The sequence below is a fragment of the Lyngbya confervoides BDU141951 genome (assembly GCF_000817775.3).
Taxonomy (GTDB): domain Bacteria; phylum Cyanobacteriota; class Cyanobacteriia; order Thermosynechococcales; family Thermosynechococcaceae; genus Lyngbya; species Lyngbya confervoides.
Genome location: NZ_JTHE03000121.1, coordinates 53,873 through 100,327 on the forward strand (window position 1 = coordinate 53,873; position 46,455 = coordinate 100,327).

Annotated in this window: 40 protein-coding genes (1 of these 40 running past the window's edge); 17 read left to right on the forward strand and 23 right to left on the reverse strand. The window is 53.4% G+C overall.

Annotated features, from left to right (window positions below; genetic code table 11):
• Window positions 1–1,503, forward strand: partial view of an ABC transporter ATP-binding protein gene (locus QQ91_RS21300; RefSeq protein ID WP_166278317.1) — the 3' portion only. The gene continues 318 nt to the left of window position 1, outside the view; only the last 1,503 of its 1,821 coding nucleotides appear in the window; the start codon falls outside the window, past its left edge; it ends in the stop codon at window positions 1,501–1,503.
• Here QQ91_RS21300 and QQ91_RS21305 read toward each other — a convergent pair.
• Window positions 1,500–2,051 (reverse strand): methylmalonic aciduria and homocystinuria type D protein, encoded by a 552-nt coding sequence (locus QQ91_RS21305; RefSeq protein WP_166278319.1) that lies wholly within the window; start codon window positions 2,049–2,051, stop codon window positions 1,500–1,502. The genes QQ91_RS21300 and QQ91_RS21305 overlap by 4 nt on opposite strands.
• Before the next feature lie 136 nt (window positions 2,052–2,187).
• The gene (locus QQ91_RS21310) at window positions 2,188–3,405 is read right to left on the reverse strand and encodes a DUF3747 domain-containing protein (RefSeq protein WP_166278322.1); all 1,218 of its coding nucleotides are present in this window, start codon (window positions 3,403–3,405) and stop codon (window positions 2,188–2,190) included.
• An 825-nt stretch (window positions 3,406–4,230) separates the two neighbouring features.
• Here QQ91_RS21310 and QQ91_RS21315 point away from each other — a divergent pair.
• The 6 genes from QQ91_RS21315 to QQ91_RS21340 all read left to right on the forward strand — a co-directional run bounded on the left by QQ91_RS21315 (window position 4,231) and on the right by QQ91_RS21340 (window position 9,314).
• Window positions 4,231–5,424: an agmatinase family protein gene (locus QQ91_RS21315; protein ID WP_166278324.1), complete on the forward strand. Its 1,194-nt coding sequence runs from the start codon at window positions 4,231–4,233 to the stop codon at window positions 5,422–5,424.
• Window positions 5,425–5,427: 3 nt separating this feature from the next.
• Window positions 5,428–5,802 carry a hydrogenase maturation nickel metallochaperone HypA gene (gene hypA, locus QQ91_RS21320; RefSeq protein WP_166278327.1) on the forward strand — a complete coding sequence of 125 codons (375 nt, stop codon included), beginning with the start codon at window positions 5,428–5,430 and terminating at the stop codon, window positions 5,800–5,802.
• Entirely contained in the window at window positions 5,786–6,463 is a 678-nt protein-coding gene (gene hypB / locus QQ91_RS21325) for a hydrogenase nickel incorporation protein HypB (RefSeq protein WP_166278329.1), read from the forward strand. Before hypA ends, hypB begins: the two co-directional genes overlap by 17 nt.
• Before the next feature lie 66 nt (window positions 6,464–6,529).
• Window positions 6,530–7,564 carry an ABC transporter substrate-binding protein gene (locus tag QQ91_RS21330; RefSeq protein WP_166278332.1) on the forward strand — a complete coding sequence of 345 codons (1,035 nt, stop codon included), beginning with the start codon at window positions 6,530–6,532 and terminating at the stop codon, window positions 7,562–7,564.
• Between the two features lie 104 nt (window positions 7,565–7,668).
• On the forward strand, window positions 7,669–8,523 hold the full coding sequence (locus QQ91_RS21335; protein WP_166278334.1) for an ABC transporter permease subunit: 855 nt from the start codon (window positions 7,669–7,671) through the stop codon (window positions 8,521–8,523).
• A 32-nt stretch (window positions 8,524–8,555) separates the two neighbouring features.
• Window positions 8,556–9,314 (forward strand): ABC transporter ATP-binding protein, encoded by a 759-nt coding sequence (locus tag QQ91_RS21340; RefSeq protein WP_166278336.1) that lies wholly within the window; start codon window positions 8,556–8,558, stop codon window positions 9,312–9,314.
• A 32-nt stretch (window positions 9,315–9,346) separates the two neighbouring features.
• Here QQ91_RS21340 and QQ91_RS21345 read toward each other — a convergent pair whose 3' ends face one another.
• From QQ91_RS21345 to QQ91_RS21360, 4 genes are all read right to left on the reverse strand, one after another.
• Window positions 9,347–10,015 carry a DUF4340 domain-containing protein gene (locus QQ91_RS21345; RefSeq protein WP_166278338.1) on the reverse strand — a complete coding sequence of 223 codons (669 nt, stop codon included), beginning with the start codon at window positions 10,013–10,015 and terminating at the stop codon, window positions 9,347–9,349.
• Window positions 10,016–10,023: 8 nt separating this feature from the next.
• Complete coding sequence (locus tag QQ91_RS21350) at window positions 10,024–11,613, reverse strand: GldG family protein (RefSeq protein ID WP_201277234.1); 1,590 nt, start codon at window positions 11,611–11,613, stop codon at window positions 10,024–10,026.
• Window positions 11,614–11,766: 153 nt separating this feature from the next.
• Entirely contained in the window at window positions 11,767–12,564 is a 798-nt protein-coding gene (locus QQ91_RS21355; protein WP_166278342.1) for an ABC transporter permease, read from the reverse strand.
• A complete protein-coding gene (locus QQ91_RS21360) occupies window positions 12,561–13,598 on the reverse strand; it encodes an ABC transporter ATP-binding protein (RefSeq protein ID WP_166278344.1) in 1,038 nt (345 codons plus the stop codon). Before QQ91_RS21360 ends, QQ91_RS21355 begins: the two co-directional genes overlap by 4 nt.
• Before the next feature lie 144 nt (window positions 13,599–13,742).
• Between QQ91_RS21360 and QQ91_RS21365 the strand changes: the two genes are divergently transcribed.
• Window positions 13,743–14,315, forward strand: coding sequence for a hypothetical protein (locus QQ91_RS21365; RefSeq protein ID WP_201277235.1), 573 nt, complete (start codon window positions 13,743–13,745; stop codon window positions 14,313–14,315).
• A gap of 51 nt (window positions 14,316–14,366) precedes the next feature.
• Here QQ91_RS21365 and QQ91_RS21370 read toward each other — a convergent pair whose 3' ends face one another.
• The 3 genes from QQ91_RS21370 to gloA all read right to left on the reverse strand — a co-directional run bounded on the left by QQ91_RS21370 (window position 14,367) and on the right by gloA (window position 17,755).
• Window positions 14,367–14,993, reverse strand: coding sequence for a hypothetical protein (locus QQ91_RS21370; protein WP_166278348.1), 627 nt, complete (start codon window positions 14,991–14,993; stop codon window positions 14,367–14,369).
• 141 nt (window positions 14,994–15,134) lie between these two features.
• The gene (locus tag QQ91_RS21375; RefSeq protein WP_166278350.1) at window positions 15,135–17,144 is read right to left on the reverse strand and encodes an iron uptake porin; all 2,010 of its coding nucleotides are present in this window, start codon (window positions 17,142–17,144) and stop codon (window positions 15,135–15,137) included.
• A gap of 227 nt (window positions 17,145–17,371) precedes the next feature.
• Window positions 17,372–17,755: a lactoylglutathione lyase gene (gloA, locus tag QQ91_RS21380; protein WP_166278353.1), complete on the reverse strand. Its 384-nt coding sequence runs from the start codon at window positions 17,753–17,755 to the stop codon at window positions 17,372–17,374.
• A gap of 209 nt (window positions 17,756–17,964) precedes the next feature.
• On the opposite strand from gloA, the gene eno reads away from it, so the two are divergent.
• Window positions 17,965–19,251 carry a phosphopyruvate hydratase gene (gene eno / locus QQ91_RS21385; protein ID WP_166278355.1) on the forward strand — a complete coding sequence of 429 codons (1,287 nt, stop codon included), beginning with the start codon at window positions 17,965–17,967 and terminating at the stop codon, window positions 19,249–19,251.
• A gap of 16 nt (window positions 19,252–19,267) precedes the next feature.
• Window positions 19,268–20,350, forward strand: a complete 1,083-nt coding sequence (gene mnmH, locus QQ91_RS21390; RefSeq protein ID WP_166278358.1) for a tRNA 2-selenouridine(34) synthase MnmH — start codon at window positions 19,268–19,270, stop codon at window positions 20,348–20,350.
• Here the strand turns inward: mnmH and QQ91_RS21395 are convergent.
• From QQ91_RS21395 to remA, 4 genes are all read right to left on the reverse strand, one after another.
• Entirely contained in the window at window positions 20,334–21,005 is a 672-nt protein-coding gene (locus QQ91_RS21395) for a hypothetical protein (RefSeq protein WP_166278361.1), read from the reverse strand. The two genes, mnmH and QQ91_RS21395, sit on opposite strands and share 17 nt — an antisense overlap.
• A gap of 78 nt (window positions 21,006–21,083) precedes the next feature.
• Window positions 21,084–21,719, reverse strand: a complete 636-nt coding sequence (locus tag QQ91_RS21400) for a peroxiredoxin (RefSeq protein WP_166278364.1) — start codon at window positions 21,717–21,719, stop codon at window positions 21,084–21,086.
• A gap of 114 nt (window positions 21,720–21,833) precedes the next feature.
• Window positions 21,834–22,421, reverse strand: coding sequence for a guanylate kinase (gene gmk / locus QQ91_RS21405; RefSeq protein WP_166278367.1), 588 nt, complete (start codon window positions 22,419–22,421; stop codon window positions 21,834–21,836).
• 246 nt (window positions 22,422–22,667) lie between these two features.
• Entirely contained in the window at window positions 22,668–22,925 is a 258-nt protein-coding gene (remA, locus tag QQ91_RS21410; protein WP_166278370.1) for an extracellular matrix/biofilm regulator RemA, read from the reverse strand.
• Between the two features lie 263 nt (window positions 22,926–23,188).
• Between remA and QQ91_RS21415 the strand changes: the two genes are divergently transcribed.
• On the forward strand, window positions 23,189–24,946 hold the full coding sequence (locus QQ91_RS21415; RefSeq protein WP_166278373.1) for an Rqc2 family fibronectin-binding protein: 1,758 nt from the start codon (window positions 23,189–23,191) through the stop codon (window positions 24,944–24,946).
• An 85-nt stretch (window positions 24,947–25,031) separates the two neighbouring features.
• On the opposite strand, the gene QQ91_RS21420 is transcribed toward QQ91_RS21415, so the two are convergent.
• Both QQ91_RS21420 and murQ read right to left on the reverse strand, forming a co-directional pair.
• Complete coding sequence (locus QQ91_RS21420; protein ID WP_166278376.1) at window positions 25,032–26,633, reverse strand: mechanosensitive ion channel; 1,602 nt, start codon at window positions 26,631–26,633, stop codon at window positions 25,032–25,034.
• Window positions 26,634–26,916: 283 nt separating this feature from the next.
• Window positions 26,917–27,825 (reverse strand): N-acetylmuramic acid 6-phosphate etherase, encoded by a 909-nt coding sequence (gene murQ / locus QQ91_RS21425; protein WP_250833434.1) that lies wholly within the window; start codon window positions 27,823–27,825, stop codon window positions 26,917–26,919.
• A gap of 186 nt (window positions 27,826–28,011) precedes the next feature.
• Between murQ and QQ91_RS21430 the strand changes: the two genes are divergently transcribed.
• The 4 genes from QQ91_RS21430 (at window position 28,012) to menH (ending at window position 32,362) form a co-directional block, all read left to right on the forward strand.
• Window positions 28,012–28,830: a PRC-barrel domain-containing protein gene (locus tag QQ91_RS21430; protein ID WP_166278382.1), complete on the forward strand. Its 819-nt coding sequence runs from the start codon at window positions 28,012–28,014 to the stop codon at window positions 28,828–28,830.
• Window positions 28,831–28,884: 54 nt separating this feature from the next.
• Window positions 28,885–30,189 (forward strand): glutamate-5-semialdehyde dehydrogenase, encoded by a 1,305-nt coding sequence (locus QQ91_RS21435; protein ID WP_166278385.1) that lies wholly within the window; start codon window positions 28,885–28,887, stop codon window positions 30,187–30,189.
• A 176-nt stretch (window positions 30,190–30,365) separates the two neighbouring features.
• Window positions 30,366–31,493: a sirohydrochlorin chelatase gene (locus QQ91_RS21440; RefSeq protein ID WP_349306881.1), complete on the forward strand. Its 1,128-nt coding sequence runs from the start codon at window positions 30,366–30,368 to the stop codon at window positions 31,491–31,493.
• Window positions 31,494–31,498: 5 nt separating this feature from the next.
• Window positions 31,499–32,362, forward strand: a complete 864-nt coding sequence (gene menH / locus QQ91_RS21445) for a 2-succinyl-6-hydroxy-2,4-cyclohexadiene-1-carboxylate synthase (RefSeq protein ID WP_166278388.1) — start codon at window positions 31,499–31,501, stop codon at window positions 32,360–32,362.
• Between the two features lie 46 nt (window positions 32,363–32,408).
• Here menH and frp read toward each other — a convergent pair whose 3' ends face one another.
• Window positions 32,409–32,738 carry a fluorescence recovery protein gene (gene frp, locus QQ91_RS21450; protein WP_166278390.1) on the reverse strand — a complete coding sequence of 110 codons (330 nt, stop codon included), beginning with the start codon at window positions 32,736–32,738 and terminating at the stop codon, window positions 32,409–32,411.
• 157 nt (window positions 32,739–32,895) lie between these two features.
• Entirely contained in the window at window positions 32,896–33,855 is a 960-nt protein-coding gene (locus QQ91_RS21455; RefSeq protein ID WP_166278393.1) for an orange carotenoid-binding protein, read from the reverse strand.
• Between the two features lie 694 nt (window positions 33,856–34,549).
• On the opposite strand from QQ91_RS21455, the gene QQ91_RS21460 reads away from it, so the two are divergent.
• Complete coding sequence (locus tag QQ91_RS21460) at window positions 34,550–35,266, forward strand: DNA-binding response regulator (RefSeq protein WP_166278396.1); 717 nt, start codon at window positions 34,550–34,552, stop codon at window positions 35,264–35,266.
• 18 nt (window positions 35,267–35,284) lie between these two features.
• Here the strand turns inward: QQ91_RS21460 and QQ91_RS21465 are convergent, their stop codons facing one another.
• The 3 genes from QQ91_RS21465 to QQ91_RS21475 all read right to left on the reverse strand — a co-directional run bounded on the left by QQ91_RS21465 (window position 35,285) and on the right by QQ91_RS21475 (window position 40,065).
• Window positions 35,285–36,379 (reverse strand): serine protease, encoded by a 1,095-nt coding sequence (locus QQ91_RS21465; RefSeq protein ID WP_166278399.1) that lies wholly within the window; start codon window positions 36,377–36,379, stop codon window positions 35,285–35,287.
• 310 nt (window positions 36,380–36,689) lie between these two features.
• Window positions 36,690–37,802, reverse strand: a complete 1,113-nt coding sequence (locus QQ91_RS21470) for a beta-N-acetylglucosaminidase domain-containing protein (RefSeq protein WP_166278402.1) — start codon at window positions 37,800–37,802, stop codon at window positions 36,690–36,692.
• A 127-nt stretch (window positions 37,803–37,929) separates the two neighbouring features.
• Window positions 37,930–40,065 (reverse strand): recombinase family protein, encoded by a 2,136-nt coding sequence (locus QQ91_RS21475; protein ID WP_166278405.1) that lies wholly within the window; start codon window positions 40,063–40,065, stop codon window positions 37,930–37,932.
• 52 nt (window positions 40,066–40,117) lie between these two features.
• On the opposite strand from QQ91_RS21475, the gene pxcA reads away from it, so the two are divergent.
• Entirely contained in the window at window positions 40,118–41,518 is a 1,401-nt protein-coding gene (pxcA, locus tag QQ91_RS21480; RefSeq protein WP_166278408.1) for a proton extrusion protein PcxA, read from the forward strand.
• Window positions 41,519–41,566: 48 nt separating this feature from the next.
• On the opposite strand, the gene secA is transcribed toward pxcA, so the two are convergent.
• From secA to psbC, 3 genes are all read right to left on the reverse strand, one after another.
• Window positions 41,567–44,329, reverse strand: coding sequence for a preprotein translocase subunit SecA (gene secA, locus QQ91_RS21485; RefSeq protein WP_166278411.1), 2,763 nt, complete (start codon window positions 44,327–44,329; stop codon window positions 41,567–41,569).
• Window positions 44,330–44,598: 269 nt separating this feature from the next.
• Entirely contained in the window at window positions 44,599–44,841 is a 243-nt protein-coding gene (locus QQ91_RS21490) for a hypothetical protein (protein WP_166278414.1), read from the reverse strand.
• Window positions 44,842–44,984: 143 nt separating this feature from the next.
• Window positions 44,985–46,367, reverse strand: a complete 1,383-nt coding sequence (psbC, locus tag QQ91_RS21495; protein ID WP_166278417.1) for a photosystem II reaction center protein CP43 — start codon at window positions 46,365–46,367, stop codon at window positions 44,985–44,987.
• Window positions 46,368–46,455 lie beyond the last annotated feature (88 nt).

The following is a 46,455-nucleotide window of genomic DNA, read 5'->3' on the forward strand; positions in this document are numbered from 1 at the left end:
GTGCAAAAGGTTGGGCAGCAAATTACCGCGGATATTCGGCGAGATTTATTTGCCCATGTGCTGTCGCTCTCGGTTCGATTTTTTGACCGGACCCCGGTGGGCAAGCTCATCACGCGCTTAACCAGTGACGTTGAGGCCTTGGGAAATGTCTTTGCCACGGGAGCAGTTGGAATTATCAGCGATATTTTTTCAATTCTCGTTATCGTGGTCACCATGTTCCTGACCCAGTGGCAGTTGGCTTTGGTGCTGGTGCTGCTGCTGATTCCCATTGCGGCGTTGATCCTCTATTTTCAGTATGAATATCGCCGGGCCAACTACAGGGCCCGGGAAGAACTGGCCGAACTCAATGCCACGCTTCAGGAAAATATGATGGGCATTAGCGTGGTGCAAATGTTTCGCCGCGAGCGCTTTAACAGTGAACTGTTCCGCCAAAGCAACCTCAACTATGTCCACGAAGTTGACCGTACCATTTTCTTTGATTCGGCGGTATCTGCAACCCTAGAGTGGGTTGCCTTTGCAGCCATCGCTGGCATTCTGTGGTTCGGAGGGAAAGGCCTGCTCAATGAAACGCTGACTCTGGGAACGCTCTCCACCTTCATTTTGTTTGCGCAACGACTCTTTAATCCTCTGCAGCAGCTGGCTGAAAAATTCACCTCGATTCAAGCCGGTCTGACGGCTATCGAGCGGATTTACGATTTGCTAAGCGAACCGGTAGAAATTCGAGATGCCCCAGAAACGCAAACCCTGAGCACTGATGAAGCGGATCACCTCGGTGAGATTCAATTCCAAAACGTCTGGTTTGCCTACAAGGATGATGACTATGTGCTGAGGGATCTCTCGTTTACCCTGCGGCCTGGGGAGAAGGTGGCGATTGTGGGGCCGACCGGTGCTGGAAAAAGCTCGATTATTCGTCTTTTATGCCGTCTATATGAACCGTCTCAAGGTCGAATTATCGTGGATGGCGTGGATGTGCGAAACCTCTCTCAATCTGAGCTGCGTCGTCATGTAGGGGTTATCTTGCAAAATGGATTTCTGTTTGCGGGCGATGTTAAAAGCAACATTGCGCTGGGAGAGTCCTATTGTCTCTCGCAAATCCAGGAGGCGGCAGAGCGGGTAAACGTGGATGGATTTATTCGCGAACTGCCGGAAGGGTACGATACGCAGCTGCGACAGCGAGGAACCAATCTGTCGGCAGGGCAGAAGCAGCTTCTGGCCTTTGCCCGAGCCTCGATCCGAAATCCTAACATTTTGGTACTGGATGAGGCTACGGCCAATTTAGATGTGGGAACCGAGGTGGTGATCCAAGACGCCTTAGAAAAGCTTTTGGCGCAGCGAACGGCTATTATCATTGCCCATCGCCTCTCCACGATTCGGAATGTGGACCGTATTTTAGTCCTCAAGCAAGGGGAATTGGTGGAGCAGGGAACCCATCGGCAGCTGTTGCAGCAAGAGGGCGTCTATGCGAGCCTCTATCGTCTCCAAACGCTGGGGGTTGCGGGTTAGGACGGAGAGGGAGGCGAGTCCGATGGAAATGGGTTTTGGGGAAAACCGCTGGACGATAAATTAATCCAAAGCTGCGGCGATCGCAGACAGGCCATGAGTCTGGTCAGGATCGGAGGAGAAGCCGAGGTGACCAAGGTGGAGGGAAATACATGGGTGCCCCAAGCGGGGTGGCACAGAAGCTTGCACTCCCCTTGGGCCTGGACGGGAAAGTGCAGCAGCTGTTGGGCTAGGGCCACATCATCCAGGAGTTGGAGGCCCGCCGGCGATCGCACTGGGGTGCCAAATTTGGGGTCAAAATAGTCTACCCAGTAGCCCAGACCCTCCAGGGCCGTGGACCATTGTTCTGCCTGCGTCAGAAAATTTTGACGCAGGATTGCTTTGTGCTGCTCTGTGTTCGCTGTGCGATCGCACAGCGAAACGGGACTGTATTGCAAATATAAAGCCAAGGCCTGTACCGGAACGGACCAGCTTGGCAGAATTTGCCGCCAATGCTGTTGCAGAAAGGCCGTCGGAGAATGAATGGAAATTTGCGGCAGAAATGGAGCCAATTCATCGCAATTTTGGGTGCTCCTCTACGATGCCCTGAGGCTTCCGTTCCTGCAACCTCAGCGAGCTTGAGATTCCTGGATACCTTTTCTGGGCACCCATCCAGGTTGCTGAGGTTGCACTTCATTGCAATGGGGGCTAAGAACTCGGGCTATTGCTAGAGGACTCCAGCCGCACACAATCTAGCATTCTCAGAGTGGCCGCCGCAGCGTAGTTGCGAAGTCCAGGCTGATTAGGGGCAAAGGCCTGTCCAGACTCGTTTAGGGGCGAGGCAACACCGCAAAAGCCAGACATTTGGGTGATCAAATCCCTTGCCCAGTGCCCGCTCGTGTCAACAAAATTTATCGGAGTGACGCTCTGGACCAGTTCTGGATCCTGTCCCTGCAGCGTTAGGGCATATTCCGAGGCGCGACGGAGAATGGCCATGAGCTCAGCGCGAGTCACCGCTTGGGTGGGGCGAAAGTTCCCGTCTTCGTATCCACTGACAATGTTGTTCTCCTTGGCGTAGGCAATTTTTGCCGCACTCCAGCGAGAACTGTCCACGTCGGGGTAAGGACCGCGTTGGACCTGACTCGGAATGTTGAGCCTGGTATCCGGCAGGGTCTTGATCGCTTCCAAAATCATGGATACAATCTGCTCCCGTGTTAGCGCGGTTCTAGGGCGAAAAGTATTGTCCTCAAAGCCTTTGATAAACTGGAGTTCCACGGCTTTGCGAATTTCTTCTAGATAGAGATCGCCTGCCACATCTTGGAACGGGAGATCCCCAATCACCGTAACGGGTGGAGTTTCACCCACTTGATCAAGCGAATCAGCCACTAGATAAACATGACCGAGAACCTTGTCTTCATAGGTGCGCTTTGCAAAGCGCCAGCCCGAATTTAGGACAATCTTGGCAAAACCTGTGGTGCTGCCGTTCGCGCTCCCAATTTCAATCTCTGGGGTCGTGGTATTATCAGGGGCGCCCACCAGAACCAGGTTACCATCCCGATCACGAATTCGCAGACGATACCGTAACCCCAAATCCTGTTCACCAACGCGGATAGAATAACCGTTGGCGTCGACGCTGCGACCACAGATCCCGGCGAAATTAAAGGTGCTCAGCAGGGGATCAATCATCACTGGATTGCTGCCGCTTTCTTCCCAGCAGGGGCGTTCATCGGACTGCTGCTCAATAATTAACAGCTGGTGCTTGTCTCCACTCCCGATGGGTGCTGCGACTGCTACAAACTTACTCTGGTCAACTTCACTGGATCCAAAGGTTGCAGCGTGACTTGCCTGAAACGGCAGGAACACTTGAAGGCTTGAAAGAGCTGCGATCGCAGAATATACGAGGGGACGCACAATTTGTTTTTTCATATGCAATGGTTGAATCATTTCACAACATGAGGCAAAGACTGAGGACCTGGAGCAACAGGCCCCTCATCACTGAATGCCATAGACCCCGCGGTCAATCCCTAGAGCCTCAAAATCCGCTGATTTTGTCCCCCAGCTCCAGCACATTAACCGTCTGCTGCCCCTAAAGCAACAGACCTCGACCCGATAAAAATGACCTAGGCTGACCTGAGATTTGTGGTGGATGGAGTACCGATCCGTCCACGCTTAGGGTCCAAGGACGCATAGAGCGCTCTCTAGAGTTCCCTGAAAGTGGAAATTCCGCTCATCGTTTCAGAATGTATCTCAGCAGTGAACAGCACTTGCACAGGCCCGTTACTAGCGGTTGAGGGCAATCTATCGTGAACGGCGCCTTAGGAAAGCAGTCTTTCAAAAACCTTTACGATCTTGGGGCAAATCTGCTACTTTATTCTCCAGAAAAAAATAATAATCTCTAACATCAGCGTTGCCAGCCAAAAACTCTGCGTCTATTTCTCTCTAGAAGTAATTTTCAGAGGGAAGGGGCTCTTGATGGGCAAGAAATTTTGGTAAGCTGAGGAGCAACTTTCGTCGCGCCAAAATACAGGTTATTTTTTCACGGTTCTGCATCCAAACCATCGGTTGGGAGATTGAGTTAAGGATTGTTAGAGTCCTTAGGGCGATCAAAGGGCGATCCACCCTTGAAGGGTCCAATGTCAAGGAGTAGGCGTCAAGAAGCAGAGCTGGGTTCTAGAAATGAGTCAAAAACGTGCGGGGTGCGGCGATTGAGAGGGAAAGTTTACGCCCACTTTTACGGATAAATTATTAGAAATGACGGAAGATTCTGTATTTCAGCCCCCCGAAGATTCTGACATTCGTCAAACTCAAGCCCAACAGGCCTTAGAGCGCGAAGCCCAGCTGTCGTTGACCGGATGGCAGCAAGAAGTCAGCCGAGGCCTTGAATATGGCTTGGAGGCGGCTGAGAGCATTCGCGATCGCACCATTCCCACCTTCTCGCGGGGGGAACTCCCACACTTTGCGGGCATCAATACCTTTCTCAAAGCGCCCTACCTAGAAGATGTCCGCCGGGTCGGCGACTACGATATCGCGGTGGTGGGCGTTCCCCATGATTCGGGAACAACCTACCGTCCGGGCACCCGATTTGGTCCCCAAGGAATCCGGCGAATTTCCGCCCTGTATACCCCCTACAACTTTGAAACGGGCATTGATCTGCGCGAGCAAATTACCCTGTGCGATGTGGGAGATATTTTCACAATTCCTGCAAACAACGAAAAATCCTTTGACCAAATTTCCAAGGGCATTGCCCATATCTTCAGCTCAGGGGCCTTTCCGATTATTTTGGGAGGCGATCACTCCATTGGATTTCCGACCGTTCGGGGGGTTTGTCGCCATCTAGGGGATAAAAAAGTCGGAATTATCCACTTTGATCGCCATGTGGATACCCAGGAAACCGATCTCGATGAGCGCATGCATACCTGCCCTTGGTTCCATGCCACCCATATGAAAAATGCGCCGGCCCAAAATCTGGTGCAGTTGGGAATTGGCGGTTGGCAGGTGCCTCGCCAGGGGGTCAAGGTTTGCCGGGAACGGGCCACCAACATTCTCACGGTTACCGACATCACGGAAATGGGCCTGGATGCGGCGGTGGATTACGCCCTAGAGCGCGCCCTAGATGGTACAGACTGCGTCTACGTCAGCTTTGATATTGACTGTATTGATGCTGGATTTGTCCCAGGCACCGGCTGGCCAGAACCGGGTGGACTGTTGCCCCGCGAGGCGCTGTACTTGCTCAACAAAATCATTCGCAATGCACCGGTGTGCGGGTTGGAAGTGGTGGAGGTGTCTCCTCCCTACGACATTAGCGATATGACCGCCCTAATGGCTACCCGCGTAATTTGTGATGCCATGGCCAGCTTAGTGCTTTCTGGACAGCTTCCCCGCACCCAAAGGCCAGGCTATCTCCATGCAGAGGCAAATCTTGAGGTTGGAGCGGACTGGGAGTAGGTCATGCATGAAACCGATATGACCCAAGCCTTAATTTTGACGGTGAAGGATTGGTGGGACAGCCAACCTGAGCGCCCTCGGATTTCTAAGGTGCATCTGGTGGTCGGGCAGTTCACCTGTGTGGAACCCGCTAGCCTGCAGTTTGCATTTCAGGCCCAAACCCGTAAGACGTTTTTAGACGGAGCGCAGCTCGTGATTCGAGAGACGCCCCTGATCGCCCATTGTCATCACTGTCAGCAGGACTACCACCCAGTGATGGGATTGCAATATGCCTGTCCCCAATGTGCGGCGCCCATGGAGGAAATTCGCTCAGGGCGGGAGTTGAAAGTTGATCGCATTGAATACGCTAACCAGGAGAGCCATGCACCAAACTGCTGATGCGGCGATCGGCATGAACCTGCTGCACGCCAACCAGGAAGGGGCCAGCCATAATCAAGCCCACTTTGATGCCTGGGGCGTGACCTGCTTCAACGTGATGAGCAGTCCAGGCGCCGGCAAAACCGTCTTGCTGGAGAAGACTCTAGCTCAACTGAGGTCTGAAATTGCGATCGCCGTGATTGAAGGAGATATGACCACAGAGCTGGATGCCGATCGGCTGCGCCAGTACGATGTGCCGGTCATTGCCATCAATACCGGACGCGCCTGCCATTTAGATGCCCGCATGGTAGCCGGAGGAATCCACCGCCTCGCGACGGACTACGACCCCACGCAATTTGACCTGGTCCTGGTTGAAAACGTTGGCAATCTGGTTTGTCCGGCAGAATTTGAGGTGGGAGAACATGCAAAGGTTGCGCTGCTAAGCGTGACTGAAGGGGAAGACAAACCGCTGAAGTACCCGGTCATGTTTCAAGAAGCCGACTGTCTCTTGATTACCAAGACCGACTTGGTGCCCTACCTAGAGATTGATGTACATCGCATCATCTCCCATGTTCGCCAGTTGAACCCGAGCGCAGCCATTATTCCTGTATCAGCGCGCACAGGAGAGGGGTTAGAGACTTGGTTCAATTGGGTTAAAGCATCTCTACGGGGTAGGGCTTAAGGCCCCTGTGGCTTGGATCGGGCTGGCGGACTTCCCCTTGGGGGCTGATTGTGATTGGAGAGTGACATGAAACGGCGACGGTTTTTTTCATTGGCCGCAAGTATTTTCTTAACAGTGGTTTTAGTTGCAAGCTGTTCCCAGGCACCGAATGCCCCGGAATCTGATCTGGGGCCTGCAATTAAAATTGGCTACAGCAACTGGGCGGGCTGGTGGCCCTGGGCGGTGGCCGAAGAAGAAAAACTGTTTGAGAAAAATGGAGTCAACGTTGAGTTAAAGTGGTTCGACGGTTATGTAGAGTCAATGGAAGCCTTTGCCACCGGTCAGCTTGACGGCAATTCCCAGACCCTCAACGATACGGTGTCCTTCGCCGCTGGCGCACCCAACGGCGAAGTCGTGGTGCTGGTCAACGATAACTCCGAGGGCAATGACAAGATTATTGTCTCCCAGGACATTCAAACCATTCAAGATCTCAAAGGGAAAAAGGTTGCCGTTGAGGAAGGGGTTGTGGATGACTTTTTGCTGAGTTTGGCCCTTGAGCAAGCGGGGATGAAGCGGTCAGATGTGGAAATTGTTCCGTTAGAAACGGGAAAGGCCGCGGCTGCCTTTGCGGCTGGACAAGTGGATGCCACAGGCGTATTTCCTCCCTTTTGGCTGACGGCCTTAGAGCGGGAAGGGAGCAAAGAACTGGTCAGCTCTAAGGAATTTCCAGGCGCCATTCCAGATTTGCTCGTGGTTAGCCAAACCTTGATTGACCAGCAGCCAGAGAAGGTGCAAGCGCTGGTGAATACCTGGTACGACACCTTAGAATTTATTGAGCAAAATCCTGAGAAATCGGATGAAATTATGGCCAAGCGTGCGGGAGTGAGCACGGAAGACTTTCAGAAATTTAAGGACGGTACGCGCATTTTTACCATTGAAGAGAACCTAGAGGCCTTTTCCCCCGGCGACAACATGAAGCATATGCCCTTTGCCGCCAGGAAAATGGCTGACTTTATGGTCAGCGTTGGCTTGATGAAGCAAGAAGATATTCCAGATTTTGAAAAGCTCTTTGACGATCGCTTTGTGAAAGCTTACGCTGCTGAAAATGCGTCTGCGTCTTAGATGAATGACGATGAACAACATGGGGGCACGGGGTATTTTCTCTTCCAAGGAAAGCTTCTGCCCACTGCGTTATTGGCTGCCTATCCTATTTTGAGCTTGGCTATATGACTCCGATAATTTCCTCTCCAACGGTACCGGCTTCTCCGCGAGGCATGAAGCGCAATGGCCTGGCACCCACTGTATTCTGGCGAATGACGGAGGATATCCCGCGATCGCTGCAGGGGCTACTGGTGGTTCTATCGGTGGCGGTTCCCCTGGCTCTTTGGTGGGGGTTGGCCGCAACGGGGTGGATCCACCCGAAATTTTTGCCTTCTCCCATTGACGTGGCTCAGGCTCTAACTTCACTCTTCGCCGAAGGGGTACTCTGGACCGATGCCTGGGCCAGTATTTACCGCGTGAGTCTGGGATTCCTCTTGGCGGCGGTGATCTCGGTACCCTTGGGAATCATGATGGGCACCTTTTCCAGTGTGCGCGCCTTGAGCGAACCGATTATCGGGATTGTACGCTATATGCCCGCGCCGGCTTTTATCCCCCTGCTGATTATTTACCTGGGACTGGATGAAGCCCCTAAAATTGCGCTGATTTTCATCGGGACAGTCTTTTTCAACGTTTTGATGATTATGGATGCGGTGAAGTTTGTGCCGAAGGAGCTTCTGGAGACGGGCTTTACGCTAGGAGGAAGCCGTCGGCAGGTTTTGATGCAGGTGATTACCCCCTACGTGGTGCCCAATATTTTAGACGCCTTTCGAGTGAATATGGCGGCCTCTTGGAACCTAGTGGTGGTGGCGGAATTAGTGGCCGCTAATGAGGGACTGGGCAAGCGCATTGAGCTGGCCCAGCGCTTTTTTCGGACGGATGAGATTTTTGCCTGTCTCATCGTCCTGGGGTTGATTGGATTTGCCATTGATTTAGGCTTCCGGGTTCTGCTACGGACGACCTGTCGCTGGGCGGTTGAATAGATGAAATCCGTCATCATGGAGGGACCCTTGATATGCACTTAGAGGTCAATCAAGTTAGCAAGGAATTTGTCACGTCCCGAGGTCCTCTGCTCGCGCTTCAGGATATTTCGCTCCATGTGGAAACTGGGGAATTTGTCTGTGTGGTGGGATCCTCTGGATCTGGAAAATCCACGCTCCTGCGTTTAGTAGCAGGTTTAGATTTACCCACGATGGGAGAGATTGTGGTGGACGGTGCCCAGGTCATTGGACCGGGACGCGATCGCGGCATGGTGTTTCAAAAATACACCCTCTATCCCTGGATGAGTGTGGCGGATAATGTGGGCTTTGGCCTGAAGCTGCAGGGCGTTCCAGCGGCTGAACGCAGAAAGCAGGTGCAATATTTCCTCAACGTGGTGGGCCTGACCCGCTTTGCTAAGGCCTATCCCCGCGAATTATCGGGGGGGATGCAGCAGCGGGTCGCGATCGCCCGCGCCCTGGCAAATCAGCCTAAAATCTTGCTGATGGATGAGCCCTTTGGTGCTCTTGATGTGCAAACCAAAGAAAATATGCAGACCTTTTTGCTAAAGCTTTGGGAAGAAACTCAAACCACGATTTTAATGATCACCCACGATGTTGAAGAGGCCATCTTTTTAGCCCAGCGAATCTACGTGCTCAGCGCTCATCCCGGCACCATTGTGGAAGAGATTGAAATTTCCCTCCCGGCAGGAGTGGCAGAGGATCTCCATGCCGTCAAGCACGACCCGCAATTTTTGCAGTATCGCCAAAAAATCACCCAGGACCTACGACAATAGAAACGAGTCGGGAGGAGAAAAGCACGACACCGCTAGGGAGTCGTGCCTTCCGGGGAGGGCGATGGAGATACAGGGGGAGTTGGAACCGCGGGAGTTGGGACCGCGGGAGAACCTTCGCCTTGACTCGGTTGAGGTTGATACTCCCACTCGTTGAGGGGACGATTTACGGCGGTGGCAATGGACTGGGGAACAATAACCACCGACAATGGATCGGGCCAAGGGGTGGCTGGATCTACCAAAGCATAGAGATGGGTGCGATCGAAGGTCTCCTTGCCCAGGACGAGGCGATGGACGCGGCTATCTTTTAATTGCACCCTCAAGCTTGGACTTTGATCGCTCAAACCAAACTCCTGCTGTTGAGCAACCGGGACCTCCAGCCGCCGCTCCACCTGGCCGCTGGCTAACTGATCGAGGAGAAACGCGATCGCGGCCTCGTCAGCCGTCATCGGCTTGGGCTGCGTCATTTTCCAGGTATTGGGAAAGTCCTGTGCCGTTTGTTCAAACTGGAGCGTTTTGCCCTCAGCATTGATGAGGGCAATGGATTGAACATCAGCTTCTTGAAAGGTAAACAGTTCGGCGCTAGTGTCCGGCTGCTCTGTTTTTGAATCCACAGCGCTGCGCCGCATTTCCCAAAATACAGATCCCCCTGCAGCCAAGAGGGCCAAAAGCACAAGGACAAGGGTGCTGGTTTTTAGCTTCATGCAGTTTCCTAGCGACGTTTCCACCAAATAATGCTAGCGGCAACAAAGGCCGATAGAGGCAGCAGGGCGATTGAAACCAGGGCTAACATCCGAAAACGCAGGGCCGGAAGTTGCAGCCGCCGCTCGATTTTTTCCTTGGGCCGAATCGACAGGCTTAAGCTGTTGTCCCCCAACCAGGATAGGGAATTAATCAAGACATCTCCGTTAATGCCCTGATTAAAGGGACCAGAGGTGGCAAAGTCAGAATCTCCAATCACCACAAGACGGGTGTTTGGAACCGAAGCAGCGCTGTCCTCCCTGTCCTGATTTTGCGGCTGGGATGCAGAGGGAGAAGACTGGGAGCTTTGCTCCAGCGCAACGCCCACGGCTAGCGGGCCTTGCTTATCGCGCTGAGGATCAAATTCTAGGGCTTCGTTGTCTGGATCGGCTTCAGCCCAACTCCGCTCTTGGGTGATCAGCAGCTCGGTGACCTGGCGATTCTTTGGGCTGCCGGTGAGGGTAATAGCCTGGGCCAGAGGAAAGAAGGATATCCCCTGGGCAAAGTCTTGGGTAATCGGATGCGTGCCATACTGCACCACAATCGGAACCGCCGGGCCTAACCCTAACAGTTGTCCGGACCCAGATGCATCCACAATAATCCGATTGTCGAGGCTCAGGTTCCACTCCTGCAGGAGATTTTCCAGACCCGTTTTAATTTCTGGATCTAAGAGGGCCAGCAGTCGCCCCCCTTGGGCAAGATAGTCTTTAAGCAGTGCCACCTCAGGATCTAAAAACGGGCGTTTTGGACCGGCGATAATGATTACATCAGCATCGTCGGGAATAGATCCACGTTGCCCTAAATTGAGGGGACTGACCGTAAAATCTCGTTTATTGAGAGCATCCAGAGCACTTTGGAGATTGACCTGTCCTCCAGCTGGCGGAAGCTCTCCATGGCCCTCGGTGAGGTAGGCATTAATCTTTAAATTGCTGACCAAGGAGGCTAGGGCTGGGGTCAGGTCAGCTTCGGAAAAGGGGCTGGAAATAGTTTTTGTGCGATCGCCCTGTTCCAGCACCACCTGATTACTGGCCGTAATTTGATACTTTTGCGCCAGCCCAGGCTGGGTTTGGGGATCAACGAATTCAAACTCAAAGCGAGCGGGATTCAGCTGCTTAAACCGCTCTAATAGGGTTTGTTCGTCCACCGGTGGGGGTTGCATGAAACTCCACACCTTGACCGGTTCAGAGAGCTGCTGCAGCACCTCCTTGGTTTGGGGGGCCAGGGTAAAGCGTTGATTTTCTGTTAAATCTAGCTGTCCGCTGTAGCGGACCGCCATCAGGTTCATAACCGACAGAATCGTGATGACCGCTAAGGTGGCCAGTAGGGCATTACTGGTGGTTTGGGTGGATCGGCGTCGCCACCAGCTCAAACGGCTCTGTCCAGGCGGCCCGAAACGCCATCGCAGAATTAATCCAAGGGCAATAAATAGCAAGCCTGTGATCAGCAGGCCCATGGAGAGGTTTCCCCAAACCTCGGTGATGACTCGGGCACAAAGGGCGGCGATCGCTAAAACAAGCCCAACCCAGATCAAGAGCCAAAAGACCCTTTGTGCATTCCGCACGCTCAAGATTCCCCGGTTTCTCATATCCCTCCCTGTTAGATTCTGCATGAAAGCCTCGTAACGGCGTCCCATGTTCCGTGCAACTTAACCTGCATCCAATTCATGGACACTATTTCATGGACACTGTTTCATGGACACGATGCCCATCGCGGCCTATTGCTGAAAGCGGAATAGATCCACGGACTGGGCCGTGAGAAAAATCCCAAGAAGGATATAGCTTAAAAACAGCGCTATACTGCCCCCGGACAATATGCCTTGGGTCAGGGTGGTGAAGTGCTTCAGCAAGGAAAGATGGGTCAGCATTTCTCCGAGTACCCCTGGAATGTTTGTGGCAAATGAATCAATCAGAAAAAGGAGCAATACCAGAGCATAGGTTATCACCGCCGCGACGATGGCATTATCCGTCAGAGAAGAAATAAACAGACCCAGCGCGAGGATCGCAGCGGCCATCAGCACCAGCCCCAGATGCCCCAACCAAAACACGCCAAAGGACATGGCTGGATCTGAGGCACTGAGGGCTACCAGCTCCAGTCCCATAATGGGCAGCAACAGCGCGATGAATAGGCTAAGCACGGCCCCGAGCTTTCCCACCGCAACCGACCAGTTGGTAATGGGAGAGGTGGCCAGGAGTTCCAAGGTGCCGCGTTTGCGCTCCTCAGTGTAAAGATTCATGGTAAGGAGGGGCAAAATTCCCAGGACAATGGAAGCGGTTGTCGAGAAGAAATATTGCAAAATCCAGTTGGGGGCATCAATGCTCTCGTTTGCGGCACTCAACTGCCGCTGAATCTCAATGTTGGCAACCTGTTCACTCACTCGCAAGATAATTGTCACGAGCAAAGACCCCAGCAGGAACCAAAACACACCTGCAATGATGTAGGCCAGAGGAGACTTAAAATAGCTGCTGAGTTCGCGTCGGTAGATCGCCAGGATATTGGCAACAATAATCTTCATAATTCAGAGGTCTCGCTCAATGGGGACGGGGACGGGGCATTGGCGATCGGTGCAGTGGGGAGTGCAGTTTCCGCAGGTGAATCGCTGCCCATTCCTTCATTCATGGTGAGTTTAAGAAACACCTCCTCTAGGCTGGCCTGCATACGTCTGAGTTCAAACAGGTCGAGATTGGCTGCAAGCAATAGGGAGGCCATTTTGGGTGCCGGATCTTGATCAGGAAGGGCGGTGACTTTAAACCTGATGTGATGTGCTGGAAACAGAGGGGCCTCTAATCGTTCCACCTGTTGTAATTCTGGAATCTGATCCAGTACTGCCTGAGCGATGTCCGGATCACCTTTTAGTTCTAACTCATACTCCAGATTTTTAGAGAGCTGGGTGACGAGCTGATGGGGAGATCCGATATCCGCAACGCGGCCGCGATGAATAATGGCAATTCGATCGCAGGTCATACGCACCTCGGGCAAAATGTGGCTGGAGAGAATAATGGTGCGATCGCCTGCCAGGGACTTGATGAGTTTTCGCACCTCGATAATTTGCCTGGGATCCAGGCCGACAGTGGGCTCGTCTAAAATAATAGCCGCGGGTTCATGGACAATAGCCTGAGCAATCCCAACTCGTTGACGATAGCCCTTGGAGAGTTTGCGGATAATCGTTCGTCGTTGTTCCGCTAGGCCACACTGAGACAGTGCAGCATCCACGCAGCGGCGGCGATCGCCAGGCGCCACCCCCTTAATCCTCGCCACAAAGTTCAAGTAGTCCACAACTTCCATATCCAGATAGAGAGGCGGATTTTCCGGAAGATAGCCAATGCAGCGACGAACGGCCATGGGATTTTCGTGAACTTCCTGACCTGAGACCTTGGCCGTCCCCGCACTGGCAGGAAGGTAACCCGCCAAAATCCGCATTGTGGTTGTTTTCCCAGCCCCGTTTGGCCCTAAAAGACCTAGGATCTCCCCCTGGTTAACGGTGAAGGAAACATCCTCAATGGCTGTGGTTGAGCCATACACCTTGCTCAAATGCTCAACTTCAATCATTTGCTTCTATGCGAGACCCACATGGTACCTGACCTATTTTGCCTCTTGTCGGTGCCCTTGGCATTCTAATTTATTCTTAGAGTGGGTTTGGCTCTGGGCCTTGAGGCAGGAGGAAGGGCGTAGGAGCAAGACTTAATACCGTTTATGGTGCTTTTTCCCATGGAGATTCACGTTGACACCCGCATTCCGTTTCCCCTCGATTTGGTGTATGCAACCTACCGCGATCGCCTTCCTGAAACAGTGTCTTACCTACCCAATGTTCGTGCTTTACAGCTTCTGGAACGTCGCTGTGAACCCGACCACATTTTTTGCCATTACGAATGGGAAGGCGGGGGTGAAATTCCAGCCATGATTCGCAGCTTTATCAGCGTAGATCTGCTGAAATGGAGCGAACAAAACGACTGGAATAATGTGCTGCACCAGGTGCGCTGGCGCATTGCTCCCCATCTATTTGCAGAGGCGATTGATTGTGCTGGAAAAAATCGCTTTATCGCAGAAGGCGATGGTACCCGGGTCGAAACCCGCGGTCACCTCCGGATTAATCCCGCCCAACTCTCTAATGTTCCCACCATGATGCGTGGAATCGTGGCCAACGCAGCAGAGAAGATTTTAGGGGAAGCGATCGCGCCAAATCTCGAAAAAATGGGCGATGCCATCGTTTTCCTGCTCCAAGAGGGGAAGACAACGGATATTCCCCAGACCCTTCCCCGTCTTTAAGATTTGGGCCGTTAGCTTTGGGGATGGCGCAGTTTCCCAGCGCGAAACCCCTTAAGATTTCAGAATTTTGAATGAGGAAATAAATTCCTTTGCAGCATCGGAAAAGGCCTCCTTATCTTCCCCCACAATCAGCACTTCAAACAGGCGATCGCCCCGGAGACAAAAAACCCCTTCCATACGAGCATCTTTGCCCTGAAGCTGACCTGCTGTGTCAAACCTCCGACAAGGAACCCCATCGACCGTCGTTTCTTGCTGATTAATGGGGCTCCCACTGAAGTTTTGCTGGGCAGCGCCCTCAATTGAACTTTTTAGGATCTCCTGGACATCAATGGCGTTGGAATTAATCAGTCCCTCAGGATAGTCTACAAAACCCGTGAAATAAGCCGTATCTCGCTGATCCACACTGGCAATCTGCAAAGGAACCGATCCCCCCGTGGGCAACGGAATCGGGCGACTTTCTTCCTTAGGGGTTCCCGGCATCGCAATGGAAAAGCTTCCAGCCTGGGAGGTGTAGGTTTTCCAGCCCCGGGGGAGCTGGCTACTCTCCGTTCCCGGGACACCGCTCTGATTGCCTGAACCTTCGGGTTCGCTCTCAGGAGCAACACTGTTGCAGGCGGGGAGGGTCAGAAGGCTGACTAGTCCCAACAGGACCAGGGATGGAGTGAATGTTTTTGTCATGCGCAATAGGATTAATGCGGGATTATATGGTTTGTCTTCAAAACGATTTCCGCCAACTGACCTAAAACAGAAAGGAGGTTCACTGATGTAGTGAACCTCCTTTCGAGAACTAGGTTAACAAGTTAACAGCTAATTTCAGGGTTAGAACGAGAAGGTTGCTCGGAGCGCACCCTGAATCACTGTACTGTCAACACCTGGACCCAGCAATGCTGAGGTGTCAATGTTATACGGATTCAAGATGACCATCACCGAAGGCGTGAGGGAGATATTGTCGTTGATCGGAATTCGGTAGAACCCTTCAAAGTTCCACTGAGATTCGTAGGGGAGGAAGTTGGCAACGCCAGTGAATACCTGAGGCTGACCCGCCGCAACGGCTAACAAGGACCCAGGAACAATCAGATCGTTGACACCAACCCCTGCCATCCAGGTCAGAATATTGTTATCAGCAATACCCGCCGGCAGCAGGTCGACCTTGCCTAGCTCATCAAAGGGATCTGCAGTGGCAAGGTTTGCCACATCCCGTTTGGGATCGATAGAGTAACCAAATCGACCGAATACACCAAATTTACCTAGCGTCAACTCTGCATTCGCACCGACAACGTTGGAGTGAACGTTATAGGTACTGGCACGAGTATATTGGGCACGAATTGCGAAGCTGTTTTGATCGCTGGAACCAAAGGTATCAGCATACTCAAGTTCAGCAGTGGCTTGATTGGCATCTCCAATAAAACCACCCTTACAACTTGCACCACCAAAGGCAAAGTTAAAGTTGTTGTCGCAGTTCCCCGCTACTGCATTCGTAGGATTGGCTGCCACATAGGTCGCCCGTAAGGAGAACGGTCCGCCATTAGGATTCCAATCAAAGGCCGCACCGGCACCTCCCGGAAAATCAACTGCGTTCTGAATGATGAGCGGGTTGTTGATAAAGAAGCCAGAGCCAAAATCCTGAGCGGAGTTGTTGGCGTAGCTGTTAAAGTCAACAAAATCACTCGGAAATAGACGAGAACCAAAGGTTAGGGTTAAATCGTCGTTAAATGGCTTGAAGCTATAGGCTAAACGGCGCAGAACAACCGTGTTGGGGACACCAGAATAATCCAAGGCGCCCAGGTCAGCTAACCCAGTCGGAGCATCGCCTTGTCCAAGAAGCAAAGGAAAAGTACTGGAATTACTAAACCCTAAACCTTCAGTTAAGTAATCTCGTCCGTTACTCCCTACTTCCAGTTGGGTCTGCAAAAGATCGCTACCGCTGAAACTGGTGTTAAAGCTTAGGCGAACTCGAGAAAGAACACTGGGACGCGCCTCAGCTGGGAAGGGAAAAACAGCGCCGAGAGCACCGGGAACTGCATTCGGGTCAAAGTTTGCAAGAGCACCCGCACCAGGGGCCGGATTTATCCCGTTCAAAACGCCCAGGATATTTCGGGCATCTTGTCCTTCCTTGGTATTGTTAGCAGGGTTCAATAGTGCAGCAGCTGCCGCAGGAGTAATGCCTAGAATCTGGGCTACACCCGCTGCATTGTTGGGGGGAATTCTCCCTGTAATTTCACCGTTGGCCAAATTGCCATCCGACAATTGGGCAGCCCGCTGCCGAATGAGAACAGAACCAGGGCTGTTAACATCTCGGAAGTCGAGATCACTATCTAAAAAATCACCATACTGTCCAGCGATAACCGCTTCGCCTTGGAGTTTGGTGGTAGTTGAAAACTGCTGGGCTTCCAGAGTCGCAGTTCGTGCTTCCAATCCATCGACCCGACCCCGCAGGGTTGCTAGTTCCGCTGCAAACTCTTCCTGCAGGGCGCGCAGAGCTTCCAGATCTTCCTTGGTCGCAAACTGATCGCTAATATTGTCTAAACAAGCGTTGACCAGCGCGGCCATTTCATAACGAGTGGCGGCGCGGTTCCCACGGAAGGTGCCATCGGGATAACCGGCGACGCAACCATAACGCTCTACCAGAGACTGAACCGCTTGAAAGGCCCAATCTGTTGGCTGCACATCGGAAAGCTGAGAAACAGAGGTAACCTGCCCGAGGGATTCATCCTGGGCATTACTCATTAATTCGTTTACGGAAGTCACTTGCTCTGCCGAAGCAGGGGATAGCGTCGACGCCAAGCCCAGCAAGCTCAAACTTCCTGCTAATAGGAAAGTCTTTTTCATTTTTTTACTCCTCACTCACATTCAGTAGCTGATGACTGAAACTAAAATTAAGTAACCGACTGAACTCGAGAGGTTCAAGGGCATCCACTTAATCTAGGAACAACATAAATTATCTCAATCGTAGAAAATTACGCCTGGATAATCTGATTCCTAACTTTGTAGAATACTGCATTTTTCTAAGCCTGACAATCGGCTGTGGCAGTTTACGAAATGCCCCACAACTGGGTCTATTTGCCTTGGATCAGCTCAACCTTGTACCCGTCTGGATCTTCGACGAAGGCAATTACGGTGCTGCCATGCTTCATGGGACCGGGTTCGCGAGTCACTTTGCCCCCTCGCGCTTGGATGTCCTGGCAAGTTTTGTAAATATCGTCTACCCCCAGGGCAATGTGGCCGTAGGCATTGCCGAGGTCGTATTCGCTCACACCCCAGTTATAGGTCAGCTCAATTACCGTGTGGTGGGACTCTTCCCCATAGCCTACGAAGGCAAGGGTGAATTCCCCGCCCGGATAATCCTTGCGGCGCAGCAGCTTCATGCCCAGAACATCGCAGTAAAAAGCGAGGGAGCGCTCTAGATCTCCGACTCGTAGCATGGTATGCAGAATTCTCATGGGGTTTCTAGGAACATTGTGTCAGGTCAGTTCCATTGTGTCCCAATCCCCCCTAGGATAGGGGTTGGCTCTAACAGATCTTTCCTGGCTAAGCGAGAATCTTGCGATCCTGAGTTCTGTCTGACGGTCAAATCCGAGATTCCGCTGACTCAACACACTGCTCATTTCTTTTTCTACTCTTTAACTGCCGTTATTGGAACAATCAAGCTATGCAGGAAACCGCGATCGCTGCAATTGACGCTCGTGAAATTTTAGATTCTCGGGGACGCCCCACCGTTGAGGCTGAGGTCATTTTAGACTGTGGTGCAGTGGGCCTTGCCCAAGTCCCGAGCGGAGCCTCTACCGGCAGCTTTGAGGCTCATGAGCTGCGGGATGATGAGGCGGGTCGATATGGTGGCAAGGGAGTTCTCCAAGCTGTCGATCACGTGCGGAAAGAGATTCAGGCAGAGCTGGTGGGGATTGATGCCCTGGACCAGGCTGAGGTGGATCAAGCCATGATTGAGCTTGACGGAACGGACAATAAGTCCAAACTCGGAGCAAACGCTATTTTGGCGGTCTCCTTAGCCAATGCCAAGGCAGCGGCTGAAGCCGTCGGGCTACCGCTGTATCGGTATTTAGGGGGACCCCTGGCTAATTTGTTGCCGGTGCCGCTGATGAACGTCATCAACGGGGGCGCCCATGCCGACAACAACGTGGATATTCAAGAGTTCATGATTGTGCCCCACGGAGCAGCCTCTTTCCGCGAGGCCCTGCGCTGGGGAGCGGAGGTTTTTGCGGCCCTAGCTAGCGTGTTGAAGGCGGAGGGGCTCCTGACGGGGGTGGGGGACGAAGGCGGGTTTGCGCCTAATTTGAAATCCAATCAAGCGGCCCTTGATCTCCTGATTGCGGCCATTGAAAAGGCTGGCTATCAGCCTGGGGATCAGGTGTCGTTGGCTCTGGATGTGGCAGCTTCGGAGTTTTACCAGGCAGGGCAATATACCTACGATGGGCAAGCCCACAGTCCGGAGGAATTAATTGCCTATCTTGAGTCCTTGGTGGGAGACTATCCCATTGTTTCCATTGAAGATCCTCTCCATGAGGAGGATTGGTCGGCCTGGAAGCAGATGACGGCGCAGCTGGGCGATCGCGTGCAGCTGGTGGGCGATGATTTATTTGTCACCAATCCGGTTCGCCTTCATAAGGGAATTGCGGAGCGAGCAGGAAACTCGATTTTAATTAAGCTCAATCAAATTGGATCTCTAACCGAAACCCTGCAAACCATAGATTTAGGAATGCGGAATCAGTTTAGCGCCATTATCAGCCACCGGTCTGGAGAAACAGAGGATACCACCATCGCCGACCTAGCGGTGGCCACCCGATCTGGGCAGATCAAAACAGGGTCGCTGTGTCGCAGTGAACGCGTTGCGAAATATAACCAGCTTTTGCGAATTGAGGATGAGCTGGGAACCGCGGCCATTTATGCGGGGGCGGCTGGCCTAGGGCCAAGGATTCGATAGCGAGCTTTTTGTTTCAATGGGACTTCAACCCGTTCTGACGGACTATCCCTGGGATCAGTCCTTTTCAGAAATTATTGATGTGCGATCGCCCTCAGAGTTTGCTGAGGATCACATTCCTGAAGCCCTGAATTTACCTGTGCTCAATGACCACCAGCGGGCGGAGGTGGGCAAGGTATACAAGCAGATTTCCCCCTTTGCAGCTCGTAAGCTCGGCGCGGCTCTGGTGTCTCAAAATATTGCGGTTCATCTTCAGCAGCATTTTGGCACCAAGCCAAAGACCTATCGGCCCTTGATCTATTGCTGGCGAGGCGGGCAGCGATCGCAGAGTCTGGCGCTGGTCCTCACCCAGGTGGGTTGGCGCACAGCACTGCTGCGGGGCGGCTATAAATCCTACCGACATTTTGTGCGGGAAAGTTTGAATCAATTGCCCGATCAGTTTAGCTTCAACGTACTTTGGGGACTGACAGGAACGGCAAAAACTGGGATTTTGCAGCGAATGCAGCAAAAGGGATCCGCGGTCTTGGATCTGGAGCATTTGGCCTGTCATCGGGGATCGCTGCTGGGCAGCCTGGACGAGATGCCCCAGCCCAGTCAAAAAGGCTTTGAATCCAGGTTGGTGGAGGTCTTGAGATCGTTTCCGGCAGGCCAGACCCTGTGGATAGAAGCGGAAAGCAGCAAAATTGGTCAGGTGTTTATACCGGGTCCCCTCTGGAAACGGCTTAAACACAGCCCTTGCGTGGCAGTCGATGCGCCAATACAGGGTCGGGTTGCCTATCTTTGCGAGAACTACCCCCGTTTCGCCCAGGATTTAGCGGGCCTACGGCCCAAACTACAGCAATTGAAGGCCCGCTATGGCAAGATTCAGATTGAGCGGTGGAATCAGCTCATTGCTGCGCAAAAGGTTCCAGAAATTGTGCAGTCCTTGCTCGAGGTTCACTACGATCCGGCCTACCGGCGGTCCATGGGTCAGCAGTACCTCGATCCGATCTTGACCTTGGTTTTGCCAGACCTCAAGGCGAAAACCCTAGAGCAAACGGCACAGACACTAATCTCGCTAGATCTGAGGTCCACCGCCCAGGGCTCTAGGGTAACGTTATAGGCTCTGCAATGCGTCTATTCCCCAGGAGGCCGCGCTGTTCTTCCAGCAGGTTGATCCCCTCGGCGGGGCCAGCAGCCCCATCATCTCCAACGCGTTTCCACAGCGCCAGACCGCCGCCTTTCCCCCGCGCCGCCATACCGCGATCGCCAACCCAGAAATAGGTAAAAAAGGCCTGATCCTTGAGTTTCTTCGACCAGAACTCTCGCTCTGCGGCTTCTCCGCCGCGAATTGACCGGGAAAAGATCAATTTCTCCCCCAAGCCGCAGGACAACCGGGTGAAGTCAAAGGCCATCCGATTTTGTGGAGCCAGATATTGCCAAGGTCCGGTGAGCTTAAGTTGCAATGCTCTCCAGCGCACCGAGTTTTCAATTTCCCCGCGCAAATCGGGCAGAGGATCGGATTGACGATAGGTTAACTGCAGGGTGATCCAGTGGGGAATCTTCCGTCCCTGCACCTTGACCCGACGATGGGCCGGACCTTGCCGACCTACCAGCAAAAGCTGCCAGGTCCCGAGAATCACCTCAGCCGGAATTGGGGATCGATCCCGGCGCTGTTTTTTTTCCAGCTGAACCAGCGCCTGCACCACCTCCTGGGGAGAGTGACCCTGGGCAGAGTCCAGATAGGCAATCACTGTGTCTTGGGGATCTAACAACATCCGTCCTCCTTGGGGAGCCATTGTTTTGCAGCCCCGCCTTGGGTCGCAAAACAATGGATATATGACGGGACCGACGCCCTACTTATTGGGTTGAGGCGTCATGCGCAGGTAGGGCTTAATTTCAGTGACGCCTTTTGGAAATTTTTGGCGGGCTTCCTCGGTGGGAATGGTCGGCGCAACGACCACATCTTCTCCCTCCTGCCAGTTGACGGGGGTTGCAACCTGATAATGATCGGTGAGCTGGAGCGAATCGATAACCCGCAGAATTTCAGAAAAATTGCGTCCTGTACTGGGGGGATAGGTAATGACAGTTCTGAGCTTCCGCTCAGCATCAATGATAAAGACCGATCGCACCGTCACCTTCGGATTGGCGTTGGGATGGATCATGTCGTAGAGATCGGAGACCTTTTTGTCCGCATCGGCCAAAATTGGATAGTTAACGCTGGTGTTTTGGGTTTCGTTGATATCCCCAATCCAGCCGTTGTGGGAATCCACATCGTCAACGCTGAGCGCAATAACCTTGACGTTGCGCTTCTCAAACTCTGGCTTTAGGCGCGAGACTTCGCCGAGTTCTGTGGTACAAACCGGCGTGTAGTCGGCAGGATGGGAAAAAAGAACGACCCAACTCTCTCCGGCCCATTCGTAAAAATCAATGGGACCTGCGGTGGAATCCTGAGTAAAGTTGGGAACTGTATCCCCCAATCTCAAAGTCATACCTGTACTCCTAATGTGTGGGTTGTATTGTGTGTCGCCCCAAAAAATGGCAGCGCATCGCCAGGTTCGATCATGGCATAAAACCCGGTTCTCCGGTGGGAATTAAGATCTTTGTTAACGTTGGGTTACAGTCTGCTCTGCCTCGGGAAACAGCAGACGGGTCAGCGCCTGACCCGCAGTGTTTAAATCATCATTGAGAATGATGTGGTCAAACTCAGAGGCAGCGGCAATCTCAGTTTCGGCTCGCTTGAGGCGACGGGCGATCGCTTGGGGATCATCTTGTCCCCGATTGCGAATTCGCGCCTCCAGTTCAGCGATAGAAGGCGGCGCAATGAAGATTTGCTGGGCCTGCGGTGCGGTCCGACGCACCTGGCGAGCGCCTTCGAGTTCAATTTCTAAGATGACGGTCTTGCCTTGCTGAACTTGATCGAGAACAGGGTCTTTGGGGGTGCCGTAATAATGCCCGGCAAATTCTGCCCATTCCAAAAAGTCGCCCTGGGCAACCTTTTGCTGGAACTGGCCAGGCGTTAAAAAATAATAATGCTGTCCCTCAATTTCGTTGGGTCTTGGGGATCGCGTGGTGGCTGAAATCGAAAAATACAGTTCGGGGTGGGCCTGGAAAATCGCCTTGAGCAAAGTGCCCTTGCCGACACCGCTAGGGCCTGTGATCACAAAGATTCGGCCCGAAGGCTGGGTAAGCACGTGCTGTTACCGACGAAAACATTGAACAACAATATTGAAAACAATATAGGGAAACATATCACCCGATGCGATGTCATGGACTGCTGCGGGAACCATCCATCTTTGAACTGACAGCCCATGACAAAAATAGACGGTTGATTGATCCGTGATTTAACCCGGTGATTTGACCTCAGGACGAGTTCTCTCCCAAATGAAAGAGCCATCGCATCGTCCTGTCGGTCTTAGAACACTAAGGACTGATGAGGGTTAGTCCACATTATCCTTACTAACCACAAAACGGTTTGCGACTGTCTCGGGCTGGATCGCGGAAAGGACCACATGCCCGGAATCTGTAATGATAACAGCGCGCGTGCGACGACCGTAGGTGGCATCCACCAGTTGTCCTCGTTCTCGAGCCTCCGTGATGATCCGTTTGATGGGAGCAGATTCTGGGCTGACAATTGAGATGACTCGATTGCCAGAGACAATATTCCCAAAACCAATGTTGATGAGTTGAATATCCATAGATGCGCCTTGAAAAAAATACAATGGAAAACGAGCCTGAATTCGTGTTTAAGCGAAATTTTTAGCCGTATTTCCCAGTTATCCTCCTGCATAGACACCTAAATACCTGATTCGGCTTCGAAAAGCATCGCGGTAAAATGCGAGGGCTTAGCGAAGCTGCCTCGAGTGATGAGGCAATGAAAAAGTAAGATGCCATATTCCCATGTTATCGGTTGAAATCCTACATTATCAACTCTTCTCGATTTTTTTTAGGAACTTGAATTGTGCAAGGAGTTGATTACACCACTTTAGTGGCATCTTGCCATGAATTAAGCCAGCGGTGGATCCCGTCACGGGTCGAGCAATTTTATCAGCGCGATCGCTACACCCTATGCATGGCAATCCGTACAGCCCACAAGCGCGGCTGGATGGAGATCAGCTGGCACCCTCAAGCAGCTCGGATCGCCCTGGGATCGCCTCCACCGAAGCATCCAGACACCTTTACCTTTAGTGATCAGCTACGGCATCAGATCAACGGTCTGGCGCTTGTGGATCTGACCTTCAAGCGTCCTTGGGAGCGTGTGGTGGAGTTGAAATTTGCCCAACGGCCCCAGGATCCGATTCAGGGGAGTTTGATGGTTGAGGTGATGAACAAGTACAGTAACGTGGTGCTTTTGAATGCTGACCAGGTGATTGTGGCCGCGGCCCATCAGGTAAGCGCCCAGCAGTCGCGCCAACGCCCAGTGCAGACGGGGCAGCCCTATGAGATGCCCCCGCGTCAGTTTGCTGCTCAGCCCAATGTAAATGAGTCCTACGATCATTGGCGATCGCAAGTTCAGCTGATCCCCCAGCCGTTGATCCGGGCGCTCATACAAACCTATCAGGGCGTCGGTTCACGCTTGGCAAATCGTCTGATCCGTGCTGCGGGACTGCAGGGGACGCAATCGGTGGATCAGCTGGCACCTCAAGACTGGCAACGGTTGTTTGATCAATGGCAGCACTGGCTTCGCTGCCTAGCCCAGGCCTCCTTTACCCCCGCCCTCTGTGCTGACGGCTATACGGTTCTGGGACTGGAGGCAGATCAGCCAATGCCGAGTGTATCCGAGATGTTGCAGCAGTACTATGGCGAGGCTTTGGCGGTTCAGGCCTTTGAGCGCCTTCGCCATCAGCTCGTGCAGGCAGTTGGGGTGCGGTTAAAAAAGCTCGGCCAAAAGGCGGACCAGTTTCAGCGCCAGCTCATGGCGGAGGCCGAAGCGGATCAGATCAGGGACCAGGCGGATCTGCTGATGGCCTATCTGCATCGCTGGCAACCGGGAATGGCTACGATTGTGCTCCAGGATTTTGTTACCGGAAAAGATCGAACCATTTCCCTAGATCCAGAGCTCAATGCCGTGCAAAACGCCCAGAAACTCTACAAAAAGCACCAAAAACTCAAGCGATCTCGCGATTATATCCAGCCCTTGCTCCACGAAGTTCAGCGCGAGATGGCCTATCTTGATCAAGTCGATGCCACAATTGCCAGCCTGGAGACCTACGAAACGGATCTGGATCTAGAGGCGCTGCAAGAGATTCGCGAGGAACTGGTTCAGGAGGGCTATCTGTCATTGCCAGGCGATCGCCGTCGATCCAGCACCGCTCAAACTCACTACCGATCCCTCAAAACGCCCAGCGGATTTACGGTATTGGTGGGGCGCAACAACCAACAAAATGATCATTTAACCTTCAAAACAGCAGGATCCTACGATCTTTGGTTTCACGCTCAGGAAATCTCCGGGTCTCATGTTTTATTGCGTTTGGATGCTGGGGTAGCTGTGCAGGAGGATGATTTACAATTTTGCGCCAATGTTGCAGCTTACTTTAGTCGGGCTCGTCAAAGCGACCAGGTGCCTGTGGTGTACACGCAGCCCAAGTACGTCTTCAAGCCCAAGGGGGCCAAACCTGGGATGGCCATTTATCAGCAGGAGCAGGTTTTATGGGGAACCCCCCAGGCAATAGGTGACCTGGTGTCTTCCGAAAGTGCCAAACAAGGGCATGAAACTTGAAAAGCGCCTGTTCAAACAGGCGCTGGGGGGGACTTCAGCCTCAGGGCGAAGGTTTTCTAAGGGTTTTAGAGGTGTGGCATCAACATTAGCTGTCCTTACTCTTGAAATCAGCCAGCCATGCGCGAATTTGCTCACTGGCAATATCGATTCCGCCAAACCCGAAGGCGACAGCTAAGGCCACCGCCACTGCACCAACGAGAAGTCCAAAGGCAAGATTGACAATGCTTGGCGCAATGCCCATCTGTTGAAGCGCCATCGCGGCTACCAGGACAATAATGGCAATTCTGGCCGCCTGACCCACCAACCGCGCTTGCGCGCCACCGGAGCTAGACAGGATTGTAAAGGCCAGATTGGCCAGGTAAAGCCCAATGCCAAAGATGACAGTTCCCACCAGCACCTGTGCCAGGATTTGCAGCAACTCGGTGACGATGGTGGTTAAAGGCGCAAACCCTAAGGCATCTGTGGCCGGAACCAGGGACAAAATGAGCAGACCCACCAGAGAAATAATGCCAACCATTTCCGAGGGGGTTTTACGCGGCACGGTCGGTTCGCCAGTGGGCGCCACCTGAAGAACGGTGGATCTCGGATCCACGGTCGGGGGTGTGGTGGGTTCTTCTCGCGCGGGGCTAGCCGCCTGGAGACCCAGCCACTCAAAGATGTTGTTAAAGCCCACGCTGGTGAGGATGTTGGTCACCAGGTCACAGACAAACTTCCCAATGATGTAGGCGAAGGCCAGAATGAGGACGGCAGCCAGGATCCGCGGCCCCGCAGCAAAAATCTGGTTCAGCATATTGGAGGCTGGACCGGATACCGCATCGAGCTGGAGGGAGTTGAGGACGGCGATCGCCACGGGGACCAAGATGGCCACAAAGGCGAAGGTTCCCAGGAGCCAGGATAAACCGCGACCGCCCGTGGCTCGACCAACGCCAAAGCGTTCACCAAACTGATCGGCACCCACGGCGCTGAGCAGATTAGTCACCACTGTTCGCACAATTTTGGCTAAAAACCAGCCAATAACCCCATAAATTACTGCCCCAAGAATATTGGGAAGAGTCGCCAGGATTTCGTTCAGCAGAACCTGAATGGGTTCCAAGGGGCCACTGAGACTAAGGGCCCCCAAAATTGCAGGCAGAAATAATAGAAAAATAAACCAGTACACGGCGTTACCCACCGTGTCGCTGATGGCAAGGGGCGCTGAACTGCCGCTAGGAGAGGTTGAACTATTGACCCGCTCATCAATGGCAAAGGCCTTTAAGCCGCGAACCACTAGCATCTTGGCAATCGTGGCCAGCACCCAAGCCAGGCCGAGGAGCAGCAGCGCGCCGCCAATTTTCGGTAAATAATTAAAGATCTGCTTCAGCAGCTCGTTCAGGGGTTCAGAAACGCCTGAAAGCTGGAGGGCTTGCAGAAATCCCACCAGCACAAACAGCATTAATATCCAGAAAACAGCAGTTTCAACCCACTGTTCAATGTTGGAAACAACTGTAGGGTTGTTGTCACCAGTGACCCATCGGGCAAGCTTTTGATCGACTTCTGTTCTGGCCAAGATATTCCGAACAGTTTTCGCGACCACGAAGGCGACGATCAGGCCGATGACCAAAATCGCAACTGCGGAAATTATGTTGAGAACATTAGACCCTAAGCTTGTGCCGAATTGGTTGGAGACAGATTCGACAAGACTATTCATGAGACTTTCTTAACTCAATGTAGACAGCTTCGGATATGGTCCCCCAAAATTTGAGGTTCAAAGCACACAATGCATCCTCACCGTAAACCCAAAAACTTAGATCTCAATTTCTCTTAATAAAAGATTAGAAATCCGGTTTTCTGTGACAATTTTGCCTAAACTTTGAGCCTTTTGAATTCTCGCGTCCAACTCCTCTCTATCCAACTTCTCTATGGAGAAGCGCTCATAGGGCCCGATGGGGATTGCCCTAAGGGAGATCCGGACAGGGTTGGGCTAGGTCACCCTAAACGTTACCGAGCGCCAGCCTGAGATTGCCCTTGTGCTCCTTGAGCGCTTGCTGACAAGCACTGGCCTCTTGCCCGCTCCAGTGGACCATCAGGGCAACCTTGACGCTGCGATCGCTTTTTTCCAGCAGGTCCAAAGCCTCAGTTCGATCGAGGCTGGTGAGTTCACAAAGAATCCGTACGGCTCGGTCGAGGAGCTTACTGTTGGTCACGGACACATCTACCATGCGATTGCCGTACACTTTGCCCAACTGCACCATGGTGCCCGTGGAGAGGATATTGAGCGCGAGCTTTGTTGCCGTGCCAGCCTTCAGTCGGGTCGATCCAGCCAGAATCTCTGGCCCCACTAGCAGACGAATGTCAATATCCACCTCAATTGCCACCTGCTCTGGAGGAACACAGGCGAGAAAAACAGTGGTGGCCTGTCGCTCCCGCGCTGCAGCAATCGCGCCGTGGACAAAGGGCGTAGTGCCACCAGCCGTAATCCCGACCACCACATCCAAAGGGGTAATCTGATGCTCGGCCATGGCCTGGGCACCATCTTCGGCCCGATCCTCCATGGCTTCCGAACTACGCACCAAAGCTGACTCGCCTCCGGCAATAATGGCCTGAACTAGCGACGGAGGGGTGCAAAAGGTGGGGGGGCATTCCGCGGCATCGAGCACCCCTAACCGACCACTGGTGCCTGCACCCACATAGAAGAGCCGCCCCCCCTGACGCAGGGCTTGAGCGGTGCGGCTGATAGCCTCCGCCAGCCCTGCGCGGGCACCGGCGATAGCATGGAGGAGATTTTGATCCTCCTGATTGAATAAATCCACCAGTTGCAGGGGGGTGAGCTGATCTAGGGTTTGACTATTTGGGTTATTTTGCTCCGTGAGTAAATGTCCCCGCTCGCTCAGATGGGTCAGGTCTAGGTCTGAGGATGCCACAATCCTTGCGCTCCAAACATCTTCAACGTCCATGGTTCCACAAAACCAGCAACCCAAGCTACCATAGACCTGAGTCGCAACTACAAGATACGCTACAATTTTGCAAATTAACTTTACATCTAGACTCGCGTCTTAAACCCTATAGCACGTTAGAACACGTCAAATATGGCCATCTCCGACCCAATACAGCAGCGTTCCGATCTCATTGGAACTCAGGTGATCACCCGAAATTCAGGGAGGAAGCTGGGAGTTGTCAACCAGATGTGGGTTGATGTGGATCAACGAGAAGTGGTAGCCCTGGGCGTGCGCAGCACCCTGGTGACTGGGGAACAACGATATATGCTTCTGACGAGCGTGAAGCAGATTGGCGATGTGGTTCTCGTGGAGGACGAAAATGCCATTGAGCCGGTTGATATCTACGGATGCAGCACGATCATTAACCACGAGGTGGTGACGGAGACGGGGGAGCTGTTGGGGAAGGTGCGGGGATTTAAGTTCGATCCCAACACAGGCCATTTGACCGCCCTGGTGATTGCCTCCTTAGGACTGCCGCTCATTCCCTCCCAAGTGATCAGCACCTACGAGCTGCCCATTGACGAAATTGTTAGCAGCGGACCTGATCGCATTATTGTCTTCGAAGGCGCTGAGGAGCGGGTCAATCAGTTGACCGTAGGATTGATGGAGCGTTTGGGCTTGAGTACGCCGCCCTGGGAGTCGGATATGGAAGACTATATTCCCACCACGGTTTCCACTAGCAATCAGCTGGCGTCAGGAACGCGGCCCACCTACGCGCCGCCGCGTCAGGAGGAGCGCGAGAAGGAGCGGGTGCGAGTTGAGGACCGACCCCTGATGCGGGATGAATATCTGGAGCGGGACGCCTGGGCAGATGAAGGCGAGGCTCAAGAGGATCAATACGAAGCGCAGCCTCTAAACCTGCCGGAACGCCAGAAAATTGCTGAGTATGAGCGCGAACCCGACTATTAATGCATGATGACGCTGAATGTATGATGACGCTGAATGTATGACGACGCTTAACCTATGACGACGCTAACGGAATCTCTGGCAGAAATTGCCCAGCGCACCCGACAGGCGGCCCAGGGGCTGGCACCGCAAACCGCTGCAGCCAAAAATGCGGCCCTAGAGGCAATGGCCCAGGCGCTTGAGGCGGCAGCCCCCGATATTTTGGCTGCGAATCAGCGAGATTGTGCCCTTGCCCAAGAGCAAGGCATTCCCAGTGCGCTCTTCGCACGCTTAAAATTGAGTCAGACAAAATTAGAGGCCGCGATCGCTGGCGTGCGCAGCGTCGCTGCGTTGCCAGACCCCGTGGGCACGGTGCAGCTCCACCGTCAGCTGGATCAGGGACTGGTTTTAAAGCGTATTTCTGCACCCTTGGGGGTGTTGGGGGTCATCTTTGAAGCGCGGCCCGATGCCGTGATGCAGATTGCCTCCCTGGCCATCAAATCTGGAAACGGGGTGATCTTGAAGGGGGGGCAGGAGGCGACCCATTCCTGCCGCGCCCTGGTAAGCGCGATACATCAGGGACTAGGGGCTACGGAAATTTCCCCAGAGGTGGTCGCCCTTCTAACCAGTCGCGAAGAAACGCGCGCCCTGCTGGGGATGGATCAGGCGGTGAACTTGATCATTCCCCGGGGTTCCAATAGTTTTGTCCGGTTTATTCAGGAAAATACTCGCATTCCGGTTCTCGGTCACGCCGACGGCATTTGTCATCTCTATGTGGATGCGGCAGCTGATCTGGAGAAGGCCATTCCGATTACCGTGGATTCCAAGACGCAGTACCCGGCAGCTTGCAACGCCATCGAAACCCTGCTAGTCCATGCCGCGATCGCAGCCCAGGTCTTACCCCAGATCCATGAAGCCCTGCAAAAGGCAGGGGTGGTTCTCAAGGGGGATGCGGCGACCCAGGCAATTATCCCCGTGGAATCTGCCACAGAGGAAGACTGGTCCACCGAGTACAGTGATTTGATCTTAGCGGTGCGGGTGGTGGACTCCCTTGAGGCTGCCATTGCCCATATCAATACCTATGGATCGGGCCACACCGATGCCATTGTGACCGAGGATAGGGCAGCTGCTACACAGTTTATGAACCAGGTGGACGCGGCGGGCGTATTCCACAACTGCTCAACCCGATTTGCCGACGGGTTCCGCTACGGCTTTGGGGCAGAGGTCGGCATTAGCACCCAGCGACTGCCGCCGCGCGGTCCCGTGGGATTAGAGGGGATTGTGACCTATAAATATCAACTGGAAGGTCAGGGGCAGATCGTCGCCAGCTATAGTGGGGAGAATGCCAAGGCATTTCTCCATCAGGATCTACCAATTTCTTAAGATTTTCCAGGTTCCAGAATCGTTCCCGTTAAGCTAGGTCTAGCCATGGCCTTCGCAAGCGTTTTCCTCGCGCTGGTGTTCTGACGGGTTGCGGGTCTTCCTGGTTCTGATATCCTGCTGAGGGGAGAGGGGCTTGCGACCTTCGCCATTTGTCTTTGCAATGGATTGAATTTTCTGTGTCTAAGCTTGATCTGACCCTTCCCCCTGAACGTTTTACGCCTGTCTCTAGCTTGCCAACGACAGTCACGCTTCCCCCCCTGCCCATGCACCGTCCCTTGCTCTTGATCGGGCATGGAACACGTAATACACAGGGGAGACAGGCCTTTATGGATTTTGCACAGGCTTATCAAGCCTTAGATACTTCGCGACCGGTGTTTCCCTGTTTCCTGGAACTCACAGGGCCCTCTATTCAAGAGGTGGTGGATCGATGCGTTGCCCAGGGATATACCGAGCTATCAGCCCTACCCTTTTTGTTGTTTGCAGCCCGGCACAATAAGTTTGATGTTACGAACGAACTGGACCGCTGTCGATCTCGACATCCGCAGCTCAAGTTTCACTACGGTCGGCATTTAGGCATTGCCCCTAGTCTGCTGGATCTCTGGCGATTGCGGCTTGCGGAGTTGGACACCCTTGAGGCGAACCCCCGGCAAATTTCGCGCGCTGAGACGGTGCTGCTGTTTGTGGGACGCGGATCTAGTGACCCCGACGCGAATAGTGATGTGTGCAAGATGGCGCGGATGCTTTGGGAAGGCAGCAACTACCTGACCCTAGAAACCTGCTTCATTGGAATTACCCATCCCCGCCTAGAGGAAGGCTTTCGTCGAGCCAGACTCTATCAGCCCAAGCGAATTGTGGTGCTGCCTTACTTTCTATTCACCGGGGCGTTGGTGGAAAAGATTTTTACAATTGCACAGGCTGAGCAGGAGAAAAATCCCGAAACGCTGGTATCCTGTCTACCCGAGATGGGGATTCAGCCAGAGCTGATGCAGCTGGTGCGCGATCGCGAAATTGAAACTCAACTGGGCACCGTTGCCATGAATTGCGAACTGTGTAAGTTTCGCTTGACTGCCCTGGAAGCAGGGGGGGATTCTCCTCTGCATAGCCATGAGCCTGCTGTCCCTGAGCATGGGCCGGGGCATTTTCACGCGGCCCATGCCCCTGACTCCCACGGATCTCATCACTCCCACGGGTCTCATCACTCCCATGGACATCAAGACACCCATGGACATCATCACCATGAGCATTCCCACCTGAATGTGGATCAACCTGCCGATTATCATCAACGCATTTGGCAGGTGCCCTAACCGCCATGTCCTCGCTTCGTGGCTGCGGCGATACGATCATTGATCTAGAGCCAATTCACTATCACATTCAAACCTGGGGCGATCGCCCACAAACGGAGGCTGATCCGCTAGGGCAGCCCACCGTTTTGTTCTTACACGGATTTATGGGCTGTGCCCAAGACTATGCTGCGATCGCCGCCCAAATCAGCCGCCGCTACTACTGCATTGCGGTTGATTTGCCCGGCCACGGCCAGACGCGCACGGCCCAGACGCATTACACCCTGGAGACCATTGCCCAAAGCTTACGGCAGCTTGTAGAACAGTGGCAGGTTACCCCCTGTCATCTGGTGGGCTACTCCATGGGAGGGCGGCTGGCTCTGTATCTGGCGTTGCATAGTCCCCAGGTCTGGAATCGGGTTGTGCTGGAGTCTGCATCTCCGGGACTGGCAACCGCCGGCGAGCAGCAGCAGCGACGACAGCGCGACGGCCTGTTAGCCGAGCGGCTAGGGGCAATGAAGTCGGGGTCTGGGGAATTCGCGGCTTTTCTAAATGCGTGGTATGGGCAACCGCTGTTTGCCAGAATTCAGCAGCATCAGGATTACGCAGCTCTGCTTTTACGGCGGCGGCGAAATTGCCCGACAGAACTGGCGCGATCGCTGCGCTATTTGGGACTGGGCAGTCAGCCGTCTCTGTGGAACCAGCTTTCCCAATGCTCGGTGCCCACCCTTTTGTTAGTGGGCGAACAAGATCGAAAATTTGTGGACATTAATCAGCAGATGCGCGATCGCAATGCCCGGTTTCAACTGGCAATTGGTCCGAACTGTGGACATGTCGTGCATTTTGAGGCGGCGGATTTTTACTTAGCAAGCCTGAGGCAATTTTTACCGTAGGACGTTAGCTGGTTGAACGGATCTTACGCGACTGGATATTTCGCGGTTACATGCGAGTTAGCAAGTTAACCTTGGCCCGTTTACCCGGCTCTAAACCCACTAGCTCACTGAGGTCTAGCCAGCCGTCCTTAACAAGCCTCGATAGCGTGTAAAGCAAGAAAGACTCTCTATCGTCATACTTACCGTCAATATCATGCCTGCGGGCACTCAAGAAGTCATGGAGCTGCCAAACTTCCTCTGTACCCGTTAATTGGGTGGCTCGCTGACGAACATCCTCCACCAAGGCGCTCACTTCCCGAGCATAGGCATTTTCCAGCGCAGTCTTAACAATAATTTTCTCTTCACTACTCCAGTAAATTTCAGCCTGCTGCGTCATCTTCTTAAAACTTAACTCTCGCTTGTTTATGATAACGAAAAGGAGGACTGAAGACGAACGTTACAAAACAACAGCGGTGTCTCTTTCCCATAAAGCCCTTGAGACTTTATAGGAAAATTAAGTCTCAAGGGCTCAACCTGAACGCAGATCAAACCTTTTAGCGCATGAGGTTCAGGAGTTCTTTCGGCGAGGCTAACAAGTCAATCGCGACAAAGAAGATCTGGTTCTCAGGATTCAGCAAAAACCGCCAAGCAATATCCATACCAACGCTGGCACCAAACCAAGGCGTTTGACACTTACCTGTCACCTTGACCTGGAGATATCCGTCCTCCGCCGATTCAGAGACACCACGCTCAGGAATCAGGTTGAGATTCTGACATTCTTCTTTGAAGAAACGGAGGACAGCATCTTTCCCCACAATGGGTTTGCGAAAGGGGGGCTGGAGTGCGCCATCCGGGGCAAAGAGCTGAATCAAGGCGTCAAAATCATTGGCATTCAGGTTGTTCATGTAGCTGAGAACCGTTTCATTCGAGACGCCCTCGATGGAAACTTGAGTTCGCCGTGACATTTCCTTAGGAGGAGAAACGGGCTCAGAAACAGCGGTGAAGCTTCCCAACTTGCTGGTGTCAAACCCCATATCGACTACTGAGTTTCGCAACACCGTAATCTGCTGACCTGGTTCCAAATTGCGAATGGCCTGTAACACAGCCGCAGCATTAGCAGAAAGCTTGTACCCTTCAGGAATTGGAGCAACGTAGCCCTTATCCATCCACTGTCCTAGCTGATACCAGAAGCCCAGCTTGATGTTAGGAGTCCAAGTTGCGTAGGTGCGGGAAATTTCCGTGTCTGCACGGTTCGCTAAATCACACATGGTCTGGGTTTGTTCCAGAGGTGTCATCTGCTTGATTTGCTCTAAGGTCCGTTCAGCAAACTGCATACTAGCGGCCCCTGGCGCAGCAATTGTAATGGTTTTTCCCATTTCTAAATAGGCAAACCAAATCAATGCTAATTGGTCTTCCGCACTCAACTGATTGAAGCGGGCCGTCGTTGCTGGCACTGCGTCCGCAGACAGGGTCGATGGGAAGATATTCCTTGCAGAATCAATTGTGTAAGACATTTACTTAAGTCCTGAATGTAAAGCAGACAGTCAACAGAAAGGGCGAAACACAATATTTTGAAGCTAAGGCTGCTTGACCTTGACCCCAAAAAGCCCTCTCATCAGTTTCGCCTTTCATCATAAGGGTAAGAGAGGAAATGGTTAAATCTGATACGGTCAGCCAAGCATAGACTAAAGTCATTAAAAAGCAAAACATATATTTATGGCAATCAATATTAGGATCCATCACAATAGAAATACATCAATATTCGCAATGTGCAAAAGGTTCTCCCTGTCCTTGGCAGGGAGATTTTCATGATCACTGCAGCGCCCGTCAGTACCGGAAGGGGTGAAGGGAACAGGGGTTTTGCCAACACCGCCCAATTGATAGATACAGTCACGCGATCGCCTCCATCCCCGTCTACCTTCACGGAGGATGAGTCCCTAGCTAAACCGCGTCAGTCCTTCGTCAACCAAAACCAACCGATAAGTTTGGCTTATGCCATGAGACAGGCTGGCGGGACTTGACGACCGCTTGCAAGGATCGGTATTGACCTGTCGCGTCACCGTGTTGAGTCCGGCCAAGGGCTGGTATTGTGTCCCACTGAGCTGAGGGGTGATGCGGTTGTCCAGTCTGCCCTCTTTTCATGCGTTGGGATTAACGGCTAGACAGGTATTGTGTAAGGACAGATGAAGTGCTTTTTGGAGAACATCCATGCAGCCAGAACAGGAACAAGAAATTGCTAAACTCCGCGCCCTCAAGGTTGCGCCTAAGCAAATTGCTCGCAAGTTAGGGCTACGCCCCGCTGAGGTTTCAGCAATCCTGCAGAAGCTTTCTCAGCAGACTCCAAATTCTGACACCGATGAACTGCCCCCGGTCAAAGAATGCTGGGTCAATTCAGCGGCAGCCGAACATTTTTTTGGCGAAGGCAACCATATTGAGGATCAAACCTCTGAAGATGAGGCATTTCAAGAAGGGGCGGCAAGTTCAGGCTTGGCTATTGTGGTTGTCGCCCGAGAAGTTCGCTTTGGGACCTTTGTAGTTTGCTCCTATCTGGTGGATTACTGGTGCTTGGGAATCAAGAACACCCTTGGCCCCAAAACGGTCAATGCAACCAAGTACACCAGATTTTTGCAGCATATTTACGAGCCATTTGAGGCCAAGCCGCAACAAATTTCTCTAGAGCAGGCTCAGGCGATCGCGTTGGGTGCTGTAGACTACGCACAAACGCTTGGCTTTAAGCCCCATCGGGATTTTGATCAAACTCGAAAATATCTGGGAACCTGGGATGGAAGCCTGCGGATTGAATTCGGAAAAAATGGAAAACCCTTTTATTTCTGCGGTCCCCACGATAATTCCAGACAGATTATGGAAACGCTGCGCCAAACTGTTGGAGACGGCAACTTCGACTTTGTGACTACGCCATTTTAGCGCCTAACTTAAACCGCTCTACCTCAAGCGCTTTAGCTGATCTTGAGCCGCCTGATATTTCTCGGTCTGTTTTTTCGCTTTGAAAATAGTCGCTGCCTTTTCAAAGTGGGGAATCGAGTCTCTCCCGCCACCCGCTCTCAGGTGTGCTAGCCCAAGATTGTAGTGACCTTCACCCAAACTGGGATCCACCTGAACCGCCTGATAGAAGTCGGCGATCGCGGCGTAGTCATCCCGCTGGGTTAGGTGAATATCGCCGCGCACCATGTAGGCTTCGTAGTAGTTGGGGTCAAGGCGAATCACCTGATCCAGGGCGGCGGTCGCCCCTGGAATATCCCGCTGTCTGCGCCGGAAATCCGCCTGGGCCATCAAATCCTGGATGAGCGCCTGATGGGGCGACGACTTAGCAAAAGAGAGCTGATGGCGCGGCAATAGTCCATAGACAAGCTGAACCGGTAATCCCAGATTGGCCCCAGACTTGACAAAAATTCCAGGGTTGAGGCTTTCGTCCTGGGGGTTGATGCTTGCATCGGCTCGACCGTGAATCCCAATCAGTTGCCCCTCCTGATTGAGAACCGGGCCACCGCTCATGCCTGGCAGCGTTTGATTGTTATAGATCAGACCATAGCCATCCGCCAGTGCAGTCTTCGCTTGCGCCATGAGCTTGCCGTCGGTGAAGCTATAAACGGGCTCTGTAATGGCAGCGGTGGTGGCCGGAAATCCAGCCACAAAAACAGAACTGCCTTCTGTGAGGGGTGCTTGGCTGATGACCGCGATCTCATAGCTGTCTGCACTCTGGAATTGAGCGATCGCCAGGTCTGCCTGGGAATGGGATTGGATGGAGTCTGGCGTGAGCCGATGGGATTTTCCATCCGGCGTCACCACCTGGTAAGGCCCTGGCTCTGCTAAAACATGAGCTGCTGTTAGCAGCGTATATTGATTTCCCTGCCGCTGAATCAGAATACCGGAGCCGGAGGACGTTGGGTGCTGGATGCGCACCGTAATTTTCTGCGCGATCGCATTGATCCTCGCATCTGAGACTGCGTGGGCAGGATGAGGGGCAGCGATCGCTAGGGAGACTCCTAGCAGGAAAGTCGGCAACAGAAAGCGAGACATAGGAAGGATCAATGGCAACGTCCCATGAGTTTAGCTCGTGATCCCCCCTCAACAGCCAATCATGATTGGTCTGCTTCTAGTCGCAGACTTGAGTGTGGCTACACCACTGATAGAGATGTTGCAGCCGCCCAGGTCATACGTACCCGTGGATTGCGGGGAATGGAAACTGCCTGTGATAGTCGTTCTGACGGGGAATAGCATCTGCTGTTCTAGCTAAGTGGCGTTGACCCTGCGGGGTCATAATCCAGGAACTCTCAGTCGTGAGGCGGGGAAGCCCCCACTGTATTCTTTGATTCAGGGGCGGGAGTAGTCACTCCGTTAGACAGGCTGGGTCAAAGGCATATTTGCCCTGTAACCAATCCACGACTTCCTGCGCCATTGGATCTTGGCAGTTTGAATAGTCCTGGATCAGCGACTGCCGCTCTGACTCAGAAAGTCCTTCTAACCCGGATTCGGCAAACTGCTTGGCGTCCCGAATCAACAGCTTGGCCAGCTGCGGAGCCGCGATCGCCTGAATTTCAGCGTGAGAATTTGGCGGTGGAGTTTGAATGCCGTGCTGGTGAACTCGGGCCATGGTGGCGATCGCAATCCGAGACAGCAAGGGCTGATTCATAGGGTTCATCAGCTGTCCACGGCATCCCGATCGCAGGCGAGCCTCTCGCTGACCGATCCCATTCAAGAATAGGCGGGTGACCAACCGCTGGGCGTCATTGACTGGATAGTTATCCCACAGCAGCACCGGCCGCCCTAGCCGATGGTTAACCTCCGCGAGATGTGCCGGGGAATAGCTCTGGGAGCAAACTTGAGGGCCGGTCCAGAACAGATCAATGTCAGGGTCGAGGGATCGCAGCGTCTCCCAATAGCCCGATGGTCGCTGGCCAAATACTCGCTCTAGGGCAGGATCCTCAGAGTAGTAAGTAGGACAAACGGCAAATCGCTTTGCATGACTGGAATGTACGACTCGATTCACGAGATCGAGCTGGGTGGCAGCCAGTCCGGGAAAATCTCCACGCATATCATCGAAGAGGATAGCTAACAGATCCAGATTCAGCTGATTGAGTTGGTAAATCTTAACCCTGAGCGCCTCAAGATCTGCTGGGGTGAGTCCCTGCTGCACATCTAGCAGCGTCAGACCCACACCAAAGCCGACTCCCGCCTGTTGATACACCTGGCGACAGTGATCGAGGGCGGCCAAATGTTGGCTGTCAAAGGGGACACGCCAGTGACGGCGCAGAGCGCCATCGCTTTTAGGGGCATAGACATAAAGATTGCCGCCAATCTTAGCCAGGAACTGTGCCCACTGCTCCCGCGCTATCCAGGACCAAGCGCGGCCAAAAAACCCTTCAATCACGCCAAAGCAAAAGCAGGGATCATCGACGCTGCGGGATGCGGGAAAGGGGGCAGGAGTGGCATGGGTGCTCACGGGTTTAGCCTCATCAAGATGCAGCTCATTGTACTGCTGAGTCTGATGTATGGCGATCGCCCCTCAATGCTTCACCCTAGGCGAAGATCTTCCCTGCGCAAACGAAGGTTCCTTCCCGCCTAACGGGTCAAGGGGATGGGGCTAACCAGGCAAGCAACGGGCTAAGTCTCCCCATTTGCTCCTGTCCAGCGGTATTTAACTCACTGTGGCAAACATAAACCTGGTTCTTGACCCGATAACTTAACTCCTCCATCTGTTTCTCGAGGGCTTCTTGATCGAGTGGATCGAGGGCCTCGATGTCCTGTGGTCGATCCCCGGTGCGTAAATTCCCGGTGCGTAAGAAGCATGGGGCTGACCAGAGCGCCGCGGCTCCGCCCTGCTGCCATAGGGGGGAAGCAATATCAAGCCAGAAATGTACAGGATGGGTGAGCCGTCCTAGACGATACTGATAGGCGGTGGCCAGGGTCACCGCCTGCAGCGCTTGTCCAGTGAACGTTGTTGGGTCGGGATTGGCAGTAATGGTTCCCTGGCGCAGCAGATCAATTAAACACCGAGGGGGCGATCGCCAGAGAGCGGTGGCCAAGCTTGGGCAAGCAGCCGGTGGCCAGGCTGAGGAAGCTTGGCCTCGCAGCGTTGCACTCACCTCGTCCAGGTGCTGAGCGGTTTCGAGTAATTCCTGAAGCACTGCATGGTCGTCCAGGCTGAGCGGCTGGGACCCAAAAAATTGCAGTATCGCATTCCCCAGCAGTGGGGCCAGGCTTGGGAAAGCGGCCGGTGGCCCGGAAAGGGAATCTATCTGCGATCGCTGATGCCTAATCCAACTTCGCAGCTGATCGTAGGCAATCGCCGCTTCCGCCCCAATGCGATCCCAACGCGCAAACTGTTGGATGTCTAACAGGCAAGGGGTGGTGGCGTCGGGCTGAAAGCAATAATCTGCCAGCAGCCCCGCCCGTACTGGATCAATGCGGGGCAGCCTGGACTCAGCGGGATTTAAGGGTGGAGGCAAGGTTAGCACCACCAGCATCTCGGCCACCTGATCTTGGTCTATTAAATGGCCTAATCCATTGTGGAGCAGACACAGCAGCGTCAACAGCGATCGCACCAAGGCCGAACTAATCAAGGGACGCTGGTCCTTCAGAGAACGGACGGGAATTTGGTGGGACTCAAGGATCTCGGTGAGGGCATACCGCGCTAGGGCATCTAAACCCGGTCCAATGACGGCGATGTCTTGGGGCGCCGCCTTCCCTGATCGCACCAGATCAACGATGGTCTCTGCGGTTTGTCGCAGCAGCTGCGATCGTGAAAGGGTATGAATCCAATGAACGGGGAGCGGCGGAGCGGCGGGCAGCGATCCCTGGATCGCCTCATGCATTGCTGGCCAGAGCCTCTCTCCAAGCTGATCTGAAGGCGCAGCAAGGGGGATTACCTCATCGGCCTGGGCCGCTAGTCCCGCCAGGTATTGCGGATCCGCGCCCAGTCCCAGACGCAGAGTGCTTTGGGGCTGATAGGTGTACACCCCAGAAATGCCTTGTTGATGACAGGCTTCAAACAAATCTCGGGCCAGGGCGGGATAGCTGTCAACATCATCGGCCAGAATGACCTCGAAGCGCTGGGGAAGCTGATGAAGATATTGGGGATGGGACAGTAGGCGGCTTCCAAACAGCGAGGTGAGCAGACCATAGGTCACAAAACCTCGCTCCAGACACCAGGTTTGCCAATCCATCAGCAGGGTTTGGATATGGTCACCGATGCCCGTCAGGGGGTCAACTCCTAAGCCGCTCAGCTCTACGCTAATGCGGGATAAGGGCACCCTGGCAAAGGCTGCAAGCTGAAGGACATCCAGCAAATTGCGGACCCACCGATCGCGGGGCAACGGAGTGAGATCATAGAGGGGGAGTAACTGCGCCTCTTCCCAGCAGCCCGCCGCCAGGATCTGCTCTGTTTCCGGGCGCAGGCGCAGGGGGGCCGGGGCACCAATGTCTCCCTGCTCCATGAGCAAGGGCCAGAACAGGGTGACTTCTGTTTCGAAAAAGCCCAGCGGGGTGGTGGTTTGCAACGGAAGTCGACCTCTGGTTGCCCTCACTAACCCTTCCGAGAGCTGCCTGCGATTCTCTGCATTCATGGCAAATCCCAAGGCGGTTTGGGGTCTGGGGTAAGCCAGATCGGGATGGACCCATTGGCCTGCAGCTTCAATGAGTCGAGTGGTTTTGCCACTTTGAACCGGTCCACTAATCCAGCAAACTGTCGTTGTCGATGCCCTCAATCAAGAACCAATTTGTTACGATACAACATGCCTATTCCATACGCCAACGGCCATGCTCGGCTCGATCTTCTCGCAACTTCGACAGTCTTTTCACCAGGCCGAACGATGGCTGCAAGAAACCCCGGACCGGTCAATTGAGGAAGCTTATCGAGCAGCCATTGCCATCCAACGACTGGAAGATGAACACTTTGATGGTCAACCGGTTCGCTTGGATGGGACTGAACAAGAAGCCATTCGGAGCTATTTTCAGGCGGAGCTGAATCAACATCTCCGCACAATTCGCAATCAACTCACAAAATTTCGCGTCAGTCGCATCTTTGTGGATGATCGGCCCAGTCAGTTGCGATCACGGGCCAACATTACCCGTTACCCAACGGGGCAGTACGCCAATGAGTATACACTTCCGGAAAATGAATACACCTCGGAGGTGGAAGCCGATATTCCGAATCCGGACCTTATGCGGAAGCTGAAGTTCATTGATGCGGTGATTGATCGCTACCGAGACCCCACGGCACTCAATTCGAACTCTACACCCCCACCGGCACCAAGACGCCAGGATGGAGAAAACTCGCCCCGAGCGATTCGATCAGTGCAGGAGTCCTTTTACCAGTCCAATTTTACATCGGATGATATTGACCCCGATAGCAGCCAGCTTAGCAGCGCCAGCTTTATTCCGCGATCAATTCTACGCACCGCGAGGCGATTTCAGAAGGAGCTGAACCCCGATCCAGGCATGGAAGAAGAAATCATCCGCGATTTTCGCAGCTCCCGCTCTCGAACCCGCGCAGCCATGCGCTTTCTACTTCTCCTCATCATCTTACCGCTGTTAACCCAGCAAGTTTCGAAGCAGCTGCTCATTGGGCCAGTGGTTAATCATCTCAAGCCACCGGAGGAGCTGGAAATTCACATCAATCCAGCGGTGGAACGCAAGGTGCTAGACGAGCTAACGGTGTATAAAGAGCGGCTGGAGTTCAACAATTTGCTCAGTCAAGATCCCCTGAGCGCTCCAGAACTGGATCAAAAACTTCGAGAAAAGGCTCAGGCTCTGTCGAAGGAATACGAGTGGGAGCTGCGTGAGCCGATTAAGAACATTTTTGCAGATTTCATTTCCCTCATCGTATTTGCCATTCTCATTGCAACGGGGCGTCGAGAAATTGCGGTGCTGAAAGTCTTTTTTGACGAAATTTTGTACGGATTGAGCGACAGCGCCAAGGCCTTCATTCTGATTCTGTTTACCGATGTCTTTGTTGGTTTCCACTCTCCCCACGGCTGGGAGGTGATCATGGAAGGAGCACTGGAGCACTTTGGCTTACCGCAAAATCGGGCGTTTATTAATATGTTTATCGCCACGTTTCCAGTCATGCTGGATACCGTATTCAAATACTGGATCTTCCGCTACCTCAATCAGGTATCGCCCTCAGCTGTGGCCACCTATCGCAATATGAATGAGTAGGGCGGCTGGAGGCAACCGCCCTGGGTTCGTTCTGTCTGGTTTTCTGGCTTAAGCGCCCTGGGGATTGAACTGGAACAAAGAGTAAACCACGTTGCGGCGAATCGCCGTCATCATCTCCAGGAAAAGCTCGTAACCTTCGCTCTTGTATTCCACGAGGGGATCTTTCTGGCCATAGCCGCGCAGACCCACGGATTCCCGCAGCGCATCCATCTGTTGCAGATGTTCGCGCCAGAGCGTATCAATCTGCTGCAGGATAAAGAAGCGCTCTGCCTGCCGCATCAGACCAGGCTGCATTTTTTCAACCTCTGCCTCCTTTTTCTCGTAGGCGAGGCGCACCTGCTCCTTGAGGAACATTTGCATTTCTGGCATGGTGAAATCCTCAAGGTCGCTCGGATCCAGGTCCTCTAGAAGATAGACAAACTCCTTGGCCTTGGCCACCATGCTGTCCAGCTTCCATTCCTCTGGGGGAAGGTCAGGATTGACATAGGCTTCGACAATGTCATCCATGGTTTTTTCGGCATACTCAATCACCCGATCTTTGAGATCCTCACCTTCCAGAACGCGACGGCGTTCAGCATAGATGGCCCGACGCTGGTTGTGCATCACCTCATCGTACTCGAACACCTGTTTCCGGATGTCGTAGTAGTAGGTTTCAACCTTCCGTTGGGCGTTCTCCAAGCTGCCGGTCAACATTCGCGACTCGATGGGCATATCGTCTTCCACGCGGAAGGCATTCATCAATCCAGCCACGCGATCGCCGCCAAAAATGCGCAGCAGATTATCACCCAGACTCAAGAAAAAGCGGGTCGAGCCGGGGTCACCCTGCCGGCCAGCTCGTCCTCGGAGCTGGTTATCAATGCGGCGCGATTCGTGGCGCTCGGTCCCAATGACATGCAGTCCTCCGAGCTCCACCACCTGATTGTGTTCCTGGCTGGTGTACACCTCGTACTCTTCCCGAATTTTGTTATAGGCATCCCGCAGCTTTTGAATGACCGGGTCATCGGTGGGCGCCTTTTCTGCGGCGACGGCCAGCATCTCTTCAGCTTCAAGTTCGGGGAGGCTTTGCTCTCCCAGCTGCTTGACGGCAAAATTCACGGCTTCCTTAAGCAGCTTTTCTGTCTGGGTCGACAGCTCAGTGGGAAATAGGCTGGAGGCAACCCTCCAGCTTTTTGAGGTTCCTTTTCCATCGCCCCCAAATCCCTGAGCAGCAGAGGCCTTGGGGACGGGAGCCTGGGCAATGGCCATCGGGTTATCTTGATCCGGCTGAACAATTTTGGGCATGAGGTACTCGCGGGCCTTAAGCCTTGCCATATATTCAGCGTTGCCCCCCAGGATAATGTCGGTTCCTCGACCGGCCATATTGGTGGCAATCGTGACTGCTCCCTTGCGCCCTGCCTGGGCCACAATCTCAGACTCCCGCTCCACGTTTTCTGGTTTGGCATTGAGGAGCTGATGGGGGATGCCTTTGTCGCTGAGCAGGTGGGCCAGAATTTCGGATTTTTCCACGCTGGTGGTGCCCACCAGCACGGGGCGTCCTAGCTCGTGCATCTGGGCACATTCATCGGCGATCGCCTTCCATTTAGCCTCTTCGGTCTTGTAAACCACATCGGGCACATCCTGGCGCTGATTTGAACGGTTGGTTGGCACCACGGTTACTTCCAGCTTGTAGATTTTCTCAAACTCCGCCTCTTCCGTTTTTGCGGTGCCCGTCATCCCGGAGAGCTTGGGATAAATTAAAAACAAATTCTGATAGGTAATAGTGGCAAGAGTCTGGGTTTCATTTTGAATTTCAACCCCTTCCTTGGCCTCAATGGCTTGGTGTAGTCCATCGCTCCAGCGTCGACCCGTCATCACCCGTCCGGTAAACTCATCCACGATCACAACCTCCTGGCCCTGGAGGATGTAGTTAACGTCCTTGATGAATAATTCCTTGGCCTTGACCGCATTGAACATAAAATGGGCCCAGGGATCTTGATCATCAAATAAATCGGTCACCCCCAGCAGCTTTTCGGCCTCTTCAAAACCTTCATCGGTCAACAGCACGTTGCGCGCCTTCTCATCAACTTCGTAATGTTCCTCCTTCTGGAGCTGACGCGCCACCCGCGCTGCTTCCAGATACTTCTCTGTAGGCCGCTCAACCTGACCCGAAATGATTAACGGCGTTCGGGCTTCATCGATCAGGACTGAATCCACCTCGTCGATAATGCAGTAGTGAAACGGCCGCTGCACCACATCCGCCATGGAGGTGGCCATGTTATCCCGCAGGTAGTCAAATCCCACCTCACTGTTGGTAGCGTAGGTGATATCGCAGGCGTAGTTTTTCTGGCGTTCCTCAGGGGCCATGGACTGCTGAATGAGGCCCACACTCAACCCCAAAAAGCGATGGACCTGCCCCATCCATTCGGCATCTCGCCTGGCCAAGTAGTCGTTCACGGTAATCACGTGCACCCCTTTCCCTGGGATCGCGTTCAGGTAGGCGGGTAGGGTGGAGACCAGGGTTTTTCCTTCCCCGGTACGCATCTCTGCAATCTGCCCCTCGTGAAGAATCATGCCGCCCATGAGCTGTACGTCAAAATGCCGCATGCCCAACACCCGACGAGAGGCCTCCCGCACCACCGCAAAGGCTTCCGGCAGCAGATCATCCAGCGTTTCTCCCCGCTCATAGCGCTGACGAAATTCCGCGGTTTTTCCCTGAAGCGCTTCGTCCGACAGGGCCTGAATCTCTTCTTCTAGGAGATTAATCTCCACAATGTCGGGCTGATATTTTTTGATCTTTCTCTTATTAGGGTCACCGAGTAAGGCTTTAAGCATGATGGGTAGCGATTATCCAGGATAGTCAGTCAGCAAAGTTTAGAGGAGCGCAGGCACTGGGTGGGCGGAGGAACACCCACATCCCAAGACCTCCGGCGGTAGCCCTGCCCTTACAAGTTATCAATTCTTTACAAAGTGTCTCAAGATTGCAGCGCGGGAAGAACAACAAAAATCGACGCAATGGCTTACAAGACAGGCATTGCGTCGATTCTATCATTTTCTGATCAGGGTTTCTTCCAGGAGGGCAAGCGGCCTGGCAAGCGGGCGGATTAGGCTGGCAGCACAACGCCACGACGCGCTGCGGCAAGTTCGCGAATCAAGATCCTTCGCTGATACAGATACTGGGTTACGGTAAAGCGCTCGTGATCAGAGAGCGATCGCCGCTGCTGCATTTGATGGAGTACCCCCCGAATCAGCTCTTGGTCCTCAAGCTGAATTAATGCATGGGTCTGGGTTTCCTCAATGATTTCCCAGAGGCTGTGCAGAATAGCGCTAGATAGAGCGGTGTCCATAGAACCTCGCAATCTAAGAAATATCTGCTTAAGGTACACCCCTTAGTCCTCGAAAGTAGCAGCGATAGTCCCAAGGCAAAATAATGCACAAAAAAAGAGGGACAGGTTTTGCCCCTCTTTTTTTACCGCAGCAGAACGAGGAATTAATCCAAGGCGTCCATGCTCAATACCGGCTCAGTTTCACGCTCAATTCCCTTTTCGAAACCAGCAGCGGCCGCACGAGCACGACCAGCATGCCACAGGTGACCGATCAGGAAGAAGAAGGCCAAAATGAAGTGTGATCCAGCCAGCCACTGGCGAGTGTTCACAAAGTTGAAGGAGTTGGGCTCGGTGATGATACCCCCCACTGAGTTGATGGATCCGTTAGGTGCATGAGTCATATACTCAGCAGCCCGGCGGATTTGCCAAGGCTGAATATCGTTTTTAATCTTGTTGATATCCAAACCATTGGGTCCGCGCAGCGGTTCAACCCAGGGACCACGATAATCCCAAAAACGCATTGTTTCCCCCCCAAAGATGACCTCACCAGTGGGAGAACGCATGAGATACTTACCTAGACCCGTTGGACCCTGCGCTGATGCCACGTTAGCGCCCAACTTTTGGTCCCGCACCAAAAACACAAAGGACTGAGATTGAGAGGCTCCGGCGTTGGTTGGACCGAAGAACTCACTGGGATAAACCGTGTTATTAAACCAAACCATCGCCGAAGCAATGAATCCCATCATGGAGAGAGCACCCAGACTGTAGGAAAGGTAGGCTTCTCCAGACCAGATGAAGGCGCGACGGGCCCAGCCAAAGGGCTTGGTTAGAATGTGCCAGATTCCCCCAAAGATGCAAATGAGGGCAATCCAAATGTGGCCCCCCACTACATCTTCCAGGTTGTCAACGCCAATAATCCAACCTTCGCCACCAAAGGGAGCCTTCAGCAAGTACCCAAAGATCACTGCGGGGTTGAGGGTGGGGTTTGTAATGATGCGCACATCACCCCCACCGGGGGCCCAGGTGTCATACAAACCACCAAAGACCATGGCCTTCAGCACCAGCAGTAGTGCTCCCCCCCCTAGAATGCAGAGGTGGAATCCCAAGATGCTGGTCATCTTGTCCTTATCTTTCCAGTCGTAGCCAAAGAAATCTGAATAGTCCTCAAGCACGTCTGGTCCGCGCAGGGCATGGTAGATGCCGCCCAAACCTAAAACTGCGGAGGAAATCAGATGTAACACCCCGACCACAAAGTAGGGGAAGGTATCAATCACTTCACCACCGGCTCCCACACCCCAGCCCAGGGTTGCCAGATGAGGCATTAGAATCAGTCCCTGCTCATACATGGGCTTTTCAGGGACAAAGTGGGCCACTTCAAAGAGCGTCATGGCACCGGCCCAAAAGACAATCAAGCCAGCATGGGCAACATGCGCTCCAAGGAGCTTACCGGAAACATCAATCAAACGGGCGTTTCCCGCCCACCAGGCAAATCCGGAGGACTGCTGGTCGCGGTTGCCCGCCATAGAATTACTAGAGAGCGTTACCACGTGGGAGTACCTCCTCAGGGAATACAAACTTCTCGTGGGGCTGGTCTTGCACCGCCATCCAGGCGCGCAGACCCTCATTCAACAGCAA

Excerpts from the sequence above, each read along its gene's own strand:
- QQ91_RS21310 (WP_166278322.1), bottom strand. The coding sequence starts at position 3,405 with ATGAAAAAACAAATTGTGCGTCCCCTCGTATATTCTGCGATCGCAGCT.
- QQ91_RS21315 (WP_166278324.1), top strand. The coding sequence starts at position 4,231 with ATGACGGAAGATTCTGTATTTCAGCCCCCCGAAGATTCTGACATTCGT.
- hypA (WP_166278327.1), top strand. The coding sequence starts at position 5,428 with ATGCATGAAACCGATATGACCCAAGCCTTAATTTTGACGGTGAAGGAT.
- hypB (WP_166278329.1), top strand. The coding sequence starts at position 5,786 with ATGCACCAAACTGCTGATGCGGCGATCGGCATGAACCTGCTGCACGCC.
- QQ91_RS21330 (WP_166278332.1), top strand. The coding sequence starts at position 6,530 with ATGAAACGGCGACGGTTTTTTTCATTGGCCGCAAGTATTTTCTTAACA.
- QQ91_RS21335 (WP_166278334.1), top strand. The coding sequence starts at position 7,669 with ATGACTCCGATAATTTCCTCTCCAACGGTACCGGCTTCTCCGCGAGGC.
- QQ91_RS21340 (WP_166278336.1), top strand. The coding sequence starts at position 8,556 with ATGCACTTAGAGGTCAATCAAGTTAGCAAGGAATTTGTCACGTCCCGA.
- QQ91_RS21345 (WP_166278338.1), bottom strand. The coding sequence starts at position 10,015 with ATGAAGCTAAAAACCAGCACCCTTGTCCTTGTGCTTTTGGCCCTCTTG.
- QQ91_RS21355 (WP_166278342.1), bottom strand. The coding sequence starts at position 12,564 with ATGAAGATTATTGTTGCCAATATCCTGGCGATCTACCGACGCGAACTC.
- QQ91_RS21360 (WP_166278344.1), bottom strand. The coding sequence starts at position 13,598 with ATGATTGAAGTTGAGCATTTGAGCAAGGTGTATGGCTCAACCACAGCC.
- QQ91_RS21365 (WP_201277235.1), top strand. The coding sequence starts at position 13,743 with ATGGTGCTTTTTCCCATGGAGATTCACGTTGACACCCGCATTCCGTTT.
- QQ91_RS21370 (WP_166278348.1), bottom strand. The coding sequence starts at position 14,993 with ATGACAAAAACATTCACTCCATCCCTGGTCCTGTTGGGACTAGTCAGC.
- QQ91_RS21375 (WP_166278350.1), bottom strand. The coding sequence starts at position 17,144 with ATGAAAAAGACTTTCCTATTAGCAGGAAGTTTGAGCTTGCTGGGCTTG.
- gloA (WP_166278353.1), bottom strand. The coding sequence starts at position 17,755 with ATGAGAATTCTGCATACCATGCTACGAGTCGGAGATCTAGAGCGCTCC.
- eno (WP_166278355.1), top strand. The coding sequence starts at position 17,965 with ATGCAGGAAACCGCGATCGCTGCAATTGACGCTCGTGAAATTTTAGAT.
- mnmH (WP_166278358.1), top strand. The coding sequence starts at position 19,268 with ATGGGACTTCAACCCGTTCTGACGGACTATCCCTGGGATCAGTCCTTT.
- QQ91_RS21395 (WP_166278361.1), bottom strand. The coding sequence starts at position 21,005 with ATGTTGTTAGATCCCCAAGACACAGTGATTGCCTATCTGGACTCTGCC.
- QQ91_RS21400 (WP_166278364.1), bottom strand. The coding sequence starts at position 21,719 with ATGACTTTGAGATTGGGGGATACAGTTCCCAACTTTACTCAGGATTCC.
- remA (WP_166278370.1), bottom strand. The coding sequence starts at position 22,925 with ATGGATATTCAACTCATCAACATTGGTTTTGGGAATATTGTCTCTGGC.
- QQ91_RS21420 (WP_166278376.1), bottom strand. The coding sequence starts at position 26,633 with ATGAATAGTCTTGTCGAATCTGTCTCCAACCAATTCGGCACAAGCTTA.
- QQ91_RS21430 (WP_166278382.1), top strand. The coding sequence starts at position 28,012 with ATGGCCATCTCCGACCCAATACAGCAGCGTTCCGATCTCATTGGAACT.
- QQ91_RS21435 (WP_166278385.1), top strand. The coding sequence starts at position 28,885 with ATGACGACGCTAACGGAATCTCTGGCAGAAATTGCCCAGCGCACCCGA.
- menH (WP_166278388.1), top strand. The coding sequence starts at position 31,499 with ATGTCCTCGCTTCGTGGCTGCGGCGATACGATCATTGATCTAGAGCCA.
- frp (WP_166278390.1), bottom strand. The coding sequence starts at position 32,738 with ATGACGCAGCAGGCTGAAATTTACTGGAGTAGTGAAGAGAAAATTATT.
- QQ91_RS21455 (WP_166278393.1), bottom strand. The coding sequence starts at position 33,855 with ATGTCTTACACAATTGATTCTGCAAGGAATATCTTCCCATCGACCCTG.
- QQ91_RS21460 (WP_166278396.1), top strand. The coding sequence starts at position 34,550 with ATGCAGCCAGAACAGGAACAAGAAATTGCTAAACTCCGCGCCCTCAAG.
- QQ91_RS21465 (WP_166278399.1), bottom strand. The coding sequence starts at position 36,379 with ATGTCTCGCTTTCTGTTGCCGACTTTCCTGCTAGGAGTCTCCCTAGCG.
- pxcA (WP_166278408.1), top strand. The coding sequence starts at position 40,118 with ATGCTCGGCTCGATCTTCTCGCAACTTCGACAGTCTTTTCACCAGGCC.
- secA (WP_166278411.1), bottom strand. The coding sequence starts at position 44,329 with ATGCTTAAAGCCTTACTCGGTGACCCTAATAAGAGAAAGATCAAAAAA.
- QQ91_RS21490 (WP_166278414.1), bottom strand. The coding sequence starts at position 44,841 with ATGGACACCGCTCTATCTAGCGCTATTCTGCACAGCCTCTGGGAAATC.